Annotated in this window: 44 protein-coding genes, 1 tRNA gene and 5 pseudogenes (1 of these 50 running past the window's edge); 30 read left to right on the top strand and 20 right to left on the bottom strand. The window is 42.1% G+C overall.

Annotated elements, in window-relative coordinates; genetic code table 11:
• The 4 genes in view from GKR74_RS10880 to yceD are tightly spaced (at most 12 nt apart) and all read right to left on the bottom strand, a layout consistent with a single transcriptional unit that may run on beyond the window.
• On the bottom strand, window positions 1-696 hold the 5' portion of the coding sequence (locus GKR74_RS10880; protein WP_036953071.1) for a beta-ketoacyl-ACP synthase III. Its footprint begins 255 nt before the window's first position; 696 of the gene's 951 nt are visible here — the first part of the coding sequence; the start codon lies at window positions 694-696; its stop codon lies off the left edge, out of view.
• A gap of 3 nt (window positions 697-699) precedes the next feature.
• Window positions 700-1740 (bottom strand): phosphate acyltransferase PlsX, encoded by a 1041-nt coding sequence (plsX, locus tag GKR74_RS10875; protein WP_071992158.1) that lies wholly within the window; start codon window positions 1738-1740, stop codon window positions 700-702.
• An 11-nt stretch (window positions 1741-1751) separates the two neighbouring features.
• Window positions 1752-1922, bottom strand: a complete 171-nt coding sequence (gene rpmF, locus GKR74_RS10870; protein WP_006660802.1) for a 50S ribosomal protein L32 — start codon at window positions 1920-1922, stop codon at window positions 1752-1754.
• 12 nt (window positions 1923-1934) lie between these two features.
• On the bottom strand, window positions 1935-2459 hold the full coding sequence (gene yceD, locus GKR74_RS10865; RefSeq protein ID WP_036953067.1) for a 23S rRNA accumulation protein YceD: 525 nt from the start codon (window positions 2457-2459) through the stop codon (window positions 1935-1937).
• Between the two features lie 142 nt (window positions 2460-2601).
• On the opposite strand from yceD, the gene GKR74_RS10860 reads away from it, so the two are divergent.
• Complete coding sequence (locus GKR74_RS10860; RefSeq protein ID WP_154603575.1) at window positions 2602-3186, top strand: Maf family protein; 585 nt, start codon at window positions 2602-2604, stop codon at window positions 3184-3186.
• A 50-nt stretch (window positions 3187-3236) separates the two neighbouring features.
• Here the strand turns inward: GKR74_RS10860 and rluC are convergent, their stop codons facing one another.
• Window positions 3237-4193, bottom strand: coding sequence for a 23S rRNA pseudouridine(955/2504/2580) synthase RluC (gene rluC, locus GKR74_RS10855; protein WP_154603574.1), 957 nt, complete (start codon window positions 4191-4193; stop codon window positions 3237-3239).
• A 616-nt stretch (window positions 4194-4809) separates the two neighbouring features.
• Between rluC and rne the strand changes: the two are divergent.
• Together rne and GKR74_RS10845 are read left to right on the top strand one after the other, a co-directional pair.
• Window positions 4810-8040 (top strand): annotated as a pseudogene (gene rne, locus GKR74_RS10850) (ribonuclease E).
• Window positions 8041-8240: 200 nt separating this feature from the next.
• On the top strand, window positions 8241-9116 hold the full coding sequence (locus GKR74_RS10845) for a colicin-like pore-forming protein (protein ID WP_154603572.1): 876 nt from the start codon (window positions 8241-8243) through the stop codon (window positions 9114-9116).
• 27 nt (window positions 9117-9143) lie between these two features.
• Here GKR74_RS10845 and GKR74_RS10840 read toward each other — a convergent pair whose 3' ends face one another.
• Both GKR74_RS10840 and tmaR read right to left on the bottom strand, forming a co-directional pair.
• Window positions 9144-9428: a colicin E1 immunity protein gene (locus GKR74_RS10840; protein ID WP_230089149.1), complete on the bottom strand. Its 285-nt coding sequence runs from the start codon at window positions 9426-9428 to the stop codon at window positions 9144-9146.
• 240 nt (window positions 9429-9668) lie between these two features.
• The gene (gene tmaR, locus GKR74_RS10835; RefSeq protein WP_036953053.1) at window positions 9669-10001 is read right to left on the bottom strand and encodes a PTS system regulator TmaR; all 333 of its coding nucleotides are present in this window, start codon (window positions 9999-10001) and stop codon (window positions 9669-9671) included.
• Between the two features lie 287 nt (window positions 10002-10288).
• On the opposite strand from tmaR, the gene GKR74_RS10830 reads away from it, so the two are divergent.
• The 3 genes from GKR74_RS10830 to sbcB all read left to right on the top strand — a co-directional run bounded on the left by GKR74_RS10830 (window position 10289) and on the right by sbcB (window position 12443).
• A complete protein-coding gene (locus tag GKR74_RS10830; RefSeq protein ID WP_154603570.1) occupies window positions 10289-10603 on the top strand; it encodes a type II toxin-antitoxin system RelE/ParE family toxin in 315 nt (104 codons plus the stop codon).
• Between the two features lie 8 nt (window positions 10604-10611).
• A complete protein-coding gene (locus tag GKR74_RS10825) occupies window positions 10612-10929 on the top strand; it encodes an addiction module antidote protein (RefSeq protein ID WP_154603569.1) in 318 nt (105 codons plus the stop codon).
• Window positions 10930-11003: 74 nt separating this feature from the next.
• A complete protein-coding gene (gene sbcB / locus GKR74_RS10820) occupies window positions 11004-12443 on the top strand; it encodes an exodeoxyribonuclease I (RefSeq protein ID WP_154603568.1) in 1440 nt (479 codons plus the stop codon).
• Between the two features lie 70 nt (window positions 12444-12513).
• Here sbcB and dld read toward each other — a convergent pair whose 3' ends face one another.
• The 5 genes from dld to GKR74_RS10790 form a co-directional block, all read right to left on the bottom strand.
• Complete coding sequence (gene dld / locus GKR74_RS10815; protein ID WP_154603567.1) at window positions 12514-14241, bottom strand: D-lactate dehydrogenase; 1728 nt, start codon at window positions 14239-14241, stop codon at window positions 12514-12516.
• A gap of 349 nt (window positions 14242-14590) precedes the next feature.
• Window positions 14591-15973, bottom strand: coding sequence for an APC family permease (locus GKR74_RS10810; RefSeq protein WP_132495302.1), 1383 nt, complete (start codon window positions 15971-15973; stop codon window positions 14591-14593).
• A 524-nt stretch (window positions 15974-16497) separates the two neighbouring features.
• A complete protein-coding gene (locus GKR74_RS10800; RefSeq protein WP_132495304.1) occupies window positions 16498-17055 on the bottom strand; it encodes a hypothetical protein in 558 nt (185 codons plus the stop codon).
• A 187-nt stretch (window positions 17056-17242) separates the two neighbouring features.
• Entirely contained in the window at window positions 17243-19222 is a 1980-nt protein-coding gene (locus GKR74_RS10795; RefSeq protein WP_154603566.1) for a ligand-gated channel protein, read from the bottom strand.
• Window positions 19223-19605: 383 nt separating this feature from the next.
• Window positions 19606-20391: a DJ-1/PfpI family protein gene (locus tag GKR74_RS10790; RefSeq protein WP_154603565.1), complete on the bottom strand. Its 786-nt coding sequence runs from the start codon at window positions 20389-20391 to the stop codon at window positions 19606-19608.
• 101 nt (window positions 20392-20492) lie between these two features.
• Here GKR74_RS10790 and GKR74_RS10785 point away from each other — a divergent pair, with 101 nt between their 5' ends.
• Entirely contained in the window at window positions 20493-21128 is a 636-nt protein-coding gene (locus tag GKR74_RS10785) for a TetR/AcrR family transcriptional regulator (protein WP_154603564.1), read from the top strand.
• 76 nt (window positions 21129-21204) lie between these two features.
• On the opposite strand, the gene GKR74_RS10780 is transcribed toward GKR74_RS10785, so the two are convergent.
• Complete coding sequence (locus GKR74_RS10780; RefSeq protein ID WP_154603563.1) at window positions 21205-22692, bottom strand: amino acid permease; 1488 nt, start codon at window positions 22690-22692, stop codon at window positions 21205-21207.
• Window positions 22693-22807: 115 nt separating this feature from the next.
• A pseudogene (yieE, locus tag GKR74_RS10775) lies at window positions 22808-23701 on the bottom strand (DNA-binding transcriptional regulator YeiE).
• A 190-nt stretch (window positions 23702-23891) separates the two neighbouring features.
• On the opposite strand from yieE, the gene GKR74_RS10770 reads away from it, so the two are divergent.
• Entirely contained in the window at window positions 23892-24971 is a 1080-nt protein-coding gene (locus tag GKR74_RS10770) for a YeiH family protein (protein ID WP_036953023.1), read from the top strand.
• A gap of 133 nt (window positions 24972-25104) precedes the next feature.
• Window positions 25105-25950 (top strand): deoxyribonuclease IV, encoded by an 846-nt coding sequence (gene nfo / locus GKR74_RS10765; RefSeq protein ID WP_154603561.1) that lies wholly within the window; start codon window positions 25105-25107, stop codon window positions 25948-25950.
• A 98-nt stretch (window positions 25951-26048) separates the two neighbouring features.
• On the opposite strand, the gene fruK is transcribed toward nfo, so the two are convergent.
• Complete coding sequence (gene fruK, locus GKR74_RS10760) at window positions 26049-26984, bottom strand: 1-phosphofructokinase (protein WP_036953017.1); 936 nt, start codon at window positions 26982-26984, stop codon at window positions 26049-26051.
• 182 nt (window positions 26985-27166) lie between these two features.
• On the opposite strand from fruK, the gene GKR74_RS10755 reads away from it, so the two are divergent.
• The 3 genes from GKR74_RS10755 (at window position 27167) to yeiP (ending at window position 29713) form a co-directional block, all read left to right on the top strand.
• Window positions 27167-27607: a nucleotide triphosphate diphosphatase NUDT15 gene (locus GKR74_RS10755; RefSeq protein WP_154603560.1), complete on the top strand. Its 441-nt coding sequence runs from the start codon at window positions 27167-27169 to the stop codon at window positions 27605-27607.
• Window positions 27608-27754: 147 nt separating this feature from the next.
• Window positions 27755-28999, top strand: coding sequence for a tryptophan permease (gene mtr / locus GKR74_RS10750; protein ID WP_154603559.1), 1245 nt, complete (start codon window positions 27755-27757; stop codon window positions 28997-28999).
• A 141-nt stretch (window positions 29000-29140) separates the two neighbouring features.
• Window positions 29141-29713, top strand: coding sequence for an elongation factor P-like protein YeiP (gene yeiP, locus GKR74_RS10745; RefSeq protein WP_154603558.1), 573 nt, complete (start codon window positions 29141-29143; stop codon window positions 29711-29713).
• A 154-nt stretch (window positions 29714-29867) separates the two neighbouring features.
• Here the strand turns inward: yeiP and GKR74_RS10740 are convergent, their stop codons facing one another.
• Entirely contained in the window at window positions 29868-30212 is a 345-nt protein-coding gene (locus tag GKR74_RS10740) for a hypothetical protein (protein WP_336431323.1), read from the bottom strand.
• 1052 nt (window positions 30213-31264) lie between these two features.
• On the opposite strand from GKR74_RS10740, the gene mepS reads away from it, so the two are divergent.
• On the top strand, window positions 31265-31852 hold the full coding sequence (mepS, locus tag GKR74_RS10735) for a bifunctional murein DD-endopeptidase/murein LD-carboxypeptidase (RefSeq protein ID WP_154603557.1): 588 nt from the start codon (window positions 31265-31267) through the stop codon (window positions 31850-31852).
• 132 nt (window positions 31853-31984) lie between these two features.
• On the opposite strand, the gene GKR74_RS10730 is transcribed toward mepS, so the two are convergent.
• The 3 genes from GKR74_RS10730 to rsuA form a co-directional block, all read right to left on the bottom strand.
• Window positions 31985-32326: a hypothetical protein gene (locus GKR74_RS10730; protein ID WP_181477266.1), complete on the bottom strand. Its 342-nt coding sequence runs from the start codon at window positions 32324-32326 to the stop codon at window positions 31985-31987.
• A 723-nt stretch (window positions 32327-33049) separates the two neighbouring features.
• On the bottom strand, window positions 33050-34234 hold the full coding sequence (locus GKR74_RS10725) for a Bcr/CflA family multidrug efflux MFS transporter (RefSeq protein WP_036953002.1): 1185 nt from the start codon (window positions 34232-34234) through the stop codon (window positions 33050-33052).
• 24 nt (window positions 34235-34258) lie between these two features.
• A complete protein-coding gene (gene rsuA, locus GKR74_RS10720) occupies window positions 34259-34963 on the bottom strand; it encodes a 16S rRNA pseudouridine(516) synthase RsuA (RefSeq protein WP_154603556.1) in 705 nt (234 codons plus the stop codon).
• A 222-nt stretch (window positions 34964-35185) separates the two neighbouring features.
• Here rsuA and GKR74_RS10715 point away from each other — a divergent pair, with 222 nt between their 5' ends.
• Both GKR74_RS10715 and rplY read left to right on the top strand, forming a co-directional pair.
• Entirely contained in the window at window positions 35186-36958 is a 1773-nt protein-coding gene (locus tag GKR74_RS10715; RefSeq protein WP_154604385.1) for a DEAD/DEAH box helicase, read from the top strand.
• A 209-nt stretch (window positions 36959-37167) separates the two neighbouring features.
• A complete protein-coding gene (gene rplY / locus GKR74_RS10710) occupies window positions 37168-37449 on the top strand; it encodes a 50S ribosomal protein L25 (RefSeq protein ID WP_154603555.1) in 282 nt (93 codons plus the stop codon).
• A gap of 125 nt (window positions 37450-37574) precedes the next feature.
• Here rplY and yejK read toward each other — a convergent pair whose 3' ends face one another.
• On the bottom strand, window positions 37575-38576 hold the full coding sequence (gene yejK / locus GKR74_RS10705) for a nucleoid-associated protein YejK (RefSeq protein ID WP_108477940.1): 1002 nt from the start codon (window positions 38574-38576) through the stop codon (window positions 37575-37577).
• Window positions 38577-38814: 238 nt separating this feature from the next.
• Between yejK and GKR74_RS10700 the strand changes: the two genes are divergently transcribed.
• From GKR74_RS10700 to GKR74_RS10630, 15 genes and pseudogenes are all read left to right on the top strand, one after another.
• Window positions 38815-39042 carry a YejL family protein gene (locus GKR74_RS10700; protein ID WP_108477939.1) on the top strand — a complete coding sequence of 76 codons (228 nt, stop codon included), beginning with the start codon at window positions 38815-38817 and terminating at the stop codon, window positions 39040-39042.
• A gap of 21 nt (window positions 39043-39063) precedes the next feature.
• Entirely contained in the window at window positions 39064-40779 is a 1716-nt protein-coding gene (yejM, locus tag GKR74_RS10695) for an LPS biosynthesis-modulating metalloenzyme YejM (RefSeq protein ID WP_154603554.1), read from the top strand.
• A 107-nt stretch (window positions 40780-40886) separates the two neighbouring features.
• Window positions 40887-40963 (top strand) — tRNA-Pro (locus tag GKR74_RS10690).
• A 140-nt stretch (window positions 40964-41103) separates the two neighbouring features.
• Entirely contained in the window at window positions 41104-41631 is a 528-nt protein-coding gene (locus GKR74_RS10685; RefSeq protein ID WP_154603553.1) for a YcxB family protein, read from the top strand.
• A gap of 536 nt (window positions 41632-42167) precedes the next feature.
• Window positions 42168-42665 (top strand): type VI secretion system contractile sheath small subunit, encoded by a 498-nt coding sequence (gene tssB / locus GKR74_RS10680; RefSeq protein ID WP_154603552.1) that lies wholly within the window; start codon window positions 42168-42170, stop codon window positions 42663-42665.
• A gap of 19 nt (window positions 42666-42684) precedes the next feature.
• Window positions 42685-44229 (top strand): type VI secretion system contractile sheath large subunit, encoded by a 1545-nt coding sequence (gene tssC / locus GKR74_RS10675; protein WP_154603551.1) that lies wholly within the window; start codon window positions 42685-42687, stop codon window positions 44227-44229.
• A gap of 22 nt (window positions 44230-44251) precedes the next feature.
• Window positions 44252-45586: pseudogene (gene tssK / locus GKR74_RS10670) on the top strand (type VI secretion system baseplate subunit TssK); the annotation flags it as partial.
• A complete protein-coding gene (gene tssL / locus GKR74_RS10665) occupies window positions 45586-46242 on the top strand; it encodes a type VI secretion system protein TssL, short form (RefSeq protein ID WP_154603549.1) in 657 nt (218 codons plus the stop codon). The pseudogene tssK and the gene tssL, both read left to right, overlap by 1 nt.
• 2 nt (window positions 46243-46244) lie before the next feature.
• The gene (locus GKR74_RS10660) at window positions 46245-47984 is read left to right on the top strand and encodes an OmpA family protein (RefSeq protein WP_154603548.1); all 1740 of its coding nucleotides are present in this window, start codon (window positions 46245-46247) and stop codon (window positions 47982-47984) included.
• 2 nt (window positions 47985-47986) lie between these two features.
• Window positions 47987-48478 (top strand): Hcp family type VI secretion system effector, encoded by a 492-nt coding sequence (locus tag GKR74_RS10655; protein WP_006660409.1) that lies wholly within the window; start codon window positions 47987-47989, stop codon window positions 48476-48478.
• 212 nt (window positions 48479-48690) lie between these two features.
• A pseudogene (gene tssH, locus GKR74_RS10650) lies at window positions 48691-51408 on the top strand (type VI secretion system ATPase TssH).
• Window positions 51351-53747, top strand: a complete 2397-nt coding sequence (locus GKR74_RS10645; RefSeq protein ID WP_154603546.1) for a type VI secretion system Vgr family protein — start codon at window positions 51351-51353, stop codon at window positions 53745-53747. Before tssH ends, GKR74_RS10645 begins: the two are co-directional and overlap by 58 nt.
• A gap of 9 nt (window positions 53748-53756) precedes the next feature.
• A complete protein-coding gene (locus tag GKR74_RS10640) occupies window positions 53757-54620 on the top strand; it encodes a DUF4123 domain-containing protein (protein WP_154603545.1) in 864 nt (287 codons plus the stop codon).
• Between the two features lie 2 nt (window positions 54621-54622).
• On the top strand, window positions 54623-57241 hold the full coding sequence (locus GKR74_RS10635; RefSeq protein ID WP_154603544.1) for a T6SS effector BTH_I2691 family protein: 2619 nt from the start codon (window positions 54623-54625) through the stop codon (window positions 57239-57241).
• Window positions 57242-57245: 4 nt separating this feature from the next.
• A pseudogene (locus GKR74_RS10630) lies at window positions 57246-57671 on the top strand (DUF6708 domain-containing protein); the annotation flags it as partial.

Genomic DNA, 57671 nt, shown 5'->3' with positions numbered 1-57671 from the left:
AATGTCGTTTTGCGCCAATGTCTCATCGACAATATGGGCTAATTCACGCACAGCAACTTTGAATACTTCATTACCTGTCATGGACAAGTAAGCTTGGTCATCTGAACAGCGGCTACGGTTTGGTAAGGAGAGTAAATCCCCATAACGCCCGTCGGCATGTAGATGTGTAGAAATGATCCCTGGTTCTTCAGAAGCACCGATCACCACAGCACCCGCGGCATCACCAAATAGAATAATGGTTCCGCGATCATTTGGGTCTAACGTTTTAGATAACGCATCCGCACCAATTACCAGTGCTTTTTTGGTCATGCCCGTTTTAACGAACTGATCAGCGATACTGATAGCATAAGTAAAACCAGCACAAGCCGCTGCCACATCAAATGCCGCGCAATCATTAATTTCCAGCATTTGCTGAATTTGACAGGCTGCGCTTGGGAATGCATGGGTTGCGGAGGTTGTCGCGACAATAATTAAACCAATTTCACTGCTGTCGACCTGTGCCATTTCCAGCGCATTTTTTGCTGCTTGGAAACCCATTGTGGACACGTTCTCATCGTCAGCTGAAATTCGTCTCTCTTTAATACCCGTACGCGTTACAATCCATTCATCAGAAGTATCAACCATTTTTTCCAGATCAGCATTGGTACGAACTTGCGATGGCAAATAGCTGCCTGTTCCTAATATTTTACTGTACATAGGTTATTGATCACTCCTGGGTAAAACAATATTAAGTCGAGCTGTTATTCTTTCGGGAACTTGTCGTTCAACAGCCTGTACCGCACGCTCAATTGCGGCTTTAAACGCATTTTCATTCGCTGCGCCATGGCTTTTGATAACAATCCCTTTTAATCCTAACAGAGTCGCGCCGTTATACTGGTCGGGGTTCATATCCCCAAAACGCTTCATTAGCCGTTTTTTCAACCATTTCTTAGCGAGTTGCATAAACCAACTGCTTTTTTTGTTCTCTTCACCGGCTGATTTTAACAATGAAAGAATGACACGAATCACCCCTTCCATCGTTTTTAGTGAGACATTACCTGCGAAGCCGTCACACACTAATACATCTGTTTTACCTGTCAGCAACTCGTTGCCTTCAACATAACCAATGTAATTAATTGACGCCGTTTCTTTCAACATAGCGGCGGCTTCGCGGATATTGTCCAGCCCTTTACTCTCTTCTTCACCAATATTGAGTAAAGCGACTTTAGGTTGATTGATGTTGGCAACTTCTTCCGCCATCACCGAACCCATCACTGCAAACTGCACGAGCATTTCACTGCTGCAATTCACGTTAGCCCCTAAATCGAGGACAACGGTTTTTCCTTTTTTCTGATTTGGCAAAATGGTCATTAACGCTGGGCGCTCAATACCTTCAATTGATTTTAACATCAATTTTGCCAAGCCCATCAATGCACCCGTATTACCCGCACTCACGCAAGCCTGTGCTTGACCTGTCTTCACTAACTCTAATGCCACTCGCATTGACGTCCCTTTGCTTTGGCGAATTGCGTGGGATGGCTTGGCATCGTTAGCAATGACGTTTTCGGCAGGGATAATTTCGATACGCGAAATTTGCTCCGCACTTTGTTGTGCAAGCAAAGGATGAATGGCTTCGGGTTGACCGACAAGCAGTAATTTTAATGCTGGATTAGATGCCAGTGCCTGCAATGCAGCAGGCACCGTGACGCGGGGACCAACATCCCCGCCCATGGCATCTAACGCGATGGTTAGACTAGCCAAAGTATCAACAATTACTTGCTGATAACCTTACGGCCACGGTAGTAACCATCTGCAGTCACGTGGTGACGCAGGTGAGTTTCACCGGAAGTTTTATCTACAGAAACTAGGGTAGCAGTCAGTGCATCATGTGAACGACGCATACCGCGTTTTGAACGAGTTGGTTTATTCTGTTGTACGGCCATTGACCTTACTCCTTAAGTACTTTTCTTTAAACTGGCTAATACGGCAAATGGATTTGGTTTCTCTACCTCAGGAGGTAGTTCACCATACACCATGTCCGCTTCGGACACTTCACAGTGTTCAGAATCATGAACCGGAACCACTGGTAGGGATAGAATTATTTCATCTTCTAACATTCCCAGCAAATTTATTTCACCAAATTCATCTACATAAACTGGTTCATACTGTTCCGGTAATGCTTCGGCCTTTTCGTCACTGACGACAGGACTAAAACAATACGATACGTAGACATGATGTTTGAAATCTTTTCTGCAACGTTGGCATTGTAGGGTGACATCCAATTCAGAATGCCCCTCTATGACCGTCAAGCGCTGATTATCAATTTTAAATGATAATTTGCTTTCAACATCACTATCTACACTGACTACTGATTCGGCAATTCGTGTAACTTGCTCAGGTGTGTAACTCCCGACATAGTCGAGGTTTTTCTGAGCTGCACGCTGCGCATCGATAGTCAGGGGTAATTTTACCTTTTGCATAAGGCGCGCATATTAACTTTGTAATGAACTATAGTCAAAGAAAAAGGCGGGATAAACTCGCCTTTTCACCAAAAAATCGCCGGTTAAGCGGATATAGTTTAAAATGAGTTAACCCTTTTGGCTATGAGTTTCGAGAAAAATCATGAAATCGATTATTTTGGCGTCAACCTCTGAATACCGACAAGCCTTACTTAAGAAGCTGGGCATCCCATTTCTTGCTGCTGCGCCCAACATTGATGAAACCCCTGTTCTACAGGAATCGGCTCAAGCTTTAGTGATGCGCTTATCTCACGAAAAAGCCAATGCATTGGCTCAACAATATCCACAGCATTTAATTATTGGATCTGACCAAGTTTGCGTCATTGACGATAAAATCGTCGGAAAGCCGCATAATTTTGATAATGCCTTTAAACAACTCAAGGCAGCGTCAGGTCATCGGGTGACTTTTTATACTGGGCTTTGCTTATTAGATAGTGCGACAGGTAAATTCAATCTCCAGTGCGAACCCTTCGATGTCTATTTTAGACAGCTCACGGATGAAGAGATCACCCAATACCTAAATAAAGACGAACCTTATCAATGTGCGGGCAGTTTTAAATCGGAAGGACTAGGCATTAGCCTGTTTGATAAACTTTCAGGGCGAGATCCAAACACGCTGATTGGTTTGCCAACTATTTTATTGCTGGAAATGTTACGCCAGCATGGGGTCAATCCACTCTTAGACTAAATAATAAGGTTAGCTAACCTGCAGGGTGTTGCTAACCTTTATTATCATTATTACTGCGCTTTTTTCGCTCTCAACACTTTCAGACACTGATTCAAATCGTTATGTAGCGGTGCAACAACTCGCATCTCTTCACCTGTTTTCGGATGAGTAAATTTCAGTGAATACGCGTGCAAGAACAAACGCTTCAATCCTGTCTCTGCCAGCTGGCTATCAAATTGCTTATCACCATAACGATCATCAAAAGCAATTGGATGACCTGCGTGTAAAGTATGTACGCGGATCTGATGAGTACGTCCAGTCACAGGGCTCGCCTTAACTAACGTCGCATTTTCAAATCGCTCTTCGACTTTAAAACGCGTTTCAGACGGCTTTCCTTCACTACTGACTCGAACAATACGCTCACCGCTTTGTAGAATATTCTTCAATAATGGCGCTTGTACAACTTTAGTATGTGACTGCCAATTACCGCGTACCAACGCTAAATAATCTTTTTGCATCTGTTTTAAACGTAATTGCTCGTGAAGAGCACGTAAAGCTGAACGTTTTTTAGCGACCAATAAGATACCGGAAGTATCTCTGTCTAAACGATGCACCAGCTCTAAAAAACGGGCTTCCGGACGTAATGCACGTAACCCTTCAATCACACCGAAGCTTAATCCGCTACCACCATGAACTGCGGTGCCTGATGGCTTATTGATGACTAGAATGGATTCGTCTTCAAATAGAATGCAGTCCGTTAATGCTGCTACCTTATCCAATTTCGCTGAAACAGGTGCAGTTTCACGCTCAGCAACACGCACTGGCGGGACGCGAACTTGATCCCCTTCGAGTAGTTTGTATTCAGGCTTAATTCGCCCTTTGTTGACGCGCACTTCACCTTTACGGATGATGCGATAAATCATGCTCTTAGGAACACCTTTTAACTTGCTCAGCAAAAAATTATCTATGCGTTGCCCTGCTTCGTCATCGCTAATATCAATAAATTGGACTTGGTTTTCTGTTTTCATTCGGGAATGCGTTAACTCTGATTGATGAATAAATAGTCTCACTTACATCGGTATATCATACCGACTCCACGAATTTTTTTATGTTTTTTTTTAAATTGGTCAATTTCTGCATGATCGGCTCAATTTCTTAATAAAATTTCCATATAACTTACGTTGCACTTGCTATAATGCACTTGGCAATGGAATAATAAGCGGTGCCAAGATGTTTAAAAACGAAAATTGGCTTTGCTATGTTAGCTTTAGGTGTTTTTGCACTTTCGGCTATAATTATTTTTAGCTAGTAGAATACAAGTTAGACGTAATACTGTAGGAATTTATTATTTGATGGCGTAACGATGCTGCAATGGCGTAAGACATCTAACTAAATCAAATAAATTAGCGAGCAACGAATTTTAGCTTATTGGGTTGGGAGTCTCCGTTTTCTAAGAAATCTACGGCATCCTGATTAAGAACGCTGAATTTTTAATCTAAAAATCAGGTTCACCGAATACTGCGCGTCTCTATACGAACGACTGCCGAGAGGTAGACGGCTTTGTAAAAATCATGAGGCCATCGGTTTACAGTAGCTCCTTCTTTCGCTGCTCTATTATTTAAAAAATAATGAGTAAGTAATAACATGAAAAGAATGCTAATCAACGCAACTCAACAGGAAGAGTTGCGTGTTGCCCTTGTTGACGGGCAACGACTCTACGATTTGGATATTGAAAGCCCAGGTCATGAGCAAAAAAAAGCCAACATTTATAAAGGTAAAATCACCCGTATTGAACCAAGCCTCGAAGCTGCTTTTGTTGATTATGGCGCTGAAAGACACGGTTTCCTGCCAATCAAAGAAATCGCTCGCGAATACTTCCCAAGCAATTATCACTCCCAAGGTCGTCCTAACATCAAAGATGTGCTGAAAGAAGGCCAAGAGGTTATTGTTCAAGTTGATAAAGAAGAACGTGGTAACAAAGGTGCAGCCTTAACCACATTCATCAGCTTAGCGGGTAGTTATTTAGTTCTGATGCCAAACAACCCACGTGCCGGTGGTATTTCTCGCCGTATCGAAGGTGAAGACCGTACAGAATTAAAAGAAGCATTATCTTGCTTAGAAATTCCAGATGGCATGGGACTCATCGTCCGTACTGCGGGTGTGGGTAAATCAGCAGAATCCCTGCAACAAGATTTACTGTATCGCTTACGTCACTGGGAAGCGATTCAAAAAGCCGCAGAAAACCGTCCAGCTCCGTTCTTAATCCACCAAGAAAGTAATGTAATTGTCCGTGCTTTCCGTGATTATTTACGTCCTGACATCGGCGAAATCCTAATCGATAACCCGAAAGTGGTTGAGATGGCACGTAACCATATCGAAGCGATTGGTCGTGGTGATTTTGCTAGTAAAATTAAACATTATAGTGGCGATGTTCCTCTATTTAGTCACTATCAAATCGAATCTCAAATCGAATCTGCGTTCCAGCGTGAAGTGCGTTTACCTTCTGGCGGTGCGTTAGTTATCGATACAACCGAAGCATTAACGGCTATTGATATCAACTCCTCACGCTCAACCCGTGGTGGTGATATCGAAGAAACCGCATTCAATACCAACCTTGAAGCCGCTGACGAAATTGCACGTCAATTACGTTTACGTGACTTAGGTGGACTGATTGTTATCGACTTTATCGATATGACTCCAGTTCGCCACCAGCGTGAAGTTGAAAACCGCCTACGTGAAGCTGTTCGCCAAGACCGCGCGCGTATTCAAATCGCGCGTATTTCACGCTTTGGTCTGTTAGAAATGTCTCGTCAGCGTCTTAGCCCATCATTGGGTGAGTCCAGCCATCACGTCTGCCCACGCTGTACAGGTACGGGGACTATCCGTGATAACGAATCGCTGTCACTGTCAGTACTGCGTTTAATCGAAGAAGAAGCACTGAAAGAAAATACCCATGAAGTGCATGCGATTGTCCCAGTGCAAATCGCGTCATACCTGTTAAACGAAAAACGCCAAGCAGTTACAGAAATTGAACAACGTCAGCGTAACGTTCGCGTTGTGATTGTACCGAATGACCAGATGCAAACGCCTCACTTCCACGTCATCCGTATCCGTAAAGGTGAAGAAGTTCAAACCCTGAGCTACAACTTAGCCCAGTATCATGAAACTGAAACCTTAAACCACGGTGAAGAAGCGACGACTGAGCGTAAAGCACCTGAACAACCTGCTATTTCAGCATTTGCACTGCAAGAGCCAGTTGAAGTTCCTGCACTGAAACCAAAAGAAGCTCCGGCTAAAGCACCAGTTCGTGCCAAAGTGGATGAGCAACCTAAAGTTGGTTTATTTAGCAAAATTGCCGCTTTCTTTAAAGGCCTCTTTGCTGAAGAAGAAAAAGCCGTTGAAAAACCAGCGCAGAAACCTCGTCAGAATAACAATGACCGTCGCCGCAATAATGATCGTCGTCGCAATAATAACGACCGCCGTAATAACAATCGTCGCGACCGCGATGATAATTACGAAAATCGTGATAACCGCGACAATCGTGACAATCGCGATAACCGTAATAATCGCAATGCACAATCTGAAGATGCTGCAAACCGCAACAAGGGACGTAATAACAAGAATACGAACCAAGTTGAAGAGCAAATTACTGACAGTGCAAACCGCGAAAATCAGCAGCAACGTCGTGATCAGCGTGCAGAACGTCGTCGTCGTCAAGATGAAAAACGTCAACAACAAACTGCAAAAACGCAGCAAGATAACCAGCAAACAGCTGTTGATAATGCCGCTGTAGAAAAAGATGAAGAAGAACAACGCCCTGTTGCTCCTCGTCGTGAACGTCGTCAATTAACACAAAAAATTCGTGTAACTGACAATGACCAAGCAGCAGAAACGTCAATGGTTGCTGATACCGCCGTTGTTGCAGAAAAATCTGCGCCGATTGCGGCATTACCAGCAGCAGTGAATGTTGAGAAAAAACAGGCTCATGTTTCTCTGGACGAAGATGACAACTTAGCGACTAACTCAGAACAATTGGATGATGATGAAAAACAAGACACCATCATTCCACGCCGTTCTCGTCGTTCACCTCGTCATCTGCGTGTGAGTGGTCAGCGTCGTCGCCGTTACCGTGATGAGCGTCATCTGAATAAATCACCAATGCCTTTAGCGGCGGCTGTAGCCTCCCCTGAATTAGCCTCTGGTAAAGTATTTATTCGCTACCCTGTTGTTCAACCTCAACAAGAAAGCATGGCTATCATGACCAATGAAGAGATGCTGGAACAACAAAATACCGTTCAAGCGCCTGTGGTAGCTGCACCGATTGAACATGTTGAAGTGAAAGCCGAGCTCACTGAAGCCCCAGTTGCTACTGAAACTGTTATCGAAGCACCAAAAGCAGAAACTGAAGCCAGCATTGTTGTTGAAGCCGCTGTAATGGAAAGCGATGTTGTTGAAAATGTTGTTGTTGAAAATGTTGTTGCTGAAAATGTAGCAGCAGACGTTATCGAAGAGACAAAATCAGAAGTCGTTGAAACCCTGGTTGAAGTCCCTGTCGCTGAAGAAATCAAAACTGTTGTTGAACCTGTTGTTGAACCTGTCATTGCAGATGTGGTGATTGAAACCGCAGTGACTGCAGCAGTCGTTGAAACTACCGTGATTGAACCAGCTCCAACAGCAAATACAGTTAGCTTACATAAACGCCATGCATACTCACCAATGACGAAAGCCCCAGCGCCTGCTGTAGTGGCTTCAGACTTTGAAATTAAAGAGTATCAACGTGAGCCATCAACCTTTGAATCTAAAGGTGCAGGTGGACATGTGGCAGCCAATGTTGCGACATCAGAAATGGCAAAACCTGCTAGCTTCTGATTTTAGCAAGTTACTGACGAAAGCCTTGATGGGAAACTATCAAGGCTTTTTTTTGCCCAAAAAAAATTGGGTCTGTTGTAATTTATTAAATACTAACGAAATTTATCATCTTAAAGCCTTTGACGAAATATCGTAGATAACTGCATTGTACATTTGCATAAAAGACATATGTACCGTGGGAAAGCACACTTAATGAGGATATTTCTATGGATTATGATTATACACAAATAGACCATTGGAAAAATGGCCATGCCTATGCAAGCGATGGTGTATTACTACTCCCAACCCTTCATGTAAGTTACAACAGAATTCTGCCTGACCACATTCTGAATGCGATGGCAAAAGGATTATGCGGAGTTTGTGGGATCGGTAATTGCCGTTTCGAAAAGACATCCCCTTATAAAAAAATGTTAAGCGCCTATCACAGTGGACAACTTGAATTAATGTATACCATTTATTGGCGCTCTTTTGGCGGGTTGTACCCAATGATGAAACCGAAAATAGAGCAGGATTTAAATGAAATAAATAAAATAGAGTCAGAGGAGATTAAGGAGTCAGTTAAATTTACAACTGATTTTTATAAAGACGTTTTTAATACCTATGGAGAAAAAGCAGAAAAACTGGCTAAAACTATAGCGGAGCAATCCAGAGGAAAAAGGATTCGTAATGTTGAAGATGCATTAAGAGCTTATGATAAATATAAAACTAATATTAATAAAAAGATCGATACTAAAAACCGGAAAATTATTGCATCAGCATTAGAATCACTCAACGTTGATGAGATTGCAAAAAACTTGAAAAAATTCAGTAAAGGCATGGGCTTTGTAAGCTATTCAATTGATGCTAACGACCTAAGAATTGAATTGGTTAAAGCCGTAGAAACTGATAATTGGAGACCATTTTTTGTGAAAGTAGAAACTATATTAATAGGAATTAGTGCTACGGGTATTGCTGGTTTAGGTTTTAGTTTTTTATTAGGTGGACCAGTTGGAATATTAGGCTATGGACTCATACTTGCCGGAATAGGGTCTCTAATTGATGATAGCTTGGTAGAAAAAGCAAATAAGCTAGTTGGCCTATAGTAAGCCACAAGAAGGCAGTTCATTTGATTACTGCCATCTTTTTATAAATATAGTTATTATAAATATTAACGTTATTGGAATTGCGAAGGAAAAAACAACACCATGATACAAAGCTAATCCTCCAGCCTTACCTGGAGTGTCCATCAACAAGCCTCTACTCCAAAATTCTTTAGTAGTAAAAATTAAAAAAAAGCTTTCCACAGCCCATTTAGCCAGCGGAAAAATTACAATACCAATAATGCTTATCAGTATAATTAATGGTTTATATTTAAGCTCATTATCTAAACAAGAGTATAAAAATAATGAACCCATAAACCATCCCCAGCACATATTTTTAATATAATATCGTTTATTCATTGCGTGTTTTCTTACCAACTAAAGAGTTAATGATAACAAAACACATATGCGAATGAAAACTCATAGTAAAACTAAGTTATTAATATATATGTATTTTAAATCCAATCAACTAATTATTAAGTAAACCATCTCATTTTATTACTAAAAAAAAGCTGAGACATAGCTCAGCTTCCTTAAAATTAAGTCAGGCGATAATTACTTAGTTTCAGGTCGCGCCAGCTCACCCATCTCTTTAAGCTTTTTAGAGATCTCGCGACGCTCTTTGGATAACTCAGCATTCTTGATGATGTAATCATCGATACGATCATCATAGTCGCTACGCATGTTTGCAATGATGCCATGGATATCATCAATGGACATGCCTGGTTTGATATACTCACTCAGGTTATCTAACAGCAGAACACGCTTTTGGTTATCACGAATTTTCTTTTCGTTATCCGTGATTTCGCGACGAATTTTATTTTTACGACGAAACATACGCACAAATTCCAGTACATTCTGGAAAGTTGGTTTGTTGGCGTTGTCCATGTTTAAAATCCCCTATTCAATAATCAAAATGTATTGTCTATTAACACAATACCTTCTTCTAGGGTCACCTTACAAGACACATTCGCTATTTTATTGATTTGAATTTAATGATTTGCATTGCCAATGCATCTTTAGACTTCAATTGCGAGCGTGCTCGTAAGCCATTTACATACAGACAAACTTCCTCCATTAAATTCCGCCTGTTTTATTAATCAATGTTAGTAATAACGTTCTTCACTGAAACAAAACACTTGAACATTGTAGCCTATAAGATACCATGAGGACATATGCGTATAATTCGGCATTATTTAACCACGGATGGTAAAGATCCATGCTCAGATTTCATCGATAAAATCAAAGACCCAATTGCTAGAATTAAAGTGGTCATGCGTATTAACCAACTCGCTAAGGGAAATTTAGGGAAACACAAATACTGTCGAGATGGAGTATGGGAGTTAAAAATTGAGCAAGGACCTGGATATCGAGTCTATTACAGCTTAGTTAGAGACGAGATTATTTTACTGCTTTTAATGGGTACGAAAAAAACACAGCAAGCAGATATTGGTATCGCAATTCAGTATCTAACCGACTATTTAAGGTAGGAACTAATATGGCTAAATCCCGATTACATGACGATGCAGTGGTTGAAATGCTACGCAAAGACCCAACTCTCATCCCAATTTACCTACAGCAATCCTTTGTACAGATTGATGAAGATGGCGGGCAAGCCGCATTTTTATTAGCTTTACGCCATATTATTGAAGCTCGAGGAGGGATGGCAGATATAGCCGAACAGTCCGGCTTATCCCGAGAAACTCTCTATCGAACATTATCCCCGACAGGAAACCCTACATTAAAAACACTACGCAGCATCATTAATGCAACTGGCATACCATTTTCTTCACTAGCAACGCTATCCCCCACATAAGTTTAGATTTTCTGCCAGATGGTTTACCATAGCATCAAACTTTTATGCGTTTGCATTACTCACCTAAATCGACGATGGACCTCATTTTGAAAAATAAGCATAATCAGCCGACCTTCTTTATCCATGACTATGAAACATTTGGTAAGCATCCGGCTCTGGATCGCCCTGCTCAGTTTGCGGGTGTGCGGACAGACTTAGATTTCAACATCATCGATGAACCTGAAGTATTTTACTGCAAACCTACGGATGATTATCTTCCTCAACCAGAAGCGGTAATGATAACTGGCATTACCCCGCAAATCGCGATGGCCAACGGCGTGAATGAAGCGGAATTTGCGAAGCGCATTCATAACGCATTCAGCGTACCTAACACCTGCATTATGGGTTACAACAACATTCGCTTTGATGATGAAGTGACGCGAAATATTTTCTATCGTAACTTTTATGATCCATATGCCTATAGCTGGCAGCAAGGTAATTCTCGCTGGGATTTACTGGATGCATTACGCGCTTGTTTTGCATTACGACCTGAAGGGATAAACTGGCCAGAAAATGATGACGGGCTACCTAGCTTGCGCCTTGAACATTTAACCAAAGCTAACGGCGTTGCCCATGAAAATGCCCATGATGCGATGTCTGACGTTTTAGCGACCATCAATATGGCTAAATTGCTAAAACAAGCTCAACCCCGCATGTTTGATTATTTCTATCAACTGCGAAATAAAAACAAAGTTAACCAGCTGATCGACATCGTGGATATGACCCCGTTAGTTCATGTATCAGGGATGTTTGGCGCGGTACGCTCTTATATTAGCTTAGTTGCCCCTCTTGCGTGGCACCCGGAGAATAAAAACGCGGTGATTATGTGTGACCTGTCTGCCGATATGTCGCCGCTTCTCACGTTAAATGCGGATGAACTTCGTGAGCGCTTATACACACCGAAAGCCGAATTAGGTGACGAGCTCCCCGTCCCAGTTAAATTGGTACATATTAACAAATGCCCAATCCTTGCCCCTGAAAAGACCTTGCGAACGGTGGATGCTGAACGTACAGGCATTGACCGTGACCTGTGTATGCGTAATTTAGAATTGTTGCGTAAGAACCCTGATGTGCGTAATAAACTGATTGAGTTGTTTAGCGTCGCCCAACAATTTGAAGAGTCAAATGACGTGGATAGCCAAATCTATAATGGTTTTTTCAGCCCGTCCGATCGCTCTACGATGGACATTATTCGCGAAACGCCACCCCAAAATTTACCCGCATTAGATCTTAGCTTTGAAGATAAGCGTATGAAGGAGCTATTTTTCCGTTATAAGGCACGTAATTTCCCTGCAACACTCTCTTATGAAGAGCAACAGCGTTGGTTACAGCATCGCCGCGATTATTTTACTGAAAGTCGTTTAACGGATTATCTACAGCAAATTCAATTGCTCATGGAAGTTCATCATGAAGATGAAAAACGCTGCCAACAATTAAAAGCCTTAGTGAACTATGCCGCCGAATTAGCAAGTTAATAGTTAGCGATAGAAATGAGAATGGGCAGAAAACCTGCCCATTTTTATTATCTTTTATTGTTCTAGTGACCTAGTGGTCACAACCACAATCCCCTTCCCAATGTTTCCGCTTAGTGGTCTTTCCAAGACCTGGGTTCATAGTGTTTGTTGGGTCTGACTCTTTATAGAACGATTTCAATTGTTCCGGTGCTTTATACAAATGCCCAACATTGTGCTCTGCTGGGTACTGAGCGCCCCGCGCATCTAGCAACTCCAACATTTTCTGTTTTAACTCTTTCGGATCCACGCCTTTTTTCAGGACATAATCTTGATGCATAACGTGGCACATAAAATGTCCGCAATATAATTTATGCACAATCAGATTTTCAATTTCTGGTGGCAGTTTTTCAAACCAATCACGGTCATTGCGTCTTAATGCTATGTCTAGCGGCAGGACATCTTCCACATCATTATTATGGACGGCATGATAACGAACAGCAGATCCCGCAGCGGCAAAGCGATGTAAGAATGCTTTTGCACCTTCTTCCGGTGTACATTCAAAATAGCCACCATCGGCTGTGGCGAAGAAGGATTTCAACCAGACTTTGGCTTCATCAATACCGTCTCCCGCCATTTTGAGCATTAAATGATGCTCGTACTGGTCACGGAACTGTTTCATGCGTGGTGGTAAATGAGAAGGCCACAGCTTGCTTAGCAGCTGCATGGTACGGTCAATTAAGTTTGATGGCAGCAGTGGTACTTTATTCAATACCGCATCCATACGTCCTTTAATGGTAAAGAAGGTTGGCATTTTGTCGGTACCAAATTTATCTATCATTAAGAACGTATCTTTGCCATAAATTTCTGCAATATCAAAGCAGCCACGGTGCATATACTCACCCGCGACAGGTAAGTTTTCAAACTCACTCAAGATATGGCGACGAATGTCTTCAAGGACATCTGGATTGTTCGAACCAATATAGAAAACTTGGGTGGCTTTGTCCGCAGGGAAAGTGTCTAAACGAACAGCGAAAACAGCTAATTTACCCGCACAGCCAGAGGCCTCAAACAAACGACGCTCATCCGCATTAAAGCGCGATGGTGTGTCTGCGTCGACATCACGCACACGTTCTGCGTAATCATGGTCAGATGCCAACTTTTCGCTATTTTCAATATCTTCGCTGCTATAACGGCGGTTTTGTAGGTTAGTTAAGATCTCTTCTGGGGTTTTCCCCAATTCGATACCTAAATGGTTTACCAGCTCAACTTTGCCATCTTCATTGACGCGTCCATATAAAGCTAACTCAGTATAGGCAGGGCCACGACGGACAAGGGAGCCACCAGAGCTGTTACAGATCCCTCCCACAACGGAGGCACCAATACATGAAGAGCCAATTAAAGAATGAGGTTCACGCCCCAGTGGTTTGAGGATTTTCTCGAGGTCATAGAGCGTACTACCCGGCATCGCGACCACTTGGTTAAATTCGGGTAGGACTTGAATTTGGTTTAGGCGTAACGTGCTGATAATGATGATATCGCGATCATAATCATAACCGCTGGGGGTTGAGCCTTCAGTGAGCCCTGTATTGGCCGCTTGCATAATCACAATCTTATCGGCTTCAACACAGGCTTTAAATACATACCACTGTTCAAGTAACGTGGTTGGGAATACAACGGCAATGGCATCACCCACTCCTGAGCGGAAGCCTTTGCGATAACGTTCTGTTTTATGGGGTTCGGTAAGGATATTTTTTTTGCCAACAATGTTCCTGAGTGTGAGTAATAATCGTTGGTTCTCAGGATTTTTTACATCATTCATCTCATGCCTTCCTGTCAGGGTCTTGTCATTAAACCCATCCACAATATCACATAAGATTAATATGTTAAGAAATTATTAATACCCTTTAGAAACAAAAACAGCACCCAAAGGCGCTGTTTTTATTAGTCTTCAATTTTAGTTCGCAGTTTAACTATTTCGATGCCAACCTATATTTGAAGCTATATTTTATTTGAAGTTATATTTAGGCAGCAATGCCGACATATATTCAAAATAATTCGTGTTGTAGCTAGGCGGCAAGCAAGCTAGACCCTAGGAGCATACATAAGTATGTGACTAGGGCTAGTGCGTGCAGCCAACAACGCTACGACGCGAAGAATGAAGAATATATCTATACGTCGCTCATCTGCGGCATCGGCCTACGGAACATACGTGTCAGCACCGCCATATACACCAGACCAACCGCCGTCCAAATCAAACCATAAACCATTGAATCTTCTTCGATATTCAACCACAGCACACAGACTGTTAGCGTACCGATGATCGGTAATATCAAATAGTTCATGATGTTCTTGAAGCCTTTAATACGACGTTCACGGATAAAGAATTGGCTGATGACTGAAATATTGACGAATGTAAATGCAATCAGCGCACCAAAGTTAATTAATGCGGTTGCAAAATCCATCTCAAACCAGATAGCGCCGAGGGCTAAGAAGCCAACTAATAAGACGTTATAAGCTGGTGTACGCCATGTTGGGCTAACGTAGCCGAACACTTTTTCTGGGAATACGCCATCACGACCCATTACATACATTAAACGCGCACTACCCGCATGAGCCGCCATACCCGATGCTAATACCGTGACACAGGAGAACACAAGGATAATGGCTTGGAAGAATGACCCGGCCACAAATCGCATAATGTCAGGCTGTGTTTCGTTAATATTCGCAAAGCGTGAAACGTCTGGGAAAAATTGCTGTAAGAAGAACGAAACGGTAATAAAGATCACACCACCAATCAGTGCAGTTAAGAAAATTGCACGAGGAATGACTTTACCTGCGTTTGGTGTCTCTTCTGACAGTGAACTTAACCCATCAAAACCTAAGAATGAGAAACAGAGTATGGTTGCCCCAGCTATCAGCGGGATCATTTCCGTTTTTTCATTCGCAAATGGATTGAATGTCCAGATCTCCCCTGTCCCTTCACCATTTGAAACCCCGTGGATCACTAAACCTGTAAATACCGCCATTACCCCCATTTGGATAATCGCAATTACAGTACTTAAGTTTGCAATCACGTTGATGCCTCGTAAGTTAGCAGCCGTCATTAAAATGACCAAGCCAATAACAAAATACGCAGGTTCAACGTTCGGGAAAATATCTTGTAAATAAATTTTCGCCAATAAAATATTGATCATTGGCATAAAAATGTAGGACAGCAAAGATGTCCAACCCACAAGGAAACCAATATGTGGACTCATTGATTTCTGGGCATAAGTATAGGCTGAACCGGCTGATGGGAAGCGTTTAACCAGCTTACCGTAGCTCAGCGCAGTAAACAGTATCGCAGCAAGTGCAATAATGTATGAAGTCGGGACGTGACCACCCGTCTTATCTGATACCATTCCGAAAGTATCAAAGATAGTCATTGGCTGAATATACGCAATACCAATCATAACAACTTGTACAAGCGTTAATGTCTTCGCAAGTTGAACACGGTTATTGGCGCCAGTTTGGTTGTGGCCGATATCTAAAGGTACGGAATTATTTTGCATGATAAAGCCCTCCCATAACTTTCGATTGCGTACTTCGACTCAATCGACAGTTACTGGGAAGACTTTGCATCTGCCTATAAGCAGAGAAGAAAGAAGAGAAGTGGAAAAGCGTCTGTGCGAAGCCGGTGTTTGCTCCGTAGTCATCAATGCGGCAACGACGACCGCTTGGCCCTGCTGCCAGTGCGAAAAAGTAAGCCATAAAAGCATTCCTCAAAGCTGTAGCATGAAATATTAGCTACACGTAAATATTTATTTATCTATCCGGCCTGATATCCGGCCCCGTTAAAATGAAAGAACCCTAAAAAGCAAAAAAACCGATGCCGGTTTTTATCAGGCATCAGTCATTTTTTAGTCCGCGCATTTTGCACGTCATACCTGTAAATAGCAAGCCAATTTGTTAACAAAACGCCCCCTTTTCGATGAGAAATTCTGATAATTTTGGACTTTCCGTTCTGATAGCTAATATGACATGCTTTTAAGACGATAAATGATACTAAAGTTGATTGATTATCCTTAATAAAATGCTAAACCGGTCGGTCTAATTTCGCGGCACTTTTTTCCAATAACATATCTAAACTTGAGTGCAGTAATTTACTTTTTACGGCTTTGGTTTCTGACTGCAATGGACTACCGACTTTGTTATCCATCGTATAGACCGTTACTTTTCCCTCTTGATGGTTATAAATCAATAAACCATCCACGCCATAATCATATTGATCTTTAAAATTACCCAGTACCGATTGCATACTGTTTCTCGCCTCAACATCACCATTGACGGCTTTACGGAGTGCTTCGATGGATAACCCCACCGGAACTGAGTAGACATACAACACTTCCACATCAGAATCACCATCATCACTGCCATTACACATAAAGCAGGCATCCCTTTGAACTGAGGATAGCCTCTCCATTTTGCGTAATTCGATTAATAATTTTTGACCATCTTGATACGGTGATTGCGAGATATCGAGAAAAACTAATCGGTAAGGTCCCGGGTCACCTGCAAGAGCATGGGAAATACCGCCTATAAATAGTAAAAAACTCAGACAACTAGCTCTAAAATAACGGTTAAATTTGGGCATAGTCTATTCCTGCTCGGCTCCATATCGCGGTGAGGAAGATTGACTCAGTTAGCGGTAAATAACCATATCTTTATTTCCGAATTACTGATTTTCTTTTTGGATACCTATTTTCTTTTTAAATAATAGTACAAAAAAGCCCTTTGGCGATTAACCAAAGGGCTTAGATAAATAAAAATTAATAGTTTAATTAGAAGTTGTAGTTAATGCCGATATTATAACGACGACCTTCTAACTCGGCACCATACGTACCTTTATCTACACGGCGGTCTAATACGTTATAAACACCACCAACAATGTTGGCATTTTTACTGAGTTTATAGCTCGTACCCAGGTCAAACATTGCGTAGGATGGTGTCCCTTTACTCATTTGCTGACCACGACCTTGATAATCTGAAGTTTCACTACGGAAATTCATACGACCCCAAGTTTGTAAATCTTCTGTTGTATCCCAAGTCAAGGTGGTATTTACCATGTGCTTAGGCTGCTTACTCAACGGCTTACCTTTATTTACACCACTTTTTTGCTCTGTGTGCGTATAGGTATAGTTCGCTGCAAATTCGAGGTTATCAAGAATTCCCCAGTTGAAAGTCACTTCAACACCTTGCATTCTTGCTTTGTCAACGTTGGCTTTATCGCTAACAAAACGGTACGGTTTACCTGGGCTGTCACCTTCACCATCGGCTAACGTACAGTCTCTGATTGTGTCAATGCTATTGTCACAACGTCTGATTTCCGTAATTTTATCTTTGAAATCAGTATTATAAATAGTAACCCCAGCAGTTAGGTTATCTTGGTTGTTCCAGATAACACCAATTTCTTCAGTAATACTTTTTTCTGGTTTCAGGTCTGGGTTACCGTAAATAATTGCATTTCCTTTACCGCCACCTGTTGCTTGTCCCCAGTTTGCAGATGATTCACGTAAACTTGGTGCTTTATAGCCTGTAGATACACCACCTTTAATCGTCCACTGCTCATCTGCATGCCAAACACCGTATAAACGAGGAGTCCAATGAGCACCGTAGTTTTCATCATTATCCATTCGCAGACCACCTGTTAATGCAAAGTCATTTGTCATTAACCATTCATCTTCTGCAAATAATGCCCAGCTGTATCTGTCTAACTCGCTATTTCCCGGTAGCTTGTTACTTTGATCTTTTAGCTTTTCCTTACGGTACTGACCACCAATACTGACACTGTGGTCACCCAGTAAGAAAACACTTTGGTTACGGACGACTAAATCTTCTGCCGTCATTTTACGACCTGGATTTTTCGCTTCATCGTACTGAACATAAGTGTCCGTCGATGCAAGATCATAAGTACCTGTATGCGTTAAAGCTACATGGGTCATGTCATACTTACTAAATCCGCTACCATCACCATAAGCAGCGGTATAACCCTCACGATAGTCACGATGCTGGTTATCTTTTTTAAAGTCTAAATCAAAGGCGTTTTGCTCATTTGGTGTCAGTGATAATGTACCCCCACCACTGGTCATGATTTGGCGACCAAATCCATCGATAATTTTATCTTCACTTCGGTGTGAATATTGACCCTGTAACTTTATTCCTAATAAACCATCAACTAATGGCCCTGAGGTATAGAAGCTACCTTGCCCTGTATTACCTGAATTTTTGCGTTCTGTAATGGTAGTATCTGCACGTAAACTCGTTGTCCACTCTTGCTGAACACGACGAGTAATAATATTGATAACCCCGCCCATAGCATCAGAGCCGTAAAGAGAGGACATTGGACCGCGAACCACTTCGATACGCTCGATGGCAGGTAATGGTGGTAACCAGCCTTGTTCGATACCTGCCCCATCACTATTTGGTCGGATGCTACGTGTATCTACACGCTTCCCATCGATAAGGATCATGGTGTATTTTGCATCCATCCCTCGGATACTAATATCGGAGCTGCTACCACCACCGGTAACAAGAACACCTGGAACATCCTTCAGGGCATCCGTCACATCGCGATAAGCTTTAGTTTCCAGCTGTTCACGTGTCACAACGGAAATTGATGCTGGCGCATCTTCAATCTTTTGCTGATAGCCTGATGCAGTTGTTACAAAAATTTTATCGCTGCTGTCATCCGCAAAAGCAGGTACCGCAGTGATAGCCGCAATAATGCTAACTGCTATTTTTCTTTTAGTAAAAACAACCATTCCCAATTCTCCAAGAGATTTCTTTATCTTAACAATGAATTTTCTATGCTCAGCATGGGTCGTCTAACGCCCCAACGGTTTATTATTTTTTTGACATGATACTTTCTGAGGTTTACCACTTTTGAAGTTAAATCAATTAAGTAATTAACTCTCATTCGCAGGCGGTAACAATAATGTAAATGGTAATACTTATCAATACCATTATTGAATGATTCATGACTTTCCGTGATGAATTGTGTGACTTAAGTCAAAGGTTAAATCTTTTGAATCGAGATCTGCTGCGGATTACACATCCGCAGCAGATCAAATTAAAAACGAAGAAAGGTGAGCGCTTGCCAAAAAAAGACTAAATACAAGCGCGAAAAGACAGTAGAGACGGAAGGTTATTGATTAATATTCTGGTTAAATTGTGCGTAACCGCGTTTTGCCGCAGCGTGATACTCTTGGTTTAGTGGTGCTGTCATCTGCTGTGCTATTGCCGTCATTTCAGGGCCTGCAAGTTCAGGTGAACCGGTACGAAACGGTGGGCGCGGATCATACTCAATTGCCAATTCGACAAGGGAGGCAACCTCTTCTCCACGTAAGGCTTTGAGCACCAACAGTGAGGCATCAAATGAACCGGTTGCGGGTCCAGAGGTATAAATCGAACCATCGATGACAACATCACTGCCCCCTACGGCGATTGCCCCTACGTCTGGTAGCATCGGGACAACATTACTATTACTGGTTGCCCGCTTACCCCGCAATAACCCTGCCGTTCCTAGCATTAACGAGCCATAGCAAGTACCAATCACCGTTTTTGCGGTATGCCCAACCCGAGCAAAAAACTGAATCACTTCAGGATCTTCAATAACCTCTGGAGGCACCATACCCGTGACTAAAACATCTAAATCATCAGGGCACTCATCGAATGTCATTGTTGGCATCGTTGGCCACCCTGTGTAGCCCTCAAGCAACTCTTTACGCTTCCAGATAAAATAAATTTCAGCGCCCACAATAGTAAAAACGGATTGTGCCCCATTAATGTCCATTGGCATAAATCCTGGGCAGACAAAAATACCCACTTTAAGTAAAGACGATTGTTGCGCCCTCCCCTCTGCAATCAGCGCCTGAATTGACGGTGTCGTCAACCCAGCGTCTGTGCTAATGACATAATCATATTTATTCATTCTATTACCTTTGGTTATTTAATCATCATTATTATACTGATCGGTAAGATAATATATGATATACAATGAAGTAAACTATTTTTGTACTGAATGGTAATAAAATGGCACAAAAAGGTAGACCACGAAATTATGATAGCCATGAAGCGCTAAATAACATCATGGCGTTATTTTGGCGCAAGGGGTATTCCGCGACTTCACTTGAAGATTTGGTTGACGTCACTGCGATGAAAAAGCCAAGTCTCTACGCCGCTTTTGGAAACAAAGCGCGACTATATGAATTAGCAATGGCACGGTTTGGTGAAATTGCGCAGGCACATTACGCAGCGGCACTTGCTGCTCAATCGCCAAATGAGCCGTTGTTTGCACGACTTAGTCGTTGGCTACGTGCCACCGTCTCCTTGTATAACGGAGTGGATGGTAAGACAGGTTGTATGGTGCTCTCCACTGCCGTAGCAGAAACCGATGACCCACAGGTACAAGCCTTCCTAAAAGACGTTATCCTTGCACAGGAGACGATGCTTATTACTTGTATCGAAAAGGAAAAATCGGCCTTACGTGAACCTGAAAATGCGCGATTACTGGTAAAAACGCTTGTCGCATTGCTGCATTCAGTATCGCTACGAGCAAGAGCGGGTGAAACGGAAGAGGAATTGTCCACGCTAATTGATGCGGGAGAGATGGTGCTGCGTGCAATGCTAGTTATACCGGAAAACACCCAATCAACGTCATCCCCTTAGAAAACAAAAATGGGTAATGTCGTCAGCAAACTCACTGACTCACATTACCCATTAACATCTTAATTTTAAGAGAAAATTACTTCTCTAAATTCTCTTTATATGACGGGAAGCTCATCTCTTTATAACGGATAATCGAGGTTTTCTTCACGATTTTATATCCGAACCAGATAGCTAAGAATAAAGGAATACCGATATAGGTTGCAGTGACGCCCACCCAGTCAATTTTATCTTCTAAGAAAGCTTGGTAGTTTTGACCCAGTGTAATCACTAAGCACAAGATAAAGGCGAAAATTGGCCCGATTGGGAAGAATCCTGAGCGATATGGCAAGTCATTAAGATCTCTACCTTGCGCAATATAGCCTCTTCTGAAGCGATAATGGCTGATAGCAATCCCTAACCATGCGATAAATCCAGTCATACCCGATGTATTTAATAACCACAAATACACAGTTTGATTACCAAACATTGAGCTTAAAAAGCACAGACCCGCCACAACCGTAGTTGCCAGCAATGCATAACGTGGTACGCCACCTTTTGACAGGCGAGCAAAGATTTTCGGTGCTTTACCTTCACGAGCCAAGGTATACAGCATACGCGTTGAGGCATACATTCCTGAGTTACCCGCAGAGAGAACCGCTGTTAAGATAACGGCGTTCATCACCGCTGCTGCTGATAATAAACCTGCATTTTCAAATACTAGTGTAAATGGACTCACGCTAATATCTTTTACGTCATTACGCAGTAAACTTGGGTCAGTGTAAGGAATAATTAAGCTGATGATTAAAATCGCGAAGATATAGAACAGCAAAATACGCCAGAACACTTTACGCACCGCACGTGGGATATTTTTCGCTGGATCTTTTGACTCACCTGCCGCAATACCGATTAATTCAGTACCTTGGAATGAGAACCCTACGATCATCGCCACACCAATCATTGCAGAGAAACCACCTGCAAATGGTGCATCACCAATTTCCCAGTTATGCCAACCTGCGTTTTCTGCACCGTTCATAATGCCGAAAATCATCAGCACACCGACGACGATAAAAATAATCACCGTGGTCACTTTGATTAGCGAGAACCAATATTCGGCTTCACCGAAGCCTTTAACGGAAATATAGTTCAGTAAGAAAATGATTGCTAAGAAGATAGCACTCCAGATCCAACCTGGGGTATCTGGGAACCAGTAGGTCATCACTAATTGTGCAGCGACAAGGTCAACTGCGATAGTGACAGCCCAGTTGTACCAGTAGTTCCAACCTAGTGCGAAACCAAAGCCTTCATCGACATATTTTGCGCCATAAGTCGCAAAGGAGCCGGAGACTGGCATGTATGCCGCTAATTCACCTAAGCTGGTCATTAAGAAATACACCATTAAACCAATAATGGCGTATGAGAGGAGCGCTCCACCCGGTCCAGCTTGTGCTACTGTGGCACCGGATGCCACAAATAAACCGGTTCCGATGGAGCCGCCAATTGCGATCATCGCGAGGTGGCGAGCTTTTAGTTCTCGACGTAATCTTGGTCCGCCGCTCATCGATGTCGTTGTATGTTGTTCTGCCATCTGTTCCCTGTATTTTATTTTCAGTCAATAACGCGGGGGATTCTAACAAACTCAAACGGCAGAACTAAGCAACTCTTTGCTGTTATAAGATACCTTCATAATCCAGCGATAATTATTAGCAAAACACGTTATGGTGAATAAAACGTCAATGACAATAATCCAGCAGATTCGTTATCGCGTTAGAAAGATGCTTCTGACGGTGATAAATCAGGTATAGCGTACGCTCAAGTTGTAACTCTTCCACTTCAAGCTCCACCAGCGTGCCATTCTCTAACTGCTCGGCAATCACGCGTCGAGATAAACAGCTGATACCCATCCCAAAACGTACCGCATGTTTAATCGCTTCGGAATTACCTAACTCCATCAAAATATGGAAGCCTGGAAGGTGTGCGAATAGCAGTTGGTCTAGTACATCGCGCGTACCAGAACCCCTTTCACGCAAGATCCATGGCGCATCTTTTAACTCTTTTAAAGTCACTTTTTTCTGCGCTAATGGGTTACTTGGTGCAGAAAACACCACTAACTCATCTTTTAACCACGGTTTTGAAATGAGTTCTGGACTATGACAGACCCCTTCAATCAGCCCCACATCCGCCCGAAACTCCATCACACCTTTAATGACTTCCTCAGTATTCCCAATGAATAACTCCAGTGGAATTTCAGGATTATCATGACGATACCCAGCTAAAATTTCAGGCAACATATAGTTACCGATTGTGGTACTTGCCGCCAAACGAACTGCGCCCATCTCTTTTTTGAACAGTTGCTCAACTTCAAATGCTTGTTCTAATAACGCTAATGCCTTTGGGTAAAGTAGGCGCCCATGTTCGTTAGTAACAAGTCGTTTACCTACACGGTCAAAAAGTTGCACGCCTAGCTGCCCTTCCAAGTCAGTCAGTGAAGCGCTCACTGCGGACTGTGATAACGCTAATAATTGCGATGCCTGCGTCGTGGAGCCACTTTTCAATACTTCCGTGAAAACTTCAAGCTGCCTCAGTGTAATACGCATACAGAAAGCTCCAAGATGATTATGTAGTTGTAATAATATTGTTAATATTAATCATTTATTAGCAATATACCAGAAGAAACTCTTAATCTATTTTTTAGATAAATAATACAAAAACAATCAATTTAGATTATTGAATTTTTTGTTATATGCTTATTCCAACTTAATCTAAGTCGTCATAAAGAGTGTAGTCATGGATAAAACTGGAACCAAAGCAATCACACAAAATAATTCATTCCCTATTCTAAAACTTGTTCCGGGGATCATTTTAGCGGGAATTTTAACAGCCATTGCCATATACCTTGGGGAACAGTCATGGTTTATGGATATTGGGCTGGGCGCTCTCACTCTGGCTATTCTTCTTGGTATTTGTGTGGGAAATACCGTTTACCCTGCTATTAGTACAAGTAGCGATGCAGGGATCAAATTTGCTAAGCACTATTTTTTACGTGCCGGTATTATTCTGTATGGCTTTCGCCTTACTTTTCAGCAAATTACCGACGTGGGAGCCACAGGACTGATTATTGATGCCCTGACATTAACCTCCACTTTTTTCTTAGCTTACTGGCTTGGTAAAAAAGTATTCAAACTTGATGATGAAACCACCATGTTAATCGGTGCAGGTAGCAGTATTTGTGGTGCCGCCGCTGTAATGGCAACCGAGCCAGTGGTTAAAGCGTCTGCAAGTAAAGTCGCTGTTGCCGTTTCAACCGTGGTGATCTTCGGTACCATCGGTATTTTTGTCTACCCATGGTTATATCAGTTAAATGCACATTTCGGCTGGATCCCTGCAACTCAAGAAACGTTCGGGATTTATATCGGTTCAACTGTTCATGAAGTCGCCCAAGTGGTTGCCGCAGGTCATACTATTGGTCCAGATGCAGAAAATGCTTCTGTGATAGCAAAAATGTTGCGTGTCATGATGCTGGCACCGTTTTTAATTATCTTGTCTGCATTTATTAGTCGTAAAAATGCGGCCAGTACACAAGAAGGCGCTCAGAAAAGTAAAATTACGATCCCTTGGTTTGCCGTGATTTTTATTTTGGTCGCCGCGTTTAACTCATTCAACTTATTACCTGAACAACTGGTTAAACAAATTATTACGTTAGATACCATCTTATTAGCGATGGCGATGGTGGCATTAGGGTTGACAACGCATGTCAGTGCGATTCGACAAGCGGGGATCAAACCTTTACTGATGGCAGCTATCTTGTTCGCTTGGTTAATTTTTGGCGGTATTGTGATTAACGTTGTTATCCAGTCGGTGTTTTAACCCTCATGTTCTATTTGCTAAGTTTGTCTCCTTTTTTGAGCACCTCCGATTGCCGCTTTTCATAAGCGGCATTTTTTTATTGGTTTCATTTCTTTAATTATTAATGGCATACTCCTGAAAAAAGGAGTCAATCATGAAATATGTTGGAGCACATGTCAGCGCCTCTGGCGGCGTTGACCAAGCAGTGATTCGCGCCCATGAAATTGGAGCCACCGCATTTGCTTTATTTACCAAAAATCAGCGTCAATGGAAAGCCGCCCCCCTTAGCGACGAAGTCATTAAAAGCTTCAAACAAAACTGCGCTAAATACGGTTATGGGAAACACCAAATTTTACCCCACGACAGTTATCTCATTAATTTGGGACACCCTGAATTTGAAGCATTAGAGAAATCTCGCGTCGCTTTTATTGATGAAATGCAGCGTTGCATGCAATTGGGGATTGACCTGCTGAACTTCCATCCCGGCAGCCACCTTAAACAAATTGACGTTGATGATTGCCTAGCCCGCATTGCAGAATCGATCAATATCGCCTTAGAAGAAACTGAAGGCGTTATCGCTGTCATTGAAAATACCGCAGGACAAGGAACAAACCTTGGTTTTGATTTTACGCATTTAGCTAAAATCATCGAACGCGTGAAAGATCAAAGCCGTGTTGGGGTTTGTATAGATACTTGTCATGCCTTTGCAGCTGGTTATGACTTACGTACAGCAGAAGATTGCGAGAAAACATTCCAACAATTTTCTGACATTGTGGGCTTTGAATTCTTAAAAGGTATGCATCTTAATGATGCGAAAAGTGAATTTGCCAGTCGTGTTGACCGCCATCATAGCTTAGGTGAAGGCAATATTGGTTATGCGCCATTTAGCTATATTATGAAAGACCCGCGTTTTGATGGTATTCCGCTGATTTTAGAGACCATCAATCCCGATATTTGGCCACAAGAAATTGCATGGTTAAAATCGCAACAAAATAGCTAACGCTTTCAGTAAATAAGACTGCTAATAAACCAAACGCATAGCAAACAAAAAGGCGGCCTTCTATAAGCCGCCTTCCCAATGAAATAATCGTAAAATAGTTACAGCGATTTCATCTCAATTTTTGCCATCATATCGGCCAGTTTATTACGGTTTTTCAAACCAACATCCGGCTGAGAAACCGATAACGCAGAAATTGCAGTCGCCATACGGAGTGTATGTTCGCTAGTCTCACCATTTAATAAGCCGTAAGCTAACCCTGCAACCATTGAATCGCCAGCGCCTACCGTACTGACAACCTCACATTGAGGCGGTTTCGCTAACCAAGAGCCTGAAGCATTTACCCAAAGAGCGCCTTCTTCACCGAGGGAAATAACCACGTGAGAAATGCCTTTATCGCGCAATTCATGCGCCGCAGCAATAACATCTTTTAAATCCGGTAATTTGCGCCCTACCCATGTTTCTAGCTCTTGACGATTAGGTTTAACTAACCATGGTGATGCTTTCAGACCCGCTTTTAATGCTTCGCGGCTGCTATCAAAGATAATACAAGGGCATAACTGACGCAGGCGAGTCATCCAACGTGTGAACTCTTCAGGTTCAATCCCGTTAGGTAAACTTCCACTGACCACCACCATGTCAAAATGACCAAGCCAATTAAGGGATTCCGTGGAAAAACGGTTCCAATCTTCTTTACTGACATCAAAACCAGAGAAATTAAAGTCTGTCGACTCACCGTTATTTTCTGTGAGCTTAACATTAATGCGTGTACGACCTGGCACCATGCTAAAACGGTTTGCCATGCCATTTTCACTAAAGAAGTGTTGGAATTCTTCTTGGTTGTCCTTACCCATAAAGCCGCTAACAGTGATATCAATACCAAGGTCACGCAGGACTTTCCCCACATTGACCCCTTTACCTCCAGCATTGAGACTAGCGGTCTTAACTAAATTGACTTCACCGACTTCGATGGAAGGGCATAGCCCCACAAGGTCATAAGCAGGATTTAATGTAATTGTAGCAACCCGGCGAGTCATAACCACTTATCTCCCTTATCATTATTGTCTTCGTGCAGACAGTCTTATCACAAGATTTTCAGGGCATAGTTATAACATTAATAACTGTTGGTTTCAGTGATATTTGTATTTTTTCCTGATTGTAATTTGAAAGTAACGTGGCAAAATTCCTTTCTTTATAAAAATAAGAAGAAGGAAAAATAATGTCGGGTCCTCAATGCGTTGTTGTTGGTGTCGGTGTGCTGATTACGAACGACCAAGGGCAAATTCTACTGGGTAAACGTAGCAGCCAACATGCACCTTACTGGTCTATTTTCGGAGGCCACGTTGACCCTGGAGAATCTTTCGAAGCCTGCGCAATCCGTGAAATAAAAGAAGAGATTGGTATTGATATCGATACCCCAACTGTATTTGGTCTCAGCAATAATATCGAAACGTTCCGACAAGAAGGTAAACATACGGTTTCTATCTGTATGCATGTGGAATATAACGGGAAAGTTGCCCCGCAGATCATGGAAGCGGATAAATGCGAAAGCCTGTTGTGGATCTCCCCAACTGACCCATTACCTGAACCTCATTTTGAAGCTAGCCGTAATGCGATCGAATTATGGCTCAGTAAACGTTTCTATCAGCCGCATATCTAAACCCAATATGCACAAACATCTCACTGCTTGTGCATATAATAACCACTCTTAACTATTTTTTATTTTATTATCTTTTAGATGTTTACATTATTTCCGACCTAATGTATCGTTCAGCTAGTACAGTGAAACAATCATTCAGGAGTCATCATGGAAGTCGATGTAACAAAACCACCAAAGCGCCCCTCTATTTTAGGCGGCTCAATGATCATAGCCGGTACCGCAGTCGGTGCAGGTATGTTTTCTATTCCGATGGTGACTTCAGGTGTTTGGTTTTCCGGTTCAGTTGTCTTACTGATCTACACATTTATCTGTATGTTGTTATCAGGATTAATGATTTTAGAAGCCAATATGAATTACCCAGCAGGTGCTAGTTTTCATACCATGGTGAAGGATTTATTAGGTTCTGGCTGGAATACCATTAACACTCTCTCCATCACGTTTGTGTTGTATATTTTAACCTATGCCTATATTTCGGCGGGTAGCTCGATCATCACCGAGAACATTTCAAAATATGTTCAAGTTCCGCAAGCGCTTTCTGGCTTTGTTTTTGCGGTGGTTATCGCGTTTTTTGTTTGGTTATCTACCCGTGCAGTTGATAGGTTAAGTACGATTTTAATTGGCGGGATGGTGATCACATTTGTGATGTCCATCGGCGGCATGGTCACTACCGCCTCACCGTTGATTCTTTTCAACCAATATGAAAATAGTCAAAGTGAATATTTACCTTATGCATTAGCTGCGTTGCCTTATTTACTGACCTCTTTTGGTTATCACGGTAACGTACCGGGATTAGTGAAGTACTACAATAAAGACAGCCGTAGTGTCATGTTGAGCTTAGTGTACGGCGCAGGAATTACGGTCACTATCTACATCTTATGGCAGTATGCTATCCAAGGTAATATTCCACGTTCGTCCTTTATTGCGATCAGAGAAAATGGTAACAATATTGGCGCGTTACTGAATCAAATGAATATTTCCGCACAGAGTAGCTTTATTTCGCAATTTTTAACGCTGTTCTCTTATATGGCATTAGCAAGCTCGTTTTTAGGCGTATCCCTCGGCTTATTTGATTTTATCGCGGACTTCTTTAAATTTAACGATAGCCATCAAGGGCGTTTTAAATCAGTCATTATTACTTTCTTACCGCCAACGGTTTTAGGTTTAGCGTTCCCTGACGGCTTTATTTATGCCATCGGTTTTGCAGGACTCGCAGCAACTATTTGGGCGGTCATTGTCCCTGCCATGATGGCAAGAGCAAGCCGTAAGCGTTTTCCTAATAATAGCTATCGAACACCCGGTGGAAGCTTTGTGATTGGGTTCGTCATCTTATTTGGTTTGATTAACGCAGCCGCACATATTTTGTCTCTGCTAGGTTTATTACCTGTCTATTAAGTTATTCAAAGACAATCATTGGTTAAAAAGAGATCCCTAGCGTGAAAACTAGGGATTTTTTTGATGTTAACATCTTGCCTAATCCCTTATCTGCGAGTAATTTTGTCGAACTCTTTTTGACAATAACAAAGAAGGTTATTTATGGCCAAGGCCAACGAAATCAAACGTGGTTTTGCAATAAACTACAACGGGAAATTACTGCTGGTTAAAGACATTGATATCCAATCCCCAAGCGCTCGTGGCGCAAGTACACTGTATAAAATGCGCTTTACCGATATCAAAACTGGCCAAAAAGTTGAAGAGCGCTTCAAAGGTGATGATATTTTAGACACAATTTCACTCACTCGCCGTGCGGTAAGCTTCTCTTATATTGATGGTGATGAGTATGTGTTCATGGACAATGAAGACTATACCCCATATATCTTTAAAAAATCTGATATTGAAGAAGAGCTGTTATTTATTCCTGAAGAAGGTTTACCAGGAATGCAGGTTTTAACAATGGATGGGCAAGTTCTAGCTCTTGAATTACCACAAACTGTCGATATGGTGATTGCTGAAACAACACCAGGAATTAAAGGCGCTTCTGCGAGTGCTCGTACTAAACCTGCAACAATGCCGACAGGCTTAACCGTTCAAGTTCCTGAATATATAACTACCGGTGAAAAAATCCGTATTCATATCCCTGAACGCCGTTATATGGGCCGTTGTGATTAATTATTTCGCCCTATTTTCTCAATAAGAAAATAAGCTTACATTACCTATGGGCATTCCGCCCATAGGCGTTATTATAAATAAACATCACCAATTCATCCTAGAATAGTATTCCATTTAATATTCAAAAATTAATATAAATATGACAATTTAGTTATTAGTCATAAATAACCGTGTAAACCCCTATTTTATTTTCCTTGTTAATCCATTTAAATGTTTGAGTTCCTTTTTGATTTGGAAGCATAGTCCCTTTTTCACTCAATTTATTAAACTTTACTGAGGTCGTTTTAACGACGCCATCATCATTCCAGCATTTTGTATCAATGCTCTGCTCAATACTCGTGATAACACAAGGTGATGCGACAATTGCGCCAACAAAGTGGATTGTGCCTGATGAAACGGGTTTTGCTTCGCTGTGCGTAGACGCCTTAGCGTGCATACCGAATGTTAATACCATTAAAGAAAATACTGCTAATGTTATTTTTTTTACTGAGTGATCCACAAGAATTTCTCCGCTTAAAATTAAGTTATCGTCAATTACTAAAATTTATTTACATCTAATTGATGCATTACTTAATAAATTTCGGATATAAGCTTAATTTGTGGAGGGGAATAGTTATTTCACTTATGGCCGCTATTTTTTATTTTTAAATAACCCCAAAGGATAGGCACGACCTTTAACTCCTTTAATTTAACTTAGATACAATAAATTTCATTGAAACTGATTTCATTTATATAACAAATCACTCTGTGTTTTATTAAAATCAGTCATCTACTCCAACAATCAAATTTGATATTTATTAATCAGAACGGCTATAAACAACTCTCTATATAAATTCATTTTCTTAGTGAAAATTTAATCTATTTAATTCCTTTCACTTATTAAAAGCGTGAAACTTCATAGTACCTAATGGTGAACATAGCTGTTTAGCTCACTTAACTTGAAGACTAATGCATAAAAAATACACGATAATGTAGTAAGAATATCCGCAACATATAGCTATCGGATACAGCCAATTGCTTTTACATTTAGGTGACAAACAATATAAATTTAAACTTCTTTACAATTCAGATTGAAATTTAAAAAATCCCCACTGTTTTTATAAAGATATTAGATAATAAACGTGACTATGATCATATTTTCTTTGAGAACGGTCTCTGTAAGGGCGCAAAAAAACTGGATTATTCGCATTCTGAAGGCAAGTTAATGATGGATCTCTCGTTTTATATAATGTTTTGTAAATTATCCCCCTATTAACTCGCCATTTCAGCTTTGTTTATGTATATTCTTTATGTTTGGTTAAAGAACTCAATATTCATCAGCCAAATATATAAAATAAGTACGATTTTTAGCAGCTTCTGATTATCTTTTTATAATCAACAGGTGTTAGAGCACAAGACAGCTGCTAATTTAGAGCATAATTTGTTCAATACATAAACACTTTCTGCGAAAAATACACTCAGTCGTTATAATGCGTTTTTCACAGGGATCAGTTTAAGTGTGTTGTGTAATTTCCACACGGCAACAAATAAATGGCAAGGGATATTCTATTAATGTTAACTTCTGAAAAATTTAAGCGCTATGTCTGGCGCATTGTTCCGGCAGTCGCAATTGCCGTAACGCTTTCAGCATGTACGGCACCAAAAACATCGAAGAATGGTCAAACTACCGCAAGATCTTCAGATGTTCGCATGTTAAACGCAACATCGAATGACTCACTCGCAATGGCATCTCAAGATGAATTCGAAGATTTAGTCAGAAGTGTTGATACCAAATCCAAAATCATGGATCAATATGCAAGCTGGAAAGGCGTTAGCTACCGTCTAGGTGGAACCACTAAAAGTGGTATTGACTGTTCTAGCTTTGTACAACGTACTTTCCTCGAGCAATTTGGCGTGCAATTACCTCGTACTACCTCTGAACAAGAATCTTCAGGTAAAAGTGTAAAACGCAACAATTTAAGAGCGGGTGACTTAGTTCTGTTTAAAACAGGTCGCACGATGAAGCATGTAGGGATTTATATCGGGGACAATAAATTTGTTCACGCCTCTACAAGTAATGGCGTTATCGTTTCTGAAATGACTAACGATTATTGGAGCAAGCGTTATTACGCAAGCCGCCGTGTGGTTAATGGTTCCTAAAACCCAGAAACATTAATGCAGTAGTATATAGATACCTTGCCAATAAAAAAGCTTCCAGGCTCTAAACCGGAAGCTTTTTTATTGGGTCGAATATCATAAAGACGACCTTAATATTAAATAGTCTCAATGCCATTAGGCACAATAGAAACCAGAAGCCATTTCTGCGATAGCAACACCCGATGCTTTTAAACGGCACATTGCTGTTAGCTCATCACTCGCTCGGATAAATAAGCACATCTCTTTTTGCCATTCTAAAATGGCGTTATCGATCTGCATTTCCGATAACGATTCAGACAAATGCTTCATTGCAATACAATCTGTTGCACAGTCGTGGCTCAGCAATTTTAGCCCCACTAGCTTATCGCTATTAATATCATTCATAGGCACAACCTCAACATCCGTACCTATTTTTCCCGATAACCAGCGATAGCTTTGCGGCAGCCTGTGCACCACCGAAAGACCTAATTTTTCCACAAAAATTTCCTATTAAAATATGTCATCATTTTGCCAAGTAAATTGACTAGCTAAATCGCCATTTAATCTACATTTCACTCAATGAATATCGATTCTTTTAGATACTGAAACTCCCCCAAGAGACAACGTCTCTCTTCCTTGTACCTCTCTCTATATTAGAGAGCGAATAGAGCTACATAAGTCTTAAAGAAATCCTCGTTCAAACCGAACTTTTAACCCAATCAAAAAGTAACATGAATGTTAAAAGCAAGAACTTAAATATAACATTAAAAAAGTAGCATGTCGTTAAATTTTTGTGACACACATCATTGCATACGAATTTTTTTGACAAAAAAGTTAATTTTTAAACAAATTTTGAGAACAACCTTCAAAATAAACCATAATAAATCAATTTATTTTTTACATTATCACTGAAGCATATTAACAATCATCTATTTTTTAAGCTCATGCAACCTTATTTCGGATCATTAAAAAGTGAGCTCCACCTTTCATTGAAAACAGAAATTTAACAAATATTCGACTTAAGATAATTGATATGGATCATTTCTTGATAAATACTTTAATTACATTACGTAATTAGTCAGTTTTATCGATGTATTGTACAGGTTAATCTATGGGTATTATGAATAGTGTATTTGTGAGATAAATCAGAATGATATAAATAAAGGAATGGAACTAATCAGTTTGTCAGTTTCATCCTTGAAACTGATTCAATTAGAGATGCTATTTTGCGCGTTTCGCTAAAAGCACAAATAACATGGAGAGTGCCACACAGCCTACCATCGAACCTACCATCGGCCAGGCATTTTTAGCAGGGATCATTGATAACAACGTTCCCACCAATGCACCAATAGAAAAACGAATTGTGCCTGCAAGTGAAGAAACTGTTCCTGCAATATGAGGGTAATTATCGAGGATCACTGCCATCGAGTTTGAGGTGATCATGGCAATCCCACTCACATAAATCGCGACGCCAATCACCAATGTCCAGAAATCCATACCCAATGCTGTCGTCGTTAATAGCCATATTCCCATAACGAACTGAACAATAATCCCAAAATATAACATTCGCTCAGCGCCAAATTGCCTTACAAATTTGCCGTTAATCGTCGTCATAATGAATAAGAAAACAATATTAATGCCAAAGTAATAGCCAAAATGTTGAGGCGATACCCCATTAAGGTCGATATAGACAAATGACCCTGCATTTAAGAAAGAAAACATACCGGAAAACGAGAATGAGCTAGCCAAAATATAGAACAACACTTGGCGGGCTCTGAATAACGTCGCAAACTGGCGTAATGTGGTTCCGATATGGAATTTTTGTCGCCTTTCAACCGGTAGCGTTTCTCGGATAAATAAACTAACCAGCACCACAGCGATGACAGCCGCAATCGCAATGCTCCAGAAAATGGCATGCCATGAGAACCAGCGCATCATTTCGCCGCCCATAATAGGTGCCATCAACGGTGCAATGGTCATCACTAACACGACGAAAGACATACTTCTGGAAAATTCATCTTTAGTAAACATGTCACGCATCAAGGCGTTGATCACGACGCTGGCTGCGGCTGCCGCAAATCCATGAAGGAAACGCAGCCAGATAAATGTATCGATAGATTCTGCAACAGCACAAGCCGCAGAGGCTAGTGCAAAGACAATCACCCCACCTAAAATGACGGGTTTGCGTCCTAAACTATCCGCCATCGGACCATAAAAAAGCTGACCAATTGCAAAACCAAAAATGTAGCTGTTCAGGGTCATCTGAATGCGCCCTTCATCTACATTAAAGTAACCTGTCATTGCAGGGAAACTCGGTAAATACATATCAATCGCTAATGGCATTAGCATTGATAGCAAACCTAAAATTAAAATCAGCCCCAAATAGGATGAACGCTGTTGTTGCACTTATTAACTCCTGCTATGACATCATTAACGGGGAACCGTAATACTCTCAATCTCTGCTTCCGTCAGTGGACGGTATTCACCCGGCTCTAACTGCTCATCTAAACGAATTTCCCCGACTCGCTCACGATGCAAACCACATACATGATTTCCGACTGCCGCAAACATTCGTTTAACTTGATGATAGCGCCCTTCACTGATTGTCAGTCGGACATCACGTGGAGAGATAATTTCCAGCTGCGCAGGTTTCGTGAGTGATTTTTCACCATTTAACATGACGCCTTGTTCAAACTGTACCGCGACATCATCCGCGATATCTTCACTCAGTTGAACTCGGTACGTTTTCTCACAATGATGTTTTGGCGAGGTGATGCGATGAGACCACTGACCATCATCCGTTAATAACACTAACCCAGTCGTATCAATATCTAAGCGACCTGCTGCATGCAGTTTTTGGGCGACGGGCTCATCAATAAAATAGAGAATTGTCGGGTGCGTGGGGTCATCGGTTGAGCAAACATAGCCTTCAGGCTTATTGAGCATAAAATAGCGAGGCCCCGTAACTTGCACTAACACATTGCCATCATAGGCAACTTCATTATCAAGACCCACCTGCATCGAACCTGATTTTACTACTTCATCGTCAACCATGACATTACCGGCACGCAGCTCACGCGCCACCAAACTCCGGCTTATCCCAAGTTGCTGGGACAAAAATTTATCCAGTCGCATAGATTCTCTTAACTTGATGGAATGTCAGCGAGAGGTACAATAGCACCGCGCTGTCATAAGATAGAAAGATGGATTGCTGTGATTACTATCACATAATTTATTATACCAATAACCTGTTACAAGTGATAGCACAGCAAAGGGAACGCTTAAATTTAGACCTAGCCACGGATCTAACTTAAATTTAACATTAATAATCTGACTTTTTTGAAAAAACTAACTCATATGCCTGCAGCCTCATCCCGTTTTACTTTACGCCCTTACCAACAAGAAGCCGTTGACGCGACAATCCAGTACTTTCGACGTCACACTACGCCCGCGGTGATTGTGCTCCCGACAGGGGCAGGAAAAAGCTTAGTGATCGCAGAATTAGCGAGATTGGCTCGTGGGCGCGTATTAGTTTTAGCCCATGTCAAAGAGTTAGTTGAACAAAACCACGCCAAATATCTAACTTATGGTCTAGAAGCAGATATCTTCGCAGCAGGCCTCAATCGCAAAGAATCCCACAGTAAAGTGGTCTTTGGAAGCGTACAATCGGTAGCGCGTAATCTTGAACACTTTGACGACAAATTCTCTTTAGTTATCATCGATGAATGTCATCGCATCAGCTTAAACGAAGAAAGTCAGTATCAACAAATTATCCTAAGTTTACAAAAGCATAACCCTGCACTGCGCATTTTAGGTTTGACCGCAACTCCCTATCGCCTAGGGCATGGGTGGATTTACCAATACCACTACCACGGAATGGTTAAAGGGGATGAACACTGTTTTTTCCGTGATTGTATCTATGAATTGCCGCTGCATTACATGATCAAAAACCAATTTTTGGTTCCCCCTGAACGCCTTGATATGCCAGTGCTGCAGTATGATTTTAGTCAGGTATCGGTTAACCAATCGGGAATTTTTAGCGAGCAAGAACTCAATTTATCCCTCAAAAAACAGCAGCGCATTACACCAAAAATTGTGGCGCAGATTATTGAGTATGCCACGCCGTTACAAGGGTGCATGATTTTTGCCGCTACGGTTGAACATGCTAAAGAGATCCTCAGTTATTTACCTCAAGATACTGCGGCATTAGTCACCGCAGAGACACCATCCCTTGAGCGCCAAAACATCATTCAGCAATTTAAAAACAAGCAATTACATTATCTTGTCAACGTTTCAGTACTGACCACTGGTTTTGATGCGCCACACGTAGACGTAATTGCCATCTTACGCCCAACAGAGTCCGTCAGCTTATATCAGCAAATCGTTGGACGTGGCTTACGTTTGAGTGAAGGAAAGAAACTGTGCCTAATTCTGGACTATGCCGGAAATCCTCATGACCTCTTTCGCCCCGAAGTGGGTAGCAGCAAACCCAACTCCACCAGCGTTCCAGTCCAAGTTTTCTGTCCATTGTGTCAATTTGCCAATGTTTTTTGGGGAAAATGCACCGCTGATGGTCAAATTGTCGAGCACTACGGGCGTCGTTGCCAAGGGTGGGAAGAAGATGAGCATGGACGCAGACAACAATGCGAGTTCCGCTTTCGATTTAAACAATGCCCTCATTGCGGCGCTGAAAATGATATTGCCGCACGACGTTGCCATAAATGCCAAGAAGTCCTCACGGACCCCGATGATATGCTTAAAGCCGCTTTACGGCTTAAAGATGCTCTAATCTTACGCTGCGGGGGAATGGAACTCACTTCAGGCTCGGATGCAAAAGGCGAGTGGCTGAAAATCACTTACTATGATGAGGATGGCACGTCGGTGTCTGAGCGTTTTAGACTCACCACTTCTGCTCAAAAACGCGCATTTGAATTCCGTTTTTTACGCGAGCATCACCGTGCCCCTGGCGTTCCCTTCCATTGGAATAATGCGAACGACATAATTTCACAACAAGCATTATTACGTTACCCGCAATTTGTTGTTGCGCGAAAAAAAGAAAGCTACTGGGAGATTAGAGAAAAAATCTTTGATTATCAGGGACGTTTCCGTCTTGCCGCATCATTAAGATAATCAGAAAAAACGCAATTAATGATGAATAAATCATGCCAAGTCAGAAAGATAATGATCTTAATGATTGCCCGCTAGCCGTTTTTTCGTTAAAATGCCGCCCGCCTTTGTATGTCTCGCTTCGCGAAATGATGTTACAGGGCCAAATCTCGAACCTGCTGCTGGGTCGCCTGTAGCAGGATTTTTATTTTTTCTTTTATAGAGAAATTGTAATGTTAACTATCAATGCAATTGAACGTAAAGAGCAGGGTAAGGGTGCGAGCCGCCGCCTGCGCAGAGCTAACCAACTGCCAGCTATCGTTTACGGTGGCAACCAAGAAGCTATCTCTGTTACTCTGAACCACGATGAAATCATTAACCAAGAAAGCAAAGCAGAATTTTACGAAGTTCTGACTCTGGTTGTCGATGGTAAAGAAACTAAAGTAAAAGTTCAGGCTGTTCAACGTCACCCATTTAAGCCAAAAGTGACGCACATTGACTTCCTGCGCGCTTAATTAAGCCCATAGCCGAGCTTTAAAGTTTTTTCGGGACGCCGAGTAAATAACGCCGCAATTGCGGCGTTATTTATTTTTAAGACAAGATTTCTAACGTAAGATTTCTATAGAAAATCTATCGTTCACTATTTATTACCGCGACGTTGCAACTGGTCACGTAAATTTGGCGGAGTTCCACGAATAGTCAATGTGTCTGTCACGGGATCCCAAAAGATACGCTCTCCCATTAACATCGCGTCAAAGCTAATCGTAATTCCCCCACCACTACCTGAAAATTTCGTCAACTGCTTTAAAGTACCGCGATCAGCAGGAAAACTCTCTTCCAATTGATAATCATTTTGGCGAGTGAAATCTTCAAAGCTTTGCTCTTCCACCATCGGTAGCTCTTTTGAGAGTTCCTTCAACTCAATCTCTTCGCCTGATTGCAATTGCTCACTGCAATAGCTATGAACTTGTTGGCGGTAAGCTTGGCGAGTATTTTTATCCATCTGCGCATTATCACAAAAATCATCCAATGCTTGGACTAACCCTTTATTCTGTACCTTCGCATTCAAACCTTCAGATGCAGCCAAGAAATCCATAAAGAAATCAGAAACTTTACGCCCTACTCGCCCTTTAAGGAAAGTCAGATAACGCTTCGACTCTGGATTGGTTTCCCATTCAGTCAAATCAATACGTGCCACAATATCCGCATGAGGAATATCTAAGTAATGAGTCGTACCTAAATCGAGGGATTCAGTCACAAACATGCTATCGCAGCTATTAAGAACGGCAATCAGCAGGTATTCCACCGCTAAATAACGATATTGGCAGAAGAGAACGATGCCGCCTTCAGCAAACGGGTATTTTGCCAGCTCATCTTTTAAACGCACGGTCATTGCGCGGCTAAAGCCTAAAAACTCTTCTTCGCCCTTACGCAGTAACGTTAACGCTTCAGCCAGTTCACTCTCTTCGTTGAACTCACCAAATGCCTTACTTTTTGCACTGTATACACGATGTAATTCTGCCATCATGTCTTGCACAACATTGTCTGTCGTCAATAACGAATCACGCAACATGACTTCTAAAGTCTGTTCATCTCGTTTAATCAACTGGTGTAACGCTATCTGGGTAATTTCCAGACTCATTGTTGGCTCCTTTCGCTAGCAGAAATAATGTCGCGTATTCAAACACTGTTAGTATTTGTCTGCAACTGAAACCGTTAACCGCCATTTTTTTATTACTTTTATGGCGAACTATTATCCACTTCGGTGATCTAAATAAACATTATTATCAATTAAACGAAAATTTGTTTAAAGAAAGAAGAAAAGTCACCCACAATGGGCTATCATATGGAGCTTTCATTAATTTAGGATGTCATAATTTATGCCACAATCATCTCGCTATAGTGATGAAAAAGTTGAAGGTTTACTGTCTGACCTTGTTAGTGTGTTAGAAAAAAACCATACTCCCGTTGATCTATCATTAATGGTACTTGGTAACATGGTTACCAATCTGCTCAATACGTCTGTCGCCCCTGCTCAGCGTAAAATGATTGCAGAGTCCTTTGCCAATGCATTACTTTCTTCTGTACAAGAAGATAAATCACACTAATTTGGTTGATAAATAAACAGCATGGTCACCCATCAGCGCTACCGTGATAAAGTCTCCAACATGATTGGTTGGGGGCACTGGTTTGCACTTTTTAATATACTACTTTGCCTTTTGCTAAGTAGCAGCTATCTGTTTATTTTTGACTGGCCAGATACCTTCGCTGGTCGCGCTTATGCCTTCGTCAGTTGGTTGGGTCATTTCAGTTTCGTGGTGTTCGCCACTTACTTGCTAATCATCTTTCCACTGACCTTTATCGTTATGTCCCAACGATTGTTGAGGGTTATCTGTGTGGCGCTAGCCACCGCGGGACTCACCTTATTACTCTTTGATATTCGCGTTTTTAGCCAATTTGGCCTCCATCTTACACCGCAGGTTTGGGATTTAGTGATTAACCCCGCCAAAGGTGAAATGGCACGCGAATGGCAACTGATGTTCATCAGTATCCCCATTATCTTTTTGGTTGAGATGCTATTTGCGACCTGGAGCTGGCAAAAATTACGCAGCTTAAGTCGTCAAACATTTGGGCGCCCACTGGCAGGCCTATTCATCGCAACATTTGTGATGTCGCATTTAATGTATGCGTGGGCGGATGCCAATTTTTATCGCCCGATCACGATGCAACGCTATAACTACCCGCTGTCTCAACCAATGACAGCGCGCAAACTTCTTGATAAATATGGGCTACTCGACCTGACTGCACATCAAAATCGTGTCTTCCAGCAAGGTAGTCCAACTGCACTGAAACTTCAGTACCCATTGAAGCCACTTAGCTACCAAGACCAAGGTACGGGTTACAATTTACTTTTATTGGTTGTCGATGATTTAGGTAATGTTTCTCAGCAAAACCAAATGAACTCACTGAAAGAGTTCAAAAATATCAGCTCCCAATTTACCAATCACTATACTTCTGGGTTACGCAATGATACCGCCCTATTTGGGCTGTTCTACGGTATTTCATCAAGTTATATTGATAATATTCTCAATGGTCGCCATCCTTCTGTCTTGGTTGAAGCTTTACAACATCAAGGCTATCAGTTTGGTTTATTCTCCACTGATGGGTTTAGCTCACCATTATTCCGACAAGCGATTTTATCTGACTACTCTTTGCCGACAAAAGCATCGGACAGTGACAAACAAACTATTGCACAGTGGAATTTATGGCTGGATAACGTGAAGCATGGCTCACCTTGGTTCTCATTCTTAAACATCAAGGGAGCGCCGGGAAGTAATCAAACAGATAACCAAATCAGCCAAGTCATTGATACGCTGAAGAGCCAGAACAAGCTTAACAATACCATTGTGGTGATCACAGCAAACTACAACAGTAACGGTTCGCAAGAGACTGATTGGGTGAATAAGAAACACTTTAACCGTGACAGTATGCAAGTTCCGTTATTTATCTACTGGCCGAATACTCCAGCACAACAAATTGATAAGCTGACTAGCCATCAAGACGTAATGACCACCCTCATGCAGCGTGTGTTACATGTCAATAACCCACCTGATGATTACAGCCAAGGTGAAGATCTCTTCAGTGCGCAGCGCACTTATCCGTGGGTGATCACCGGCGATAAAAGCGATGTCGTCATTACCACCAACAGCGCGACCATGTATATGGATCATAATGGCCAATTTAATATCTATGACCCACAAGGCAACGAGCAGACTGACGACAAACCAGACCTTGCTGAGCTACTGAAAATCTTCACTGAACTTAAACGCTTCAATGAAAATTAGCGCTTAAATTTCAATCAGTCATCTGGGTTTACTCTTGATTTTGCCAATGTTTTGAGTAGTATATTTTTTGCCTAAAGCCCTTGTTGTAAAGGCATGTATTCATTAATCGGCACGTAGCGCAGCTTGGTAGCGCACGGTCATGGGGTGTCCGGGGTCGGAGGTTCAAATCCTCTCGTGCCGACCAAATTCTCACTCAAGCCAGCCTTTTCGGTTGGCTTTTTGTTATTCAATACTTCCCTTTCATTGACCATTATCTGATAGCCAAATTGCATCGCTATCGGAATAATAGACACTATTCTTTTAACCTTTTATTAAGGACACAGTATGTCGCTATCCGTCACGGTTGCATTATCACGCCAAGAATTTATCGCCTTTAGCCGCTACTGCCATAAAAATAACTACTTTTTACCCAAAAACCGCAGCTTGCTCACTTATACTCTGCTCTATTTGGCTTTCTTTGCCATCATGGGTGGGGTATTCACCTTACTCCAGCATTTTGATATTGAGCTTAATATGGGGCAATTTGTTGTCGCTGTTCTGATGGCGATATTACTTTATGCCATCTTTGCAATACGTTTGTTTAAAACATTGAACAAAGCGATTCCTGATATGGATAGCTCAACTTTCTGCACAAAAACATTCACAGCAGATGAGAATGGATTACACATTGAGAGTGCTTATGGTTTATGGCATTACAATTGGAATTCAATGCGTTTTATAAAACAAAATGGAGATACACATTATCTATTTATTGATAGAACTAGCGCCTTTATTTTCCCAAAACGAGCGTTTGATTCACACGAAAATTATCTAAAGTTTGTGCAATACCTCACTGAAAAAAATATTTTTTAAATAATCCAGAATAAATCTTAGTAAACCGAATTAATTTAGCATAATCATCCATTATGCTTTATTTTAAATTTTGCGAGTAATTTATATTCACTACACATTTTTTTACACTTTATTTTTAGCTTTAACTAACGGTTTATATTAAAAATTAGAAATAACTCCATGAATAGTATTTCGTCTATATTATCGTCCGATATCACCCTATTTATGTGTAAAATTATTTATATATTCTGATTTTCTTAAGAATAATCTCTATTTTCACTATCAAAATTTCCTGCAAAAAATCCACTCACTTTCATTGTGAATACACATTATCTTTGATTTTAAATGATTTTTAATTAATTAAATAGCTGCTAATACGTAAAAATACGTTACATCACACTCAAACATAAAATCATATCCATTAGAAACCTTGATCTATCAGCCTTAAAATTATATAAAATAGCAAACTGATTTAAGCCAAATTAAAGTTGAAGAATATATTTCATTTACCAATAATTCATATTTAAAGCGAGTAATACCACTAAAGGACTCCTAAAATGTCAGATAGCTTCCAAAATGAAGTACCGAAGGCTCGAGTTAATATCAAATTAGACTTGCACACGGGTGGTGCGCAGAAAAAAGTGGAATTACCACTTAAATTATTAGCTGTTGGTGATTACAGCAATGGACAAGATAATCGAGCATTATCTGAGCGCGAAAAAGTTAATATCAATAAAAATAACTTTAATAGTGTACTCACTGAATTTGCACCGGCCATTAATCTCACAGTGAAAAACACCCTTGCCGGTGATGGAAGTGAAGAAAGCATCAACCTCTCTTTCAAAAACATGAAAGATTTTGAGCCTGAGCAAGTTGCCCGTCAAATTCCTCAACTACGCGCAATGTTAGCTATGCGCAATTTGCTGCGTGACCTGAAATCTAATCTCCTCGATAACGCAACGTTCCGCCGTGAACTGGAAAACATCCTTAAAGATCCAGAGCTCAGTGATGAACTTCGTGAAGAACTAGCACAGCTAGCACCGAAGAAAGATTAATTTGGATTATTAAAGGATTATGCTGATGTCTGTAAAAACTGAATCAACTCAAGGCGCAACAACTGTGCTGGATGACACCTCAAATCAAGGTGTTTATGCTTCTTTGTTCGAAAAAATCAATTTAACGCCAGTCGCATCAATCAGTGATATTAACGCATTCCAAGACAATGCAGCCTTGGCAGATGCAACGGCTGACGAACGCGTCACTGTCGCCGTTCAAGTCTTCCTCGATCGTTTAAAATCATCAGGTCAAAAAGTCGAGCGTTTAGATAGAAACCTGCTCGACCATCATATTGCTGAACTTGATAAGCAAATCAGCCAACAATTGGATGAAGTCATGCACCACCAAGACTTCCAAAAAGTTGAATCCACTTGGCGTGGCTTGAAATTTCTGGTTGACCGCACTGATTTTCGTCAAAACGTCAAAATTGAACTGCTAGATATTGCGAAAGACGATTTACGCCAAGATTTCGAAGATAGCCCAGAAGTCATTCAAAGCGGCCTTTATCACCATACTTACATTGCGGAATATGACACCCCAGGTGGCGAACCTATCGCAGCAATGATTTCTAACTATGAGTTTGACCGTAGCCCGCAAGATATCGCCTTACTGCGTAGCATCTCCAAAGTCTCAGCATCCGCACATATGCCATTTATCGGCTCTGTAGGACCAAAATTCTTCGGTAAAGAGACGATGGAAGAAGTGGCGGCAATCAAAGATATTGGCAACTATTTTGATCGTGCTGAATACATCAAATGGAAATCATTCCGTGACTCTGATGATGCTCGATATATCGGCTTAACCATGCCTCGTGTGCTTGGTCGTCTACCATATGGCCCAGATACTGTACCGGTTCGTAGCTTCAACTACGTTGAAGAAGTTAAAGGCCCAGACCACGAGAAATACCTGTGGACCAACGCCACCTTTGCTTTTGCTGCCAACATGGTTAAAAGTTTTATCAACAATGGTTGGTGTGTCCAAATTCGTGGACCTCAAGCCGGTGGTGCTGTTAAAGATCTCCCAATCCACCTGTTTGATTTAGGAACGGGCAGTCAGGTCAAAATTCCATCCGAAGTGATGATCCCAGAGACCCGTGAATTTGAATTCGCCAATCTTGGATTTATCCCGCTGTCTTACTACAAAAACCGTGATTACTCCTGTTTCTTCTCTGCTAACTCGGCGCAGAAGCCCGCGTTATACGATACCGCGGATGCCACCGCAAACAGCCGTATCAACGCTCGTTTGCCATACATTTTCTTACTGTCCCGTATCGCCCATTACTTGAAGCTGATTCAACGCGAAAACATTGGTACCACCAAAGACAGACGCTTACTTGAATTAGAACTCAACAACTGGGTTCGTGGCTTAGTGACTGAAATGACCGATCCTGGTGATGATTTACAAGCTTCTCACCCGCTGCGTGATGCAAAAGTGGTTGTTGAAGATATCGAAGATAACCCGGGCTTCTTCCGTGTGAAACTGTACGCGGTTCCACACTTCCAAGTCGAAGGTATGGATGTTGATTTATCGCTAGTTTCACAAATGCCTAAAGCAAAAGCCTAACGGTTATTAAAGGTCATTCAGGATGAAAATCTACCGTCCCCTATGGACAGACGGGGCCTTTTTGGCCCCTCAGCAATTTCAACAGCAAGCCCGTTGGGACGGTCATGTTGCTGAAGTGGTCGCACAAATGGGTATCGCCTCCACGTGGGGCGTCATTAGTACCGAGTTTGATGCCAGTGCATTAACGCTCTCTCGCGTAAGCGCCCAAAAAATCGTGGTGCGCTTTCACGATGGCACACTGATTGACACAACCTTAGCTGATGCCCTTCCTCCGGTATTGTCCCTCAATGATTATGCGGATCGCCAGTCATTGGATATCGTTCTGGCATTGCCTTTAATGCTAGCCAATGGCGGAAACTTAGTTCCTGAAACAGGAACCGATCGCCCACGTCGATTTAGCCAAGAATGGGTTAAAGTTCAAGACTTATTAGGGCATGAACAAACAGATATTGCCGTGTTACGTCACGTGGCAACACTGCGTTTTGCTCATGATGAGAATGAAGCCTATATGACCTGCCCTGTTGCACGCCTTATTCGCAACGCTCAAGGGATGTGGGAATTTGATAGCCACTTCATTCCTCCCTTACTTTCCTGTCAAGGAAGTGCTGAATTACGCACATTGCTTTCTGAGTTTATGCACCGTTTAGTGGCTAAGCGCCGTCGTTTAATGGCGCTACGTCGCGAAAGTAATGAAAAAATGGCCGACTTTGTGGTCGCTGATGTTTCACTGTTTTGGTTACTGAATTCACTGAATAGTGCCGAGCCGGTCCTCAATGAACTCAGCACCGCATTACATCGTCATCCTGAATTACTCTATCGAGAGCTAGCTCGTTTAGCGGGCAGCTTATTAACTTTTTCCTTAGAAAGTAAGCTGGAAGATATCCCGCTATACAAACATGAGCAGCCAGAGCTTGTTTTCCCACCTCTTTTTGCCTTGTTAAATACACTGCTTGAAGCCAGTTTGCCTTCTCGCGTTATTAGCATTGAATTGGCGAAAGAAGGTCCATTCTGGAAAGGTCAACTCCATGACGGTCGATTACGTGAAGAAGCCGATTTTTACTTATCGGTTCGCTCATCATTGCCTGCTCACTTATTGATCGCTCAATTTCCACTCCTTTGCAAAGCGGGCAGCAGTGATGATGTGGCGGACGTCGTTAATGTGGCACTCAATGGTATTCCATTGAAACCGCTCAGCCATGTTCCAACGGCGGTCCCTCTTCGCTTAGAAAACCAATATTTTGCGCTAGATATTGAAACACCTGCGGGTCAAGCCATGCTCTCTTCTGGGCAATGTGCTTTCTATGTTCCAAGCACGTTAGGTGACATTCAATTAGAGCTGTTTGCGGTACTTCGCTCATGAACAATACAACATCGCACCATACTATCGACATGATCTTCGCCCAAACTTGGCTGATGGTTTGCCAATTACATCAAGGCACCACCATCACTCAAGGGGATAGTTTTTATCGTCGCGTTTGCCAACTCATTGATGAAACACGTCAAAAACTGCTCGAACATGGCTACCCTGAATCCGCCATTGAACATATGCAATACGCTCAATGTGCCCTGATTGATGAATCTGTGATGAATCGCCAACACCAAGATGATGGCTACAACACATGGATCCAATCTCCTTTGCAAGCACGCTACTTCAATACATTAGAAGCGGGAGACAAACTTTGGGATCGCCTACGCAGCATTTTAAATGAAACCGCTCCGAATCCTGACGTTTTGCTCTGTTTTCATCGCGTGCTTACTCTCGGGTTTGTCGGTAAGTTTCGCCAAAAAGAGGCGCCAGAACGTGAACGCATCGTCGCTCAACTTAATGTTCAACTTCCAGACTATCTGATCGCTTCAGAATTGCCTCTCGTCGTAAAACCTAAATTACGGTTTAGCCGTCGCAGACTTTACTGGTTTGGTTGGGTAGGTGGCATCCTAATACTCACCGCCATGTGGTGGGGATTCAGTGCTTCGCTAGAACATTTACTACAACAGTGGATGACACAGGGATAGGCATGCAAAATCCAATCAGACAGTGTCTGACGCTTTTTGCTACAGGGCTTTTCTTGTGGCTACTCTGGGGATTTTGGTCTCTAGGGCAAAGTGTCACCATTTTTGTTTCCGCCTTCGTCTTAGTACTGACGGGTGGAATGTTGTTTTGGCAATATAAACAACGACGCCAAGTGTTATCCACTGAACATGATTATACGGGTGCATTTCCGGCTGATAATTATCAGGGACCTGTCATTTTAGTCTGTGGTCAATCTCAAGCACTATTCCTGGATGACCAATTACACAGAGAAACAAATCAAGGTTGGTACATTCGTGTATCCGCGCCCACTGAGCTCGTTAAACTGATTGCCGCATTGGTGGAATATGCCCCTTCACTATCTGGGCACTTATCCTTACTTTACGTTGTATTACCCGAGCAACTGACCCAACAAGAAACCCTGACACAAGCGCTACTCAATTGGCGTCGAGCGATTGGAGAAGGCCGTCAAAAAATCGGTGCTAAATTACCATTTTGGGTAACGGTATACCTTTCTAAACCTCATCACGCTGAAACCGCTATACATGTTGATGATGAACATACCCCTTGGATGACGTTACTCAGCCACCAAACTGAATTTCAGGTAGAGCAAGAAGGTGCGATGTCAGTCCCTTACTCCGTGTGGCTACCTACGCATTTCGGACAGTCAGAACAAAGCCTACAATTTTCGCTGTGGCTAGACACCTTACAAAGTTGGCTAAACCAGGTTTTAGTGCCTCAATTCACCCTGCCTCAAGCTGGAGCTCCGAAGCAAATCCCTTCAGCATGGGCCATTCAGTGGATAGATATCACTAGTCAGCCGAACAATTTATGGCAGCAATTCATCCAAGAAAAAACCACATTGCCATTACACTCCTCAGTACAAACAACGGATTTACTCCCTTTGCCGGATGTCATGCTACGCCGCTTACATCATGATATTAGCTTAAGCCGAACGGAAAAAAGCCTCGGTGCAATTGGCGCTATTTTTGGGATTTTCTTAGTGGGTGCTTTAGTCGGCAGCTACCACCACAACCAACAACTCATTCGCCATATTGGTGAAGATATTGCTCGTTTCTCTCAGCTTTCAGATGTTCCACTCGCACCAAAATTGACCGCTTATCAGCAGCTCCAAGATGATGCCGCTGAGCTTGCACGCTGGGAGCGTGAAGGGATCCCAAGCGCTTACTCTTTAGCGTTATATCAAGGTAATCGAATATTGCCTTACTTACATACTCTGCTAGGAAGTTGGGCGCCTTCTCAACCTGAAATCGCCCCTGAAGCGCCGACTGCCCCACCTCAAATTGTCACTTTGGATAGCTTGTCTTTATTCGATGTTGGGCAATACACACTCAAAACGGGCGCGACCAAAGTATTAGTTGATGCGTTACTCAATATCAAAGCCAAACCCGGCTGGTTAATTATGGTTTCTGGCTATACCGATAACACCGGGAATCCAGAACAAAATCAAAAACTGTCTTTAAAACGCGCAGAGTCTGTCCGTGATTGGATGATTCAAACCAGCGATATCTCGCCAACCTGCTTTGCTGTGCAGGGATACGGGCAAAATAACCCCGTTGCCGACAACAACACCACTGACGGACGAGCTCGCAATCGCCGCGTAGAAATTCGCCTGATACCTCAAGCTGAAGCTTGTCAGATATTAGGCGTCAACACCGTACCATCGATGGATGGTGGTACACATTCCACACTAAAGGAGAAGTAGTTATGGCTATTCCAGTTTATTTATGGCTGAAAGATGATGGCGGTGCTGAAATTAAAGGTTCTGTCGACGTACAAGACCGTGAAGGCAGCATCGAAGTGGTTGCTCAAGACCATAACCTGTACATCCCAACGGATAACAATACCGGTAAATTAACAGGTACTCGTATCCATACGCCATTCATTTTCGTTAAAGAAATTGATGCTTCAAGCCCTTACCTTTACAAGGCTGTGACCACGGGTCAAACCTTGAAAGAAGCTGAATTCAAATGGTATCGCATTGATGACGCAGGACAAGAAGTCGAATATTTCAACACCAAGCTTGAAAACGTCAAAGTCGTGAAAGTCGCTCCAAAAATGCACGACATTAAAGATCCAGGTAAAGAGAAGCATAACCATCTCGAAGAGATTGAGCTGCGCTATGAAAAAATCACTTGGACATACAAAGACGGCAACATCATCCATTCCGATTCTTGGAATGAGCGTGCTACCGCTTAATTAAGACAAGCAGGCGTTTCGGCGTCTGCTTTTTTCTTGCGCCTCTTGCGCAACCTCACTCACACACAACACATTTTGCCATTAAACAAGCTATACGCGCTTTCAACCGCGCATTCCCATCGCCAATATCACCTTATGAACCTCGGTTAACGGTTAGGGGCGGTAGCGTGCCTAAACACATTGATATCCACCAGATTATCTAGGGAGAGAACATGGAAAATTCTTCAGTTATGTTATTGCGTCGCCTAAACCCTTTCTGTGCAAATGCACTAGAGGCAGCAGCTTCCTTGTGCCAAACACGCGCCCATGCTGAGGTCACCATCGAACATTGGTTACTCAAGCTGCTTGAGCTAGGAGAAAGTGATATCACTGTGTTAGCGCGCCGCTATGAATGGGATATTTCTGCACTTTGGCAAAGCCTGTTAACAGACATCGACAGCCTACCCCGCTCTATCCATAGCCGCCCATCCCTCTCAAAATCACTCCTAAACTTAATTCAAAACGCATGGGTGATAGCCTCATTGGATGAAGATATCGAGCACATTCGCAGCGTCCATATTCTTGCAGCGATGGTGAAACAACCCTCTTTAGTTCTGAACGACGCCCTTTGGCCATTAATGACCTTAAGCCTCACGCAATTACAACGTTTAAGACCAATGCTTGATGCTCAATCCGATGAACGCCCTGAAGTTCAGCAACTTGCGGCGCATAATCAATCTTTACCAGCAGAAGCGCCACTTGACTCGCAATCAACAAACGAAGCTCCAGCACCGAATGTCATCGGTAACACACTGAATGATGCCTTACTCGCCGTGCTGAATAAATTTACGGTGGATGTGACCGAAAAAGCACGCGAAGGCGTGATTGACCCTGTCTTTGGACGTGATGACGAAATCCGTCAAATGGTCGATATTCTGTCTCGCCGTCGCAAAAATAACCCCATTCTCGTGGGGGAACCGGGTGTCGGGAAAACCGCGTTAGTGGAAGGCTTAGCCCTACGTATCGTTGAAGGTAATGTTCCTGTCAGCCTGCAAACCACATCATTACGCACATTAGATTTAGGGCTACTGCAAGCGGGGGCTGGCGTCAAAGGCGAATTTGAACAGCGCTTAAAAAACGTGATTGAAGCCGTACAACAATCTCCTACGCCGATTTTACTGTTTATCGATGAAGCCCATACCATCATTGGCGCAGGCAACCAAGCCGGTGGCGCTGATGCCGCTAACTTACTCAAACCCGCCCTTGCCCGTGGTGAACTACGCACTATCGCGGCAACCACTTGGTCTGAATATAAGCAATATTTCGAGCGTGACGCCGCTTTAGAGCGCCGCTTCCAAGTGGTTAAAGTTGATGAACCTGATGACGAGAAAGCTTGCTTAATGCTGCGTGGACTAAAACCACGCTATGCAAAATATCATGGTGTTCACATTACCGATGATGCGGTCAAAGCCGCTGTCACCTTATCTCGCCGTTACTTAACCGGTCGCCAACTCCCCGATAAAGCCGTGGATTTGCTCGATACCGCCAGCGCCCGTATCCGCATGAGCCTCGATACGCTTCCTGAAGCACTGACCCGTTTAAAAGCCAAGCGCAATGCATTAGAACTTGAACAGCAAGCGATCCTTGATGATTTGGCCATTGGCAACACCACCAACCAATCCCTACTGAGCGAACTAGTCACTCAAGATGCCCAAATCGCCATACAGCTGGCTGATTTAGAACAGCGTTTTGAGCAAGAAAAAAACCTTATCAGCGAGCTCTTAGAACAGCGCCGTCAATCTCAAGATGTCAGCGATATCCAATCACAGTTAGAACTTATTCAGCAAAATGAACCGCTGATCACCCCCGATGTGGATGTTAGAACGGTGGCTACTGTTATCGCCGACTGGACGGGTGTGCCATTATCCAGCCTCTTAAAAGACGAACAAACTGAGCTACTGGAGTTAGAAGACTCGCTAGGTAAACGCGTTGTGGGTCAAGAAAGCCCATTACTGGGGCTTGGACAGCGACTACGTGCAGCTCGCACGGGTCTCGCCTCAGAAAATGGCCCTCAAGGGGTATTTTTATTAGTGGGTCCAAGCGGAATCGGTAAAACTGAAACCGCCTTAGCTTTGGCAGATGTCCTGTTTGGTGGCGAAAAATCTTTAATTACCATCAATATGTCCGAGTATCAAGAAGCCCACACTGTCAGCCAATTAAAAGGCTCGCCTCCAGGTTATGTGGGTTACGGTCAAGGCGGGATTTTAACGGAAGCCGTTCGCAAGCGTCCTTACAGCGTCGTGTTACTTGATGAGGTGGAAAAAGCCCACCGCGATGTACTCAACCTGTTTTATCAAGTTTTCGACCGTGGATTTATGCGCGATGGCGAAGGTCGTGAAATTGATTTTCGCAATACCGTGATCTTAATGACAGCAAACTTGGGCAGTGACTTGTTGATGCAGCAACTCGAAGAGTTCCCTGAGTCTACCGACGGCGAGCTGCAAGAACTGCTGCACCCAACTTTGCGCGAACACTTCCAACCCGCCTTACTCGCACGCTTCCAAACCCTAATTTATCGTCCATTAGGCCCTGTCGCTCTGCGCCAAATTGTTGAAATGAAACTGGCCAGCGTGATTAAGCGTCTTTACACCCACTACAAGCTTGAGGGCATTATCGAAGAAGCGCTCTATGACACGCTCGTGAGCGCCTGTTTATTACCTGACACTGGCGCCCGCAATATAGACAGCCTACTGAATCAGCAGATTTTACCAGTACTGAGCCAACAACTGCTGATGCGCCAAGCTAACCACCAGCAAGCACAAAGCCTGACGTTGGGTTATAGCGAAGAAGACGGGATCACCCTGAGTTTCCGTGATATTGAGGAGATAAATCCATGAGCCTACTCGATACAGCCAAAAACCTCCTTCAAGGCCAAAACCGCTATCGCCTAGAAGTGCAAGGCTGCTCAGATTTACTGGATGTTGAACATTTTACGGGTCGTGAAGCCGCTAGCGATACCTATCGCTACCAAATCACGTTTACCTGTTCTGCCCAAGATCTTTCTGCTCAACAATTATTGCGCCGTAATGCCAGCCTGACCTTTTCCGCGCCGATAAATAATTTAATGGGACTCGCCACTCAACCTAGCGTAGCCAAGCGCGTTCATGGGGTGGTGACGGATTTTCGTCGTCTCTCTGGTTCTGCGGATGAAGCTCGCTACCAGTTAGTCATCGAGCCTTTTTTTGCGCTACTCCGCCATCAAATTCGCAGCCACCGCTTCTTTATCAACCAATCCATTCCTGATGTGGTTGAACAAATTCTGCGTGAACATAATTTCAAAGGCTGGGAGTTCGAATTTCATCTCGACAAAGAGTACCCAAAACGCGAACAAATCAACCAAATTAACGAAAGCGACCGCCAATTTATTGAACGCTTACTCAGTGAAGTGGGTATTTTTTATCGCTTTGGTTTACAAGATGATACCCAAACCGAGGTACTCCACTTTACGGACAGTCAACGCGGTTATGTGTATGACAAAACGCTGCCATTAAATAGCCCATCTGGGCTGAGCGATAACCATGTTGACAGTGTTTGGGGATTATCTTTGCGTCATCAAGTAGTTGAAAGTACTGTTTTTGCCAAAGATTATAACCACAGACTGGCTGAAGATACGTTGATTTCCGCTGTCGCGGACATGACTCGTGGCGATGGCGAAAAAACTAACTACGGCGATGTTTATCACTATAAAGGCCGCCACTTGACCCGCGGGGACAAAATTCGCCCTGAAACTGAAACCGCTAACTTCTGGGCAAGACTCGATCACGAGCGCTTTTTAGCGCGTCAGACTTTACTCCGCGGAGAAAGCAGCGCTGCAGACCTGACGCCATTATTAGTGCTAAGCATTCAAGATAACCCGCTCAGTTCGGCGTTACCCAGCGTATTCAAATCGCCAATTCTCATTACTCGCCTACGCTTCACCGCCAGCCGAGATAAAGCGCTAACTGTTCGCTTTGACGCCGTGCCTTACACAGAATCACTGTGCTGGCGTCCTGCACTCAAACCACGCCCGGTCATTGCTGGAACATTAATGGCGCGCGTCACCAGTGCAAAAGACCACGATATTTATGCCCATCAAAATGAACATGGATTTTATTGGGTCAAATTCGATGCGGATCGCGATGATAAAACCAAGGGCTATGAAAGTATGCCCGTGCGTTTGGCGAAGCCTTACGCCGGCGATACATATGGAATGCACTTCCCACTGATTCAAGGGACTGAAGTCGCTATCGCCTTCCACGAGGGCGACCCTGATCGCCCTTACATCGCCCACGCACTGCATGATTCTCGCCACCCCGACCACGTTACGGATAAAAATAACACCCGCAATGTGATCCGCACGCCTGCGAATAACAAACTGCGCATGGAGGATAAACGCGGGCAAGAGCATATTAAGCTCAGCACCGAGTATGGCGGAAAAACCCAGTTAAACCTGGGGCATTTGGTCAACGCCGAGCGCGAACAGCGCGGTGATGGTTTTGAGTTACGTACTGACAGATGGGGCGCGATTCGTGCGGGTAAAGGGTTATTAATAAGTACTCATGAGCAAGAAAAAGCGAACGAGCAACAACTCAATATAGATGAAATCAAACGTCAACTTTCTGATGCATTATCAATGGCGGAATCTCTATCATCAATATTAGAACAAGCGGATATCGAATCACTCGATAATCAAACACAAGAACAATTTTTACAACAAAACATTGAGCAACTGCAAGAACCAGTCGTACTCATCGGTGCTCCAGGCGGTATTGCAACCTCAACCCCTAAACATATTCAATACAGTAGTAACGGCAATCAAATTTATACCGCTGCGGGTAATACAGAAATATCATCACTCAAGCGCCTTGTCTTATTTGCTAAGAAAAAAGTTGTTTTATTTGCGCATGAACTAGGCATGAAACTGGTTAGTGCGGCAGGTAAGGTAGAAATACAAGCTCAAACAGGTGAAGTCGACATCATTGCACAAAAAGGGCTGAATATTACGAGTACTAACGATGAAATTATCATCAGTGCAAAGAAAAAAATTACACTGCAATCTGGTAGCTCGTATATCACCATTGAAGGTTCACAGATAGAGCACGGAACGAGTGGAGACTTCAATGTAAAAAGTTCAAATCTTCAATATATGGATGCTGCAACGTTGAATATGCCGTATCCACAATTTACTGCTTGTGAATCCATGACTTCAGAAGCTGCTCAACAGGGTTCAGGTATTGTACCTCTACGCTAAGGATACTGTATGACACACTATCTACCCCAACATAAAAATTTCGGTGAGCACCAATTTGCATTAATTGATAAAGCATTTGCTCGTTCATTACTTGATGACTATCCCTCATTAGATATTGTCTCAGCACACTTGGCCCCCCAATCACATTTATACCCAGCACTAATATCACTGCATGAATTACCCACGCCAGATTGGCAAAAGTTCATCACTAAAATAACAGAACAATCTCAAGGGCTTTCAACACCTAACATCAACTTATTACTCAGCAGCCCTTTATCAGCAGAATCATTGCGCAATGAGCTAGCTAGCCTTCTTTTAATTAATGATGAAAAACAACAAAACTATCTTTTTCGCTACTACGATCCCAGAGTTTTAATTCAATTATCTTGGATGCTGACCCCTTGGCAGTTGCAAACTTACTTAAAAACGCAAGCAATTCCATCTTGGACATTTTTTATTGATAAACAATGGCATACGTTAAGTTTTCAAGAAAAAGCACCTTATATCAAAAATGATCCTATTAATTTACCGTTAGAACAAATTAATAGGATTGGTTTAATTAACCAAGTGTTAGAACAATTACCTATTACAAAAAACTTAGACGAAAAAATTAGACTTAGCCGACACATTGATGAGTTGCTATTGATCGCATCCAATTGTGGTTTGGTTATAAATAAAGATATAAATATTTTTGTACAACAAGGCATCGAGCAACAATGTGCTTTTTGGTTACATCATGATGTTCAAGCTGTATTAAAAGTTGCTGCTCATAATCCTGAATATTACCGTCGTACAACCTCCAATTGGAATGAAAAGCGCTGGCAAGAAATAAAAGCCAATGCTCCCACGTTAATAACGTCTAAAGGAATCTAGATATGAAAGATAAAAATGAGTCGCAAGGTTGCAGTTTTTGCATTCGACGTGGATTTCCCATTTTACTCGCTCGCCCTGCTATTATGTCTCAACATGATATTCTCCCTGTTATGCCTAAAAGTATTCATGTCCCCGTTGAAGCCCAAGGGGAAACTACGTATACCTTGCGGTTATTGCGCTCTGGCTACTTAAATATTTGGGATGAATTAGGTAACTCATGGATTAATTATTTTGTCACCAAGGGCGGTTTTTACTACCCTCTCCCAGAAAATGGAGATGTACCCGATGAGGTCGCATCCGGTAAAATGAAACCCTGCATTGACCAGCCTGAGGAGTTAGCTAAAGCCTCTCTCATCACCTTACCGGTGATGCCTGACGGAATGAAAAATGGACTGTTTTGGTTTGCATGGTCTGAAGTGAAATGGACAGAATCCATCCGAAAACAATTCGAAGATAAAAGCCACCGTGAACGGTATATGCAGCCTTTTGATATGGATGCATGGCTAAATACTCAATCCGCGGCACAGGCGTTACCGTTATCGCAGTTGGAAAATACCGTCGCGGATTACTTTCAGCACGTCAAAAAAAGCCAAATGTGGAAATGGTCAGTGCTCATCGCGCAGCTCGACCTCCTTGAAGGGCTCAAGACCTTGGTGTATCCCATCACCTCGAAGTTCAGTCCAATAGCAACTGGTCGGCAAGTAGAGGCGACGGCAAGTCAAGACCTTCACCCCAATGGAGCACTTCTTGTCTTGCAAGACCCGACAGGAATTTTAAGCGATATCTCAACATTAATAGAATTCGAACTCCGCAAGAATGTCTATCAGCGCCCTGATATTAAGCGTGAAGTGATGCTCTATGCATCAATTAGCAGTTTAGAAAATGGAATGAAAAGGCAATTCAAACTAAGCTATAATGCTAACACTCAGCTAGGTGAAAAATATATACAGAATGATCCACGAACATTGCTTTTTACTTTAAATAAACCAGCACCAAGAACATGGTATAGTGAATTACGCGAAGATCAGCTTGATAATAAAACACAAGAATTTTGGGCTGATTATCAAAAGTATTATGACAAAAATAAGCTTGAAACTTTTAAAAATAAATTCAATAACATTTTAAAAGAATATGATTCCCGAATCATCTCACCACGCACAGAGTTTTATCTTAATTGGCTTAAAACACCCACCTTAGTTCATTATTTCACCACTCATTTTGATTCTGATGATTTAATCAGTTGCCTTGCATATACTTCAACAATAAATTATTGCATTACTAATATGCTAAATAAAAAAGGCACATTAGATTTTTTTAATGAATCCTTATTTCAGCCTTTAACGAATACAAGCAATATCTTAGGACGTGCACTCGCTATTAATAATGAAAAGTTAATAACGAAAATTAATGCAGCGACAAGCCAATCCCCGGATTATATTTCGCTACCATGGAATGGACTCGTTGATGCTGTTAATGAAATAATCGAAAAATCGAATCCAGCAACACAATCCGTCATTGGGCTCTACCTTGCCAATATTTCTGCGGCTATTACAGGAAGCATCAATAAAACCCTTTCGTCAAAAAAAACCTTTGATTTTATTGTTGCGTTAGGTATTTTCCAAAACCGTGCATTAATACCTGTATCTCAATATGCTGAGGAAAAACACTTCATAAAAGGGATTGTGAAAGTATTGATGTCATTAAATGACAATGGAGTGAAACCTAATCAAGATAGAGTTGAAAGAGAAGTCAAAAAAATAATAGAACGTCGAAAAAAACTGGGTTTTCCTGATTATGAAAAACGAGCATTAGCTTTTTTTATCGACGCAGACCCGAAACAGGTAGAAAATATCAATAAATTATCTAAGGAAGAAAAGGCAAAGGAGTTCTCTAAGCTAATGTTATCTAGCCCTGAAGCCAAAGTGCATAACCTAGAAAAATGGCAAACTCAAGTAACAAGCGGGACGGGTAAGAGCATCACGTTAATGGGCGGAGGAATTTTGTCAATTATTTTACAATCAGCGGCCGTTTTAACGACTGCTGACTTTGGGAATAAAAAAACACTCAGTGATGAACAATTAGAAGAAAATGGCCGATTTTATGGCGGGGTTGCAGGTATAGTATCCGGATCATTTGGCGTTATTGAAACTGGTGTGCAAGTTTTTTTGCAACAACATGATGCGGTAAACACATCTGCATTTAAAGGGCTAAAAGGTGTTGAAGCCTTTTCGAATATCGCTAAAAAAGGATTTGGCCTTGTAGGGGGAATGGTCGCCGTTGCTTTTGATGCTTACCATACATTCGATGAATGGAGCAAGGGCCATACTGGATTAATGCTCGCTTATGGAATATCAACATTAGCTGATATATGGCTTATTTATGTTATTTTTGCTGCCACATTAGGACCTGTAGGTTTAGTCATCACCTTATTTGCAGTTATTGCCGCAATAGGTACTGCAATTTATATTGCCATAACAGGGCAGGATAATATCCAAAAATGGTTAGAACGATGCTTATGGCGCGTTGAACCCTCAGAAAACTCAGAAAATAAATTACCTGATATATATCCAACCATGGATATGGAACTGGATGAATTGCAACGCGCTTTAGGGCTAGGATAACATCATGGATATTTATGGATTACACCCCAAGTTTAAGCTTAACCGTCCTCTTACCAACAAAGAACGTGAAGAGCACCTTGACCAAAATATACGACTTGAGTTAACTCACGAAGAAGTGATACCTGACCTGACTGTGATTCAAATTAATTCGCATTATTTAGAGTTGGTTGATAAATTTTACTCAGGCCGTGGTTATATGAGTTTTCTTTCATCGTTTGCATGCATAGCTCTTTTAGGTATTCTATTATCAATGGCAATATCAATGGCAATATCTGATAGTTATACTTCAAATCAATTAACTGGTTTTTTTTTATTAGCATTTATATTTTCACCTATGATTATATTCATGGCTTATTTACTTAAAACTGAATGGTTTGCTTGGACACACTATCCCATTAGATTTGATCGTAAAAACCAATTGGTTCATGTT

This window comes from Providencia sp. wls1914 (assembly GCF_009706645.1).
Taxonomy (GTDB): Bacteria; Pseudomonadota; Gammaproteobacteria; order Enterobacterales; family Enterobacteriaceae; genus Providencia; species Providencia zhijiangensis.
The sequence above is the reverse complement of the archived record's forward strand: the minus strand, read 5'-3'. Positions and strand labels throughout refer to the sequence as shown.

Bases quoted from the DNA above. Each gene is read 5' to 3' on its own strand.
- GKR74_RS10790 (WP_154603565.1), bottom strand. From the start codon at position 20,391: ATGAATAAATATGATTATGTCATTAGCACAGACGCTGGGTTGACGACA.
- tmaR (WP_036953053.1), bottom strand. From the start codon at position 10,001: ATGGACAACGCCAACAAACCAACTTTCCAGAATGTACTGGAATTTGTG.
- GKR74_RS10645 (WP_154603546.1), top strand. From the start codon at position 51,351: ATGAGCCTACTCGATACAGCCAAAAACCTCCTTCAAGGCCAAAACCGC.
- mepS (WP_154603557.1), top strand. From the start codon at position 31,265: ATGTTAACTTCTGAAAAATTTAAGCGCTATGTCTGGCGCATTGTTCCG.
- tssL (WP_154603549.1), top strand. From the start codon at position 45,586: ATGAACAATACAACATCGCACCATACTATCGACATGATCTTCGCCCAA.
- GKR74_RS10860 (WP_154603575.1), top strand. From the start codon at position 2,602: ATGAAATCGATTATTTTGGCGTCAACCTCTGAATACCGACAAGCCTTA.
- GKR74_RS10795 (WP_154603566.1), bottom strand. From the start codon at position 19,222: ATGGTTGTTTTTACTAAAAGAAAAATAGCAGTTAGCATTATTGCGGCT.
- GKR74_RS10715 (WP_154604385.1), top strand. From the start codon at position 35,186: ATGCCTGCAGCCTCATCCCGTTTTACTTTACGCCCTTACCAACAAGAA.
- rpmF (WP_006660802.1), bottom strand. From the start codon at position 1,922: ATGGCCGTACAACAGAATAAACCAACTCGTTCAAAACGCGGTATGCGT.
- yejM (WP_154603554.1), top strand. From the start codon at position 39,064: ATGGTCACCCATCAGCGCTACCGTGATAAAGTCTCCAACATGATTGGT.
- sbcB (WP_154603568.1), top strand. From the start codon at position 11,004: ATGGACCTCATTTTGAAAAATAAGCATAATCAGCCGACCTTCTTTATC.
- tssB (WP_154603552.1), top strand. From the start codon at position 42,168: ATGTCAGATAGCTTCCAAAATGAAGTACCGAAGGCTCGAGTTAATATC.
- GKR74_RS10700 (WP_108477939.1), top strand. From the start codon at position 38,815: ATGCCACAATCATCTCGCTATAGTGATGAAAAAGTTGAAGGTTTACTG.
- yceD (WP_036953067.1), bottom strand. From the start codon at position 2,459: ATGCAAAAGGTAAAATTACCCCTGACTATCGATGCGCAGCGTGCAGCT.
- rluC (WP_154603574.1), bottom strand. From the start codon at position 4,193: ATGAAAACAGAAAACCAAGTCCAATTTATTGATATTAGCGATGACGAA.
- GKR74_RS10840 (WP_230089149.1), bottom strand. From the start codon at position 9,428: ATGGGTTCATTATTTTTATACTCTTGTTTAGATAATGAGCTTAAATAT.
- dld (WP_154603567.1), bottom strand. From the start codon at position 14,241: ATGAATGATGTAAAAAATCCTGAGAACCAACGATTATTACTCACACTC.
- GKR74_RS10660 (WP_154603548.1), top strand. From the start codon at position 46,245: ATGCAAAATCCAATCAGACAGTGTCTGACGCTTTTTGCTACAGGGCTT.
- GKR74_RS10785 (WP_154603564.1), top strand. From the start codon at position 20,493: ATGGCACAAAAAGGTAGACCACGAAATTATGATAGCCATGAAGCGCTA.
- GKR74_RS10640 (WP_154603545.1), top strand. From the start codon at position 53,757: ATGACACACTATCTACCCCAACATAAAAATTTCGGTGAGCACCAATTT.
- GKR74_RS10810 (WP_132495302.1), bottom strand. From the start codon at position 15,973: ATGCAAAATAATTCCGTACCTTTAGATATCGGCCACAACCAAACTGGC.
- rplY (WP_154603555.1), top strand. From the start codon at position 37,168: ATGTTAACTATCAATGCAATTGAACGTAAAGAGCAGGGTAAGGGTGCG.
- GKR74_RS10770 (WP_036953023.1), top strand. From the start codon at position 23,892: ATGGATAAAACTGGAACCAAAGCAATCACACAAAATAATTCATTCCCT.
- GKR74_RS10755 (WP_154603560.1), top strand. From the start codon at position 27,167: ATGTCGGGTCCTCAATGCGTTGTTGTTGGTGTCGGTGTGCTGATTACG.
- GKR74_RS10800 (WP_132495304.1), bottom strand. From the start codon at position 17,055: ATGCCCAAATTTAACCGTTATTTTAGAGCTAGTTGTCTGAGTTTTTTA.
- GKR74_RS10830 (WP_154603570.1), top strand. From the start codon at position 10,289: ATGCGTATAATTCGGCATTATTTAACCACGGATGGTAAAGATCCATGC.
- fruK (WP_036953017.1), bottom strand. From the start codon at position 26,984: ATGACTCGCCGGGTTGCTACAATTACATTAAATCCTGCTTATGACCTT.
- GKR74_RS10655 (WP_006660409.1), top strand. From the start codon at position 47,987: ATGGCTATTCCAGTTTATTTATGGCTGAAAGATGATGGCGGTGCTGAA.
- yejK (WP_108477940.1), bottom strand. From the start codon at position 38,576: ATGAGTCTGGAAATTACCCAGATAGCGTTACACCAGTTGATTAAACGA.
- GKR74_RS10825 (WP_154603569.1), top strand. From the start codon at position 10,612: ATGGCTAAATCCCGATTACATGACGATGCAGTGGTTGAAATGCTACGC.
- nfo (WP_154603561.1), top strand. From the start codon at position 25,105: ATGAAATATGTTGGAGCACATGTCAGCGCCTCTGGCGGCGTTGACCAA.
- mtr (WP_154603559.1), top strand. From the start codon at position 27,755: ATGGAAGTCGATGTAACAAAACCACCAAAGCGCCCCTCTATTTTAGGC.
- yeiP (WP_154603558.1), top strand. From the start codon at position 29,141: ATGGCCAAGGCCAACGAAATCAAACGTGGTTTTGCAATAAACTACAAC.
- rsuA (WP_154603556.1), bottom strand. From the start codon at position 34,963: ATGCGACTGGATAAATTTTTGTCCCAGCAACTTGGGATAAGCCGGAGT.
- GKR74_RS10635 (WP_154603544.1), top strand. From the start codon at position 54,623: ATGAAAGATAAAAATGAGTCGCAAGGTTGCAGTTTTTGCATTCGACGT.
- GKR74_RS10780 (WP_154603563.1), bottom strand. From the start codon at position 22,692: ATGGCAGAACAACATACAACGACATCGATGAGCGGCGGACCAAGATTA.
- tssC (WP_154603551.1), top strand. From the start codon at position 42,685: ATGCTGATGTCTGTAAAAACTGAATCAACTCAAGGCGCAACAACTGTG.
- GKR74_RS10685 (WP_154603553.1), top strand. From the start codon at position 41,104: ATGTCGCTATCCGTCACGGTTGCATTATCACGCCAAGAATTTATCGCC.
- GKR74_RS10845 (WP_154603572.1), top strand. From the start codon at position 8,241: ATGGATTATGATTATACACAAATAGACCATTGGAAAAATGGCCATGCC.